This is a genomic window from Streptomyces bauhiniae, from assembly GCF_004784475.1.
Taxonomy (GTDB): Bacteria; Actinomycetota; Actinomycetes; order Streptomycetales; family Streptomycetaceae; genus Streptomyces; species Streptomyces seoulensis.
This window is the reverse complement of record NZ_SRRT01000002.1, coordinates 906,126-960,266: the sequence shown is the minus strand read 5'-3', so window position 1 is coordinate 960,266 and position 54,141 is coordinate 906,126. Positions and strand designations below refer to the sequence as shown.

The 54,141-nt window shown below is 72.1% G+C and carries 57 protein-coding genes, 1 tRNA gene and 1 pseudogene (2 of these 59 running past the window's edge); 32 read left to right on the top strand and 27 right to left on the bottom strand.

What is annotated here, in order from left to right:
- Positions 1-334, bottom strand: partial view of a TetR/AcrR family transcriptional regulator gene (locus tag E5083_RS09750; RefSeq protein ID WP_135785183.1) — the 5' portion only. It extends 251 nt beyond the left edge of the window; only the first 334 of its 585 coding nucleotides appear in the window; the start codon lies at positions 332-334; its stop codon lies beyond the left edge, outside the window.
- 89 nt (positions 335-423) lie between these two features.
- On the opposite strand from E5083_RS09750, the gene E5083_RS09745 reads away from it, so the two are divergent.
- The 5 genes from E5083_RS09745 (at position 424) to E5083_RS09725 (ending at position 4,167) form a co-directional block, all read left to right on the top strand.
- The gene (locus E5083_RS09745; RefSeq protein ID WP_135785182.1) at positions 424-972 is read left to right on the top strand and encodes a TetR/AcrR family transcriptional regulator; all 549 of its coding nucleotides are present in this window, start codon (positions 424-426) and stop codon (positions 970-972) included.
- Positions 969-1,328, top strand: a complete 360-nt coding sequence (locus E5083_RS09740) for a DMT family transporter (protein ID WP_135785181.1) — start codon at positions 969-971, stop codon at positions 1,326-1,328. The genes E5083_RS09745 and E5083_RS09740 overlap by 4 nt, the downstream gene beginning before the upstream one ends.
- Positions 1,325-1,648 (top strand): DMT family transporter, encoded by a 324-nt coding sequence (locus tag E5083_RS09735; protein WP_135785180.1) that lies wholly within the window; start codon positions 1,325-1,327, stop codon positions 1,646-1,648. The genes E5083_RS09740 and E5083_RS09735 overlap by 4 nt, the downstream gene beginning before the upstream one ends.
- A gap of 620 nt (positions 1,649-2,268) precedes the next feature.
- Positions 2,269-2,670, top strand: coding sequence for a hypothetical protein (locus E5083_RS09730; RefSeq protein ID WP_018549471.1), 402 nt, complete (start codon positions 2,269-2,271; stop codon positions 2,668-2,670).
- A 270-nt stretch (positions 2,671-2,940) separates the two neighbouring features.
- Entirely contained in the window at positions 2,941-4,167 is a 1,227-nt protein-coding gene (locus E5083_RS09725) for a PP2C family protein-serine/threonine phosphatase (protein ID WP_135785179.1), read from the top strand.
- Positions 4,168-4,184: 17 nt separating this feature from the next.
- Here E5083_RS09725 and E5083_RS09720 read toward each other — a convergent pair whose 3' ends face one another.
- On the bottom strand, positions 4,185-4,790 hold the full coding sequence (locus E5083_RS09720; RefSeq protein WP_135785178.1) for a flavodoxin family protein: 606 nt from the start codon (positions 4,788-4,790) through the stop codon (positions 4,185-4,187).
- Between the two features lie 76 nt (positions 4,791-4,866).
- Positions 4,867-5,748 (bottom strand): annotated as a pseudogene (locus E5083_RS09715) (helix-turn-helix transcriptional regulator).
- A 136-nt stretch (positions 5,749-5,884) separates the two neighbouring features.
- On the opposite strand from E5083_RS09715, the gene E5083_RS09710 reads away from it, so the two are divergent.
- The 6 genes from E5083_RS09710 (at position 5,885) to E5083_RS09685 (ending at position 10,569) form a co-directional block, all read left to right on the top strand.
- Positions 5,885-6,901, top strand: coding sequence for a zinc-dependent alcohol dehydrogenase family protein (locus E5083_RS09710; protein WP_135785177.1), 1,017 nt, complete (start codon positions 5,885-5,887; stop codon positions 6,899-6,901).
- Positions 6,902-6,937: 36 nt separating this feature from the next.
- A complete protein-coding gene (locus E5083_RS09705) occupies positions 6,938-7,705 on the top strand; it encodes a glucose 1-dehydrogenase (RefSeq protein ID WP_135785176.1) in 768 nt (255 codons plus the stop codon).
- A gap of 33 nt (positions 7,706-7,738) precedes the next feature.
- Entirely contained in the window at positions 7,739-8,152 is a 414-nt protein-coding gene (locus E5083_RS09700) for a (R)-mandelonitrile lyase (protein ID WP_135785175.1), read from the top strand.
- 389 nt (positions 8,153-8,541) lie between these two features.
- Entirely contained in the window at positions 8,542-9,711 is a 1,170-nt protein-coding gene (locus E5083_RS09695; RefSeq protein WP_135785174.1) for an NAD-dependent formate dehydrogenase, read from the top strand.
- A 226-nt stretch (positions 9,712-9,937) separates the two neighbouring features.
- Complete coding sequence (locus tag E5083_RS09690) at positions 9,938-10,258, top strand: hypothetical protein (RefSeq protein ID WP_208754005.1); 321 nt, start codon at positions 9,938-9,940, stop codon at positions 10,256-10,258.
- A 23-nt stretch (positions 10,259-10,281) separates the two neighbouring features.
- The gene (locus E5083_RS09685; protein ID WP_202448903.1) at positions 10,282-10,569 is read left to right on the top strand and encodes a hypothetical protein; all 288 of its coding nucleotides are present in this window, start codon (positions 10,282-10,284) and stop codon (positions 10,567-10,569) included.
- Between the two features lie 25 nt (positions 10,570-10,594).
- On the opposite strand, the gene E5083_RS09680 is transcribed toward E5083_RS09685, so the two are convergent.
- Positions 10,595-11,356: an IclR family transcriptional regulator gene (locus tag E5083_RS09680; RefSeq protein WP_244317445.1), complete on the bottom strand. Its 762-nt coding sequence runs from the start codon at positions 11,354-11,356 to the stop codon at positions 10,595-10,597.
- A gap of 57 nt (positions 11,357-11,413) precedes the next feature.
- Positions 11,414-12,742, bottom strand: a complete 1,329-nt coding sequence (locus E5083_RS09675; protein ID WP_135785173.1) for an MFS transporter — start codon at positions 12,740-12,742, stop codon at positions 11,414-11,416.
- Between the two features lie 74 nt (positions 12,743-12,816).
- Here E5083_RS09675 and E5083_RS09670 point away from each other — a divergent pair, with 74 nt between their 5' ends.
- Positions 12,817-13,767: a 2-hydroxyacid dehydrogenase gene (locus tag E5083_RS09670; protein ID WP_135785172.1), complete on the top strand. Its 951-nt coding sequence runs from the start codon at positions 12,817-12,819 to the stop codon at positions 13,765-13,767.
- A 31-nt stretch (positions 13,768-13,798) separates the two neighbouring features.
- Here the strand turns inward: E5083_RS09670 and E5083_RS09665 are convergent, their stop codons facing one another.
- Together E5083_RS09665 and E5083_RS09660 are read right to left on the bottom strand one after the other, a co-directional pair.
- Positions 13,799-14,623, bottom strand: coding sequence for a DUF1684 domain-containing protein (locus tag E5083_RS09665; RefSeq protein ID WP_135785171.1), 825 nt, complete (start codon positions 14,621-14,623; stop codon positions 13,799-13,801).
- Positions 14,624-14,669: 46 nt separating this feature from the next.
- Positions 14,670-15,593 (bottom strand): LLM class F420-dependent oxidoreductase, encoded by a 924-nt coding sequence (locus tag E5083_RS09660; RefSeq protein ID WP_135785170.1) that lies wholly within the window; start codon positions 15,591-15,593, stop codon positions 14,670-14,672.
- A gap of 177 nt (positions 15,594-15,770) precedes the next feature.
- Between E5083_RS09660 and E5083_RS09655 the strand changes: the two genes are divergently transcribed.
- Together E5083_RS09655 and E5083_RS09650 are read left to right on the top strand one after the other, a co-directional pair.
- Entirely contained in the window at positions 15,771-16,235 is a 465-nt protein-coding gene (locus tag E5083_RS09655; protein ID WP_135785169.1) for a hypothetical protein, read from the top strand.
- A gap of 157 nt (positions 16,236-16,392) precedes the next feature.
- Positions 16,393-16,656 carry a hypothetical protein gene (locus E5083_RS09650; protein ID WP_135785168.1) on the top strand — a complete coding sequence of 88 codons (264 nt, stop codon included), beginning with the start codon at positions 16,393-16,395 and terminating at the stop codon, positions 16,654-16,656.
- A 6-nt stretch (positions 16,657-16,662) separates the two neighbouring features.
- Here E5083_RS09650 and E5083_RS09645 read toward each other — a convergent pair whose 3' ends face one another.
- Complete coding sequence (locus tag E5083_RS09645; RefSeq protein ID WP_135785167.1) at positions 16,663-18,384, bottom strand: sensor histidine kinase; 1,722 nt, start codon at positions 18,382-18,384, stop codon at positions 16,663-16,665.
- Between the two features lie 176 nt (positions 18,385-18,560).
- Here E5083_RS09645 and E5083_RS09640 point away from each other — a divergent pair, with 176 nt between their 5' ends.
- Positions 18,561-19,013: a pyridoxamine 5'-phosphate oxidase family protein gene (locus E5083_RS09640; RefSeq protein WP_135785166.1), complete on the top strand. Its 453-nt coding sequence runs from the start codon at positions 18,561-18,563 to the stop codon at positions 19,011-19,013.
- A gap of 10 nt (positions 19,014-19,023) precedes the next feature.
- Here E5083_RS09640 and E5083_RS09635 read toward each other — a convergent pair whose 3' ends face one another.
- A complete protein-coding gene (locus tag E5083_RS09635) occupies positions 19,024-20,091 on the bottom strand; it encodes an alcohol dehydrogenase catalytic domain-containing protein (RefSeq protein ID WP_135785165.1) in 1,068 nt (355 codons plus the stop codon).
- A gap of 201 nt (positions 20,092-20,292) precedes the next feature.
- Here E5083_RS09635 and E5083_RS09630 point away from each other — a divergent pair, with 201 nt between their 5' ends.
- On the top strand, positions 20,293-20,616 hold the full coding sequence (locus tag E5083_RS09630; protein ID WP_135785164.1) for an STAS domain-containing protein: 324 nt from the start codon (positions 20,293-20,295) through the stop codon (positions 20,614-20,616).
- A gap of 7 nt (positions 20,617-20,623) precedes the next feature.
- On the opposite strand, the gene E5083_RS09625 is transcribed toward E5083_RS09630, so the two are convergent.
- Complete coding sequence (locus E5083_RS09625; RefSeq protein ID WP_135785163.1) at positions 20,624-21,478, bottom strand: universal stress protein; 855 nt, start codon at positions 21,476-21,478, stop codon at positions 20,624-20,626.
- An 18-nt stretch (positions 21,479-21,496) separates the two neighbouring features.
- Positions 21,497-22,417, bottom strand: a complete 921-nt coding sequence (locus E5083_RS09620) for a universal stress protein (RefSeq protein ID WP_135785162.1) — start codon at positions 22,415-22,417, stop codon at positions 21,497-21,499.
- Positions 22,418-22,649: 232 nt separating this feature from the next.
- Between E5083_RS09620 and E5083_RS09615 the strand changes: the two genes are divergently transcribed.
- Positions 22,650-23,339 (top strand): response regulator, encoded by a 690-nt coding sequence (locus E5083_RS09615; protein WP_135785161.1) that lies wholly within the window; start codon positions 22,650-22,652, stop codon positions 23,337-23,339.
- 7 nt (positions 23,340-23,346) lie between these two features.
- On the opposite strand, the gene E5083_RS09610 is transcribed toward E5083_RS09615, so the two are convergent.
- Together E5083_RS09610 and E5083_RS09605 are read right to left on the bottom strand one after the other, a co-directional pair.
- Positions 23,347-23,802 carry a cyclic nucleotide-binding domain-containing protein gene (locus E5083_RS09610; protein ID WP_135785160.1) on the bottom strand — a complete coding sequence of 152 codons (456 nt, stop codon included), beginning with the start codon at positions 23,800-23,802 and terminating at the stop codon, positions 23,347-23,349.
- A gap of 112 nt (positions 23,803-23,914) precedes the next feature.
- Positions 23,915-24,442 carry an NUDIX hydrolase family protein gene (locus tag E5083_RS09605; protein ID WP_161204397.1) on the bottom strand — a complete coding sequence of 176 codons (528 nt, stop codon included), beginning with the start codon at positions 24,440-24,442 and terminating at the stop codon, positions 23,915-23,917.
- A 325-nt stretch (positions 24,443-24,767) separates the two neighbouring features.
- On the opposite strand from E5083_RS09605, the gene E5083_RS09600 reads away from it, so the two are divergent.
- Positions 24,768-25,628, top strand: coding sequence for a Cof-type HAD-IIB family hydrolase (locus tag E5083_RS09600; RefSeq protein ID WP_135785158.1), 861 nt, complete (start codon positions 24,768-24,770; stop codon positions 25,626-25,628).
- On the opposite strand, the gene E5083_RS09595 is transcribed toward E5083_RS09600, so the two are convergent.
- The gene (locus E5083_RS09595) at positions 25,625-26,425 is read right to left on the bottom strand and encodes an alpha/beta fold hydrolase (protein WP_135785157.1); all 801 of its coding nucleotides are present in this window, start codon (positions 26,423-26,425) and stop codon (positions 25,625-25,627) included. The two genes, E5083_RS09600 and E5083_RS09595, sit on opposite strands and share 4 nt — an antisense overlap.
- A gap of 189 nt (positions 26,426-26,614) precedes the next feature.
- On the opposite strand from E5083_RS09595, the gene E5083_RS09590 reads away from it, so the two are divergent.
- The 4 genes from E5083_RS09590 to E5083_RS09575 all read left to right on the top strand — a co-directional run bounded on the left by E5083_RS09590 (position 26,615) and on the right by E5083_RS09575 (position 30,990).
- Entirely contained in the window at positions 26,615-27,802 is a 1,188-nt protein-coding gene (locus E5083_RS09590) for a thiolase family protein (protein WP_135785156.1), read from the top strand.
- Positions 27,803-27,875: 73 nt separating this feature from the next.
- Positions 27,876-29,387 carry a long-chain-fatty-acid--CoA ligase gene (locus E5083_RS09585; RefSeq protein WP_135785155.1) on the top strand — a complete coding sequence of 504 codons (1,512 nt, stop codon included), beginning with the start codon at positions 27,876-27,878 and terminating at the stop codon, positions 29,385-29,387.
- Between the two features lie 46 nt (positions 29,388-29,433).
- Positions 29,434-30,195, top strand: a complete 762-nt coding sequence (locus tag E5083_RS09580) for a sulfite exporter TauE/SafE family protein (protein WP_135785154.1) — start codon at positions 29,434-29,436, stop codon at positions 30,193-30,195.
- A 21-nt stretch (positions 30,196-30,216) separates the two neighbouring features.
- The gene (locus tag E5083_RS09575; RefSeq protein WP_135785153.1) at positions 30,217-30,990 is read left to right on the top strand and encodes a cobalt-precorrin-6A reductase; all 774 of its coding nucleotides are present in this window, start codon (positions 30,217-30,219) and stop codon (positions 30,988-30,990) included.
- On the opposite strand, the gene cobF is transcribed toward E5083_RS09575, so the two are convergent.
- A complete protein-coding gene (cobF, locus tag E5083_RS09570) occupies positions 30,947-31,720 on the bottom strand; it encodes a precorrin-6A synthase (deacetylating) (RefSeq protein WP_135785152.1) in 774 nt (257 codons plus the stop codon). The two genes, E5083_RS09575 and cobF, sit on opposite strands and share 44 nt — an antisense overlap.
- Positions 31,721-31,857: 137 nt before the next feature.
- Between cobF and E5083_RS09565 the strand changes: the two genes are divergently transcribed.
- Both E5083_RS09565 and E5083_RS09560 read left to right on the top strand, forming a co-directional pair.
- Positions 31,858-32,436 carry an ALF repeat-containing protein gene (locus E5083_RS09565; RefSeq protein WP_135785151.1) on the top strand — a complete coding sequence of 193 codons (579 nt, stop codon included), beginning with the start codon at positions 31,858-31,860 and terminating at the stop codon, positions 32,434-32,436.
- Between the two features lie 95 nt (positions 32,437-32,531).
- Positions 32,532-33,413, top strand: coding sequence for an SDR family oxidoreductase (locus tag E5083_RS09560; RefSeq protein ID WP_135785150.1), 882 nt, complete (start codon positions 32,532-32,534; stop codon positions 33,411-33,413).
- Between the two features lie 24 nt (positions 33,414-33,437).
- On the opposite strand, the gene E5083_RS09555 is transcribed toward E5083_RS09560, so the two are convergent.
- From E5083_RS09555 to E5083_RS09545, 3 genes are all read right to left on the bottom strand, one after another.
- Complete coding sequence (locus E5083_RS09555) at positions 33,438-34,613, bottom strand: glutathione-independent formaldehyde dehydrogenase (RefSeq protein ID WP_135785149.1); 1,176 nt, start codon at positions 34,611-34,613, stop codon at positions 33,438-33,440.
- A gap of 173 nt (positions 34,614-34,786) precedes the next feature.
- Positions 34,787-35,890, bottom strand: coding sequence for a hypothetical protein (locus E5083_RS09550; RefSeq protein WP_135785148.1), 1,104 nt, complete (start codon positions 35,888-35,890; stop codon positions 34,787-34,789).
- A gap of 150 nt (positions 35,891-36,040) precedes the next feature.
- Positions 36,041-36,556, bottom strand: coding sequence for a DUF309 domain-containing protein (locus E5083_RS09545; RefSeq protein WP_135785147.1), 516 nt, complete (start codon positions 36,554-36,556; stop codon positions 36,041-36,043).
- 106 nt (positions 36,557-36,662) lie between these two features.
- Here E5083_RS09545 and E5083_RS09540 point away from each other — a divergent pair.
- Positions 36,663-36,736, top strand: a tRNA-Pro gene (locus tag E5083_RS09540).
- Between the two features lie 127 nt (positions 36,737-36,863).
- On the opposite strand, the gene E5083_RS09535 is transcribed toward E5083_RS09540, so the two are convergent.
- A complete protein-coding gene (locus E5083_RS09535) occupies positions 36,864-37,910 on the bottom strand; it encodes a zinc-binding dehydrogenase (protein WP_135785146.1) in 1,047 nt (348 codons plus the stop codon).
- Positions 37,911-38,048: 138 nt separating this feature from the next.
- Positions 38,049-41,276, bottom strand: a complete 3,228-nt coding sequence (locus E5083_RS09530) for a bifunctional cytochrome P450/NADPH--P450 reductase (RefSeq protein ID WP_135785145.1) — start codon at positions 41,274-41,276, stop codon at positions 38,049-38,051.
- A 245-nt stretch (positions 41,277-41,521) separates the two neighbouring features.
- On the opposite strand from E5083_RS09530, the gene E5083_RS09525 reads away from it, so the two are divergent.
- Entirely contained in the window at positions 41,522-42,163 is a 642-nt protein-coding gene (locus E5083_RS09525) for a TetR/AcrR family transcriptional regulator (protein ID WP_244317444.1), read from the top strand.
- A complete protein-coding gene (locus E5083_RS32240; protein WP_135785298.1) occupies positions 42,160-42,297 on the top strand; it encodes a hypothetical protein in 138 nt (45 codons plus the stop codon). The genes E5083_RS09525 and E5083_RS32240 overlap by 4 nt, the downstream gene beginning before the upstream one ends.
- Here E5083_RS32240 and E5083_RS09515 read toward each other — a convergent pair.
- Together E5083_RS09515 and E5083_RS09510 are read right to left on the bottom strand one after the other, a co-directional pair.
- A complete protein-coding gene (locus E5083_RS09515; protein ID WP_135785143.1) occupies positions 42,270-42,932 on the bottom strand; it encodes a class F sortase in 663 nt (220 codons plus the stop codon). The two genes, E5083_RS32240 and E5083_RS09515, sit on opposite strands and share 28 nt — an antisense overlap.
- A 15-nt stretch (positions 42,933-42,947) precedes the next feature.
- The gene (locus E5083_RS09510; protein WP_135785142.1) at positions 42,948-43,439 is read right to left on the bottom strand and encodes a sortase; all 492 of its coding nucleotides are present in this window, start codon (positions 43,437-43,439) and stop codon (positions 42,948-42,950) included.
- 367 nt (positions 43,440-43,806) lie between these two features.
- Here E5083_RS09510 and E5083_RS09505 point away from each other — a divergent pair, with 367 nt between their 5' ends.
- On the top strand, positions 43,807-44,001 hold the full coding sequence (locus E5083_RS09505) for a DUF2795 domain-containing protein (RefSeq protein WP_135785141.1): 195 nt from the start codon (positions 43,807-43,809) through the stop codon (positions 43,999-44,001).
- Between the two features lie 43 nt (positions 44,002-44,044).
- Positions 44,045-44,905: a polysaccharide pyruvyl transferase family protein gene (locus E5083_RS09500; protein WP_135785297.1), complete on the top strand. Its 861-nt coding sequence runs from the start codon at positions 44,045-44,047 to the stop codon at positions 44,903-44,905.
- Positions 44,906-44,916: 11 nt separating this feature from the next.
- Here the strand turns inward: E5083_RS09500 and E5083_RS09495 are convergent, their stop codons facing one another.
- The 5 genes from E5083_RS09495 to E5083_RS09475 are packed head-to-tail and all read right to left on the bottom strand — an operon-like array spanning position 44,917 to position 50,701.
- Positions 44,917-45,585 (bottom strand): Type 1 glutamine amidotransferase-like domain-containing protein, encoded by a 669-nt coding sequence (locus E5083_RS09495; RefSeq protein ID WP_135785140.1) that lies wholly within the window; start codon positions 45,583-45,585, stop codon positions 44,917-44,919.
- Positions 45,586-45,612: 27 nt separating this feature from the next.
- A complete protein-coding gene (locus tag E5083_RS09490) occupies positions 45,613-47,508 on the bottom strand; it encodes an amylo-alpha-1,6-glucosidase (protein WP_135785139.1) in 1,896 nt (631 codons plus the stop codon).
- Positions 47,505-48,845 (bottom strand): MGH1-like glycoside hydrolase domain-containing protein, encoded by a 1,341-nt coding sequence (locus E5083_RS09485; RefSeq protein WP_135785138.1) that lies wholly within the window; start codon positions 48,843-48,845, stop codon positions 47,505-47,507. Before E5083_RS09485 ends, E5083_RS09490 begins: the two co-directional genes overlap by 4 nt.
- Positions 48,842-49,642: a sugar phosphate isomerase/epimerase family protein gene (locus E5083_RS09480; RefSeq protein WP_135785137.1), complete on the bottom strand. Its 801-nt coding sequence runs from the start codon at positions 49,640-49,642 to the stop codon at positions 48,842-48,844. Before E5083_RS09480 ends, E5083_RS09485 begins: the two co-directional genes overlap by 4 nt.
- A 12-nt stretch (positions 49,643-49,654) precedes the next feature.
- A complete protein-coding gene (locus E5083_RS09475) occupies positions 49,655-50,701 on the bottom strand; it encodes a zinc-dependent alcohol dehydrogenase (protein WP_135785136.1) in 1,047 nt (348 codons plus the stop codon).
- Positions 50,702-50,828: 127 nt separating this feature from the next.
- Between E5083_RS09475 and E5083_RS09470 the strand changes: the two genes are divergently transcribed.
- The 3 genes in view from E5083_RS09470 to E5083_RS09460 are tightly spaced (at most 23 nt apart) and all read left to right on the top strand, a layout consistent with a single transcriptional unit that may run on beyond the window.
- Entirely contained in the window at positions 50,829-52,232 is a 1,404-nt protein-coding gene (locus E5083_RS09470; protein ID WP_135785135.1) for an ABC transporter substrate-binding protein, read from the top strand.
- A 23-nt stretch (positions 52,233-52,255) separates the two neighbouring features.
- Positions 52,256-53,275 carry a carbohydrate ABC transporter permease gene (locus E5083_RS09465; protein ID WP_135785134.1) on the top strand — a complete coding sequence of 340 codons (1,020 nt, stop codon included), beginning with the start codon at positions 52,256-52,258 and terminating at the stop codon, positions 53,273-53,275.
- Positions 53,272-54,141, top strand: the 5' portion of a protein-coding gene (locus E5083_RS09460; protein ID WP_135785133.1) for a carbohydrate ABC transporter permease. Its footprint extends 15 nt past the window's final position; only the first 870 of its 885 coding nucleotides appear in the window; its start codon is at positions 53,272-53,274; the stop codon falls past the right edge of the window. Before E5083_RS09465 ends, E5083_RS09460 begins: the two co-directional genes overlap by 4 nt.

The window sequence follows — 54,141 nt, the reverse complement described above, 5'->3', positions numbered from 1 at the left end:
CGGCCGTGTTGGTGACGAAACACCCTTTGCCGCGCTGGAGTTCGCTGCTCGCCTCGGCCGCGAAACGCCGTACCATCGCGCGTACGACTGGCAGGGCGGGACCCGGTTGGGAGAGTTCGTGCAGGAGGGTCAGGTCGCGGTGCTCGTTGTAGCGGTCCAGCGCCTTGAGGTACAGGTCATGCTTGTTGCCGAAGGTGGCGTAGATGCTGGCCCGGCCGATGCCGAGGTGCTGTACGAGGTCGGCCATCGAGGTCGCTTCGTAGCCGCGCCGCCAGAACAGTTCGAGGGCTGACTGGAGTGCCGCGTCCGGGTCGAATTCCTTGGTCCTGGCCACGGGGTGGACCGTATCTGTTCTTGACCGAGCGGTCCAGTTAGTTCCCTGTCGCTTGACGTGCTTTACCAACCGGTTGGTAAAGTCGAGGCATGGCCAAGAACGCGAAGCAGCGCATCCTCGACGGGGCGCTGAATCTGCTCCGGGCCGAGGGTGGCGGGGCGATCACGCTGGAGGCGGCGGCTAAGGAGGTCGGGCTGTCGAAGCCGGGGCTGATGTACCACTTTCCGACCAAGGAGGCCCTGATGCTGGGGGTCGTCGACCATGTCGCCGACCGGTGGGAGAGGCTCCTGCTCGAGCAGCTCGGCCGGCCCCTGGAGGCCGCCACCCCGGCCCAGCGCATCCGGGCGCATGTCGAGGTCGCCCTGAACGCCCCGTTCGACCGCGCGGACTTCGCCATCTACACCGACGCGCACTACCGCACCGCGCTGACCGACGCCTGGGTGCGCCGTATCGAGCCCTGGCTTACCCTGCCGGACGACCTGCCGGACACCACGCGGGCCCGGCTCACGGCGGCCCGGCTGCTGGCCGACGGGTACTGGACGGCCGCAGCCACCGGCGTCTTCCCCGTCCCCGTACGCGACCGCGCCGAACTGCTGGCCGTCGTCGAGGGCCTCCTGGCAGAGGACCCCGCGTCATGAGGAAGTGGCTGCTGCTCACCGCGGCGATCCTGCTCGAAGTGACCGCCACCCTCTCCCTGCGCGGCGCCCTCGACCATCCGGCGCTCTACGTCCTCGTGGTCGTCGGCTACGTCGGCTCCTTCACCGTCCTGGCCCTGGTGCTGCGCGCCGGACTGGCCCTCGGTGTCGCGTACGGCATCTGGGGCGCCTCCGGTGTCGCCCTCACCGCGGTCCTCGCCGCCCTCTTCTTCGGCGATCCGCTCACCGGGGTCATGGGCATCGGCATCGCCCTGGTGATCGCGGGCGTGCTCTGCGTCGAACTCGGCGCGCAGTCCGCCCAGGCCCGCCACGCCCGCGAGGAAGGGGCACCCTCGTGACCTGGGCCTTCCTCACCGGGGCCATCCTCATCGAGGTCGCCGGCACGCTGTGCCTGGGCATGGCCTCCCGAGGGCGCGGCAAGCGGTGGCTCGCCGGGACCATCACTGGCTACCTGGCCGCCTTCACCTTCCTCACCCTGGCCCTGCACGGCGGCATGGCCCTCGGCGTCGCCTACGGCATCTGGGCCGCCGCCGGGGTCGCCCTCACCGCCGTCGCCTCGCGCGCGCTCTTCGGTGAACCCCTCACCAGGGTCATGGGCGCGGGTATCTGCCTCATCGCCGTCGGGGTGCTGTGCATCGAACTCGGCGCCGGGCACTGACCGGCGCAACGCCGGGTCCGGTTCCCGCCGGCCCCCGGCGCCGCTGACAGCCAGGCTCGACGGCATGAACCGATCCGAGGGAACGTCGCCCTGATCACGGGCGGCAGCCGGGGCATCGGCGCCGCACATGCACCCCGGTGCCCCCTTCGGAACACTGAGACGCATGGACGTGGCCTTCACCACGTCGGCGTACCCGCCGCTGGCCCTCGGCTTCTTCGGGCTCGGCACCGGCGGGTGAACGTCGGGTTCTCGGTCTCGTTCACGGTGCTTGGCGCGCTCGGCGTCCTGGTGTTCTTCGCGGCGCACTCCTGGCCGGCCTGACCGCCCTCGGATTCGGCCATTCCGCATCCGCCCCCTCCTCGCACGACGGCATCGCCCGGACAGCCGGTGACGCCCCCTGGGCCCCGGCGACGGACGCGACCGCACGGGCGGCGAGCAGCCTTGACACGTGTCTCACGGGCCGGTGCGCCCGGCTGCGCTCCTCCGATCCGAACGAATGGCCGATTCGCTGCGCCGGCCGGAGGACGGGAGTGGCCGCGGGACTTCTCCGGGTACTCGCGCCGCATCCCAAGTCCCGTACACAGCAAGGGACTTGACGTCCTACGAGAGGGAGTCGAACGATGAACCGCAAGCTCTTCAGGACCGCGCTGCCGCTGATGGGTGCCGTCGCCCTCGCCGCCGTCCCGGCGGTGACCGCGCAGGCCGCGCCCGCGCAGGCGGAGCCCTGTGTCCAGAAGGTCGCGGTGGTGAACAACTCGGGGTTCGTGCTCTCCTGGGCCGCGACCACCCGTACCGGGGAGCAGTCGCCGTCGACGGACGCGTACCCCGTGAACCAGACCCGGACCATCGACCTGACGACCACGTCGTTCCCGGAGGGCACCGACCTGCGCCCGTACGTCGACGCCGTCGCCGGTACCAAGAACTACGGCAACCGGTACGTCTCGTACTGCGACAACGGCCAGACGGCGACGTACTCCGTCACCGGGACCACGCTGGACTACTCGGTCACGCTGCTCGACTAGCGGGAGCGCACCACGGGAGGGCCGCGTCCGACGGGCGCGGCCCCTTCGCCGCATCCGTGGCCGCGCGGACGGCGGAAGCAGCAGGTGACGGCTTCCGAGCGGGAGGTGCTCGTCATGAAGGACGTCCGGCTGTCTTCGTGCTCACCCTGGCCGGGCTGATCCGGCTGACGCTGCGCTGGAGCCGGGGCCTGCGGTCGGCACCGCCGGCCGTCGAGTGAGGGCCGCCCACCTGGGCCGCTTCGTGTGCCGGTTCGACCGGCGGGAAGGAGAATGGTTCGACCCAGGGAGGCTGACGTGACGCGTGACGGTATCGGACTGGCCGAGGTGCTGGCAGCGGCGGAGGCGGCCGCTCCGGTGGCTTCCCTCGACGTGGTCGCGCGCAACCTGCGCGAGCGGTTCGGCGCGCAGTACGTGTCGTTCCTGTTCGTCGACGTCGTCGGGCGGCGCGTGGTGCGCGTCACCGAGGAGACGCCGACCCAGCAGGGCCGCCGAGCCGACCAGATCCCGCTGGCCGGCAGCGTCTACGAGGAGGTCCTGCGCACCCAGAAGCTGGTCCAGGCCCCGGAAGGCGGGGAGGGACAGCGGGTCCTCGCCCCGGTCACCAACCGCGGCGACACCATCGGCGTGCTGGAACTGTGGCTGCCCGAGGTGACGGAGGACGTACTGCAACAGGTCGGCGAGGCGGCGCACGCGCTGGCGTACATCATCGTCACCGACCGCCGCTTCACCGACCTCTACCACTGGGGCCAGCGCACCACCCCGGTGAGCCTCGCCGCGGAGATCCAGCGCCAGCTCCTGCCCTCCGCGCCCTCCTGCGAGGCCGCCGAGTTCGCCCTCGCCGCCGCCCTGGTCCCGGCGGACAGCATCGCCGGCGACACCTACGACTACACCCTCGACCACGACACCCTGCACCTGTCCGTCACCGACGCGATGGGCCACGACGTCCACGCCGCGCTGATGGCCACCCTGCTGGTCAACGCCTCACGCGGCGCCCGCCGGGCCGGAGTCGGCCTGGCGGAGCAAGCCGAGCGCGTCCACCAGGCGCTGCTCGAGAACGGCCGGCGGACCTTCGCCACCGGCCAACTGCTGCGCGTCGCCCTCGACGGGAGCGGTGTCCAGCTCGTCAACGCCGGGCACCTCTGGCCGCTGCGGCTGCGCGGCGGCGAGGTCGAACCGGTCCATCTGGACGTCAACCTGCCCTTCGGCGTGGCCGGACCGCGCGGCCCGTACGAGGTGCAGGACATCGATCTGCGGCCCGGCGACCGCCTGGTGCTCTACACCGACGGCATGCAGGAACGCCAGGCCGCCTCCGTCGACCTGCCCGCCCTCCTCCGGGACACCGCCGCGGAGCATCCGCGCGAGGTCGTACGCCACCTGGTCGCGGCGGTCCTCGAGGCATGCCAGGACCACCTCGAGGACGACGCCACCGTGCTGTGCCTCGACTGGCACGGCCCCACCGGCGAGAGCCGCCACGCCCACGCCGGCGCGGACATCTGACCGTCTGGGCCGGGGCGTCAGGACGGGGGCGCGGGTACGGGGTGCGCGGCCAGCGCCCGCGCGGTGTGGAACAGGTTGGACGCCATGGCCCGCCCGGTGGAGGCCGCCCAGTCGTGGCCGCGCTCCTCGTCCAGGTAGTTCGGGCCGGGACCGGGGCCGAGGTGCCAGTAGGTCCACGCCTGGCCGGGGACCGTGTACCCGATGTCGCCGAGGGCGCCGTCGATCTCGCTGATCACATGGTGGGCGCCGTCCTCGTTGCCGGTCACCACCACCCCGGCGACCCGGTTGTACGCGACCGGCCGCCCGTCGTCGTCCGTCTCGCTGATCATGGCGTCCATCCGCTCCAGCACCCGCTGCGCCACCGACGACGGGTGCCCGACCCAGGTCGGCGACGCGATGACGAGGATCTCGGCGGCGAGCAGCTTCTCGTGCACACCGGGCCACTCGTCCCCCTTCCCCATGTCGGTCTCGACGCCGGGCGCGATGTTCAGATCGACGGCCCGTACGACGTCCACCTCCACTCCGTAGCCCTTGAGTGCGGCGATCACGATCCCCGCGAGCGCCTCGGTGTTCGAGGGCTCCGGGGACGGCTTGAGGGTGCAGTTGATGACGAGAGCGCGCATGGGGGTGTGGGTTCCCCGATCGGCGGGGTCGAAAGGTGGTGTCCGGAGGTATTCGCCCGGACGGACCGCGTGCGGGTCAGCCGGTGGCGGAGCGCGGGGCGGCTTCCTCCGTGGCCGACCAGGACGCGAGCAGCCGTAGCCCCTCCTCGGACGCCGAGCCCGGTTCGGCCGTGTAGACGGTCAGGGTCAGGGCGGGGTCGGCGGTGAGCTGGAGGCCCTCGTAGGCGAGGGTGAGGGGGCCGACGGTGGGGTGGTGGAAGTGCTTGGTGCCGGTGCCGTGGTGGCGGACGTCGTGGGCGGCCCAGCGGGAGCGGAACTCCTCGCTGCGGGTGGAGAGTTCGCCGACGAGGTCGTGCAGGTCCCGGTCGTACGGGTCGCGGCCGGCCTCGGTGCGCAGGATGGCGACGGCGATGTCGGCGAAGGTGTCCCAGTCCGGGTAGAAGCGCCGGGAGGCCGGGTCGAGGAAGTTGAAGCGGGCGAGGTTCGGCGGCTGGGGGCCGGTGTAGAGGTCGCTGTAGAAGGCGCGGGCCAGCCGGTTCGCCGCGACCACGTCCATGCGGGCGTTGCGCACGAAGGCCGGGCCCGCCGTGACGGCGTCCAGGGTCCACTGGAGGCTGCGGTGGGGCGCCGCCGGCTCTTTGGCGCGCCGGCGGCGGGGGCGGGTGAGGGCGTCGGAGCCGTCGGCGGCCTGGGCCAGGTGCAGCAGGTGGGCGCGCTCGGCGTCGTCCAGTTGGAGGGCGCGGGCGACGGACTCCAGGACGGCCGGTGAGACCCCGGCCAGGTTTCCGCGCTCCAGCTTGGCTTAGTACTCCACGCTGACGTCCGCCAGCGCCGCGACCTCGCTGCGGCGCAGGCCGGGCACGCGGCGCCGGGGCCCGGCGGGCAGCCCGGCCCGCTCGGGGGTGATCTTCGCTCGCCGCGAGGTCAGGAACTCGCGGACCTCTTCACGGTTGTCCACCCCTCGACGGTACGTCCCGCCCGCCCCGTGAGGGATGTACCGCTGGTACACCCCTCGACGGTGCCTCGCTGCCCACGCGCGACAGCGGTTACCTGGATACGGAAGCAACCGCACCGAACCCCCAAAGGAGCCCGTCATGCGCGGAGCAGTGATCCACGCCCCCGGCGATGTGCGCTTCGAGACGCTCGACGACCCGAAGATCCTCCAGCCGACCGACGCGATCATCCGTACGGTCGTGACCTGCGTCTGCGGCTCGGACCTCTGGCCGTACCGGGGCCTGGAGCCGATCGGGGACCCGCACCCCATGGGCCACGAGTACGTCGGCGTGGTGGAGGAGGCCGGCGACGAGGTCACGTCCGTACGGCCGGGCCAGCTCGTCGTGGGGTCCTTCGCCACCTCGGACAACACCTGCGCCAACTGCCGCAACGGCTGGCAGTCCAACTGTCTGCACCGCGAGTTCATGAGCACCTGCCAGGCCGATCTGGTCCGCATCCCCAACGCCGAGGGCACCCTCGTCGCCACCGAGGAGACGCCCGGCGACGAGTTCCTGCCCGGCCTGCTCGCCGTCTCCGACGTGATGGGCACCGGCTGGTACGCGGCGCTCGCGGCGGAGGTCCGGCCCGGCTCCACGGCGGTCGTCGTCGGGGACGGCGCGGTCGGCCTGTGCGGGGTGATCGCCGCGAAGGAGCAGGGCGCGGAGCGGATCATCGCCATGAGCCGCCACGAGCCCCGGCAGAAGCTCGCCCTGGAGTTCGGCGCGACGGACATCGTCACCGAGCGCGGGGAGGAGGGCGTCGCCCGGATCAAGGACCTCACCGAGGGGATCGGCGCCGACTCGGTGCTGGAGTGCGTCGGTACGGCCGAGTCCATGCGGCAGGCGCTCCACTCCGCCCGGCCCGGCGGCAACGTCGGCTTCGTCGGCGTCCCGCACGACGTCACGATCGACGCCCAGGAACTCTTCTTCTCCCACGTCGGCCTGCGCGGCGGCCCCGCCCCCGTCCGCCGCTACCTCCCCGAACTGATCGACCTCGTCCTTACCGGCCGCATCGACCCCGGCAAGGTCTTCGACCTGACACTCCCGCTGGACCAGGTCGCCGAGGGCTACCAGGCGATGGACGAGCGCCGCGCGATCAAGACGCTGCTGAAGCCCTGACCGGACGGAGGACCCCCGTCCACTGGAGAGGACCGTATGAACCCCACCTATGACTTCAGCGGCCAGGTCGCCTTCGTGACCGGCGCCGGTTCCGGGATGGGTCTGGCCACAGCCCGTGCCTTCGCCGCCTCCGGCGCGGCCGTCGCCCTCGCCGACGTGGACGAGGCCGCCCTCGCCCAGGCCGCCGGGGAACTCACGGGCGAGGGCCGCCAGTTCCTCACCCTCACCTGCGATGTCACCGACGAGGAGCAGGTCGCCGCAGCGGTCGACCGTACCGTCGCGACCTTCGGGCGGCTGGACATGGCGTACAACAACGCGGGCATCCAGGTGCCGCCCACCGACGCGGCGGAGGAGGGGGCGGACCAGTTCGACCGGGTCCAGGCCATCAACCTGCGCGGGATCTGGGCCTGCATGAAACACGAGCTGCGCCACATGCGCGCCCGGGGCAGCGGGGCGATCGTCAACTGCTCGTCCCTCGGCGGCCTCGTCGGCATCCCCGGCCGCGCCTCCTACCACGCCTCCAAGCACGGCGTGATCGGCCTGACCGGCAGCGCCGCCCTCGAGTACGCCCCTCGGGGCATCCGTATCAACGCCGTCTGCCCCGGCACCATCGACACCCCGATGGTCAGCGACATGATCGCCAAGGGGGAGCTGGACCGCGCCGAGGCGGAGGCGGGCCAGCCCATCAACCGGCTCGGCACCGCCGACGAGATCGCCCAGGCCGTGCTGTGGCTGTGCAGCCCGGGCGCCGCCTTCGTCATCGGCGTCGCCCTGCCCGTCGACGGCGGATACGTCGCCCGCTGACTGCCCACCCGTACAACAGAGTTGAGAGACACCATGGAATTCGTCCAGCAACAGCCCACCAGCAAGGCCCCGGCCGAGTGGTTCACCGGCGACGTCTGGTGGGACGTCATCGCCGCCGGCCAGGAACCCTCCCGCCTCCGCGCCAACCTGGTCCGCTTCGCCCCGGGCGCCCGCACCCACTGGCACTCCCACGCCCTGGGGCAGACCCTCCATGTCGTCTCGGGCGTCGCCCTGATCGGCACCCGCGACGGCACGGTCCTGGAGGCCCACCCGGGGGAGACGGTCACTTGCCCGCCGGGGGAGGAGCACTGGCATGGGGCGGGGCCTGAGCGGTTCATGGAGCACATCGCGATGTGGGAGGGGACCGGTGGGGGTGGGGCGGAGACCACCTGGGGGGAGGCGGTGGGGGAGGAGCAGTACAGCGGGGCGCGTACGCGCAGCCGGTAGCGGGGTGTGCGCATCTGCGGCGCAAGATGCGCGCTCTGGCTCGCATATGCGGCCCTAAAAGGTGTGGCGTCGGTCACAAGGTGAGCTGTTCAGAGGTGGGTGCGGTGTCGATTGAAAGCGGCGCCGCGCGCATCGCTCGTTCTGGGCAGGGGTCGTGGTGCAGCGCCTAACTCCCAGCTTAGGCAACGTAGTTCGGTCTTTCCCAGTGCCCTAACAGACCCCCATGCCCCCACCCTGAAGAGGTTGAACGCGTCAAGCGATAAGCATCACCTATCAAGCAGTCGAATCCCCCTCTTTGACCCCGCTGCCCGCACGGGTGGAGTGTGGTTTTCGGAACGGAAACCGGTGAGGAATTCCGGGGTTATTCCGTCATTCCAGAGGAGGAAATCGTGGCTAAGATTGTCTGCGTCCTTTACCCGGACCCGGTCGACGGATTCCCGCCCCGGTACGCCCGGACGAGTCTGCCGAAGATCGAGGGATATCCGGGCGGGCAGACCCTGCCCAGCCCGAAGGGCATCGACTTCACCCCCGGCGAGCTGCTGGGCAGCGTCTCCGGTGAGCTGGGGCTGCGGGAGTTCCTGGAGTCCCGCGGGCACACCCTGGTCGTCACCTCCGACAAGGAGGGCCCCGACTCGGTCCTGGACCGTGAGCTGCCGGACGCCGATGTGGTGATCTCCCAGCCGTTCTGGCCCGCCTACCTCACCCCCGAGCGCATCGCGAAGGCGCCGAAGCTGAAGCTGGCGCTGACCGCCGGTATCGGCTCCGACCACGTCGACCTGGACGCCGCGATCGCCCGCGGCATCACCGTCGCGGAGGTCACCTACTCCAACTCCATCAGCGTCGCCGAGCACGCCGTGATGATGGTGCTCTCGCTGGTGCGGAACTACCTGCCCTCGCACAAGATCGCCGCCGAGGGCGGCTGGAACATCGCCGACTGTGTCTCGCACTCCTACGACCTCGAAGGCATGGACGTCGGTGTCATCGCCGCCGGCCGCATCGGTGTGGCCGTGCTGCGCCGCCTCAAGCCCTTCGACGTCAAGCTCCACTACACCGACAAGCGCCGTCTGCCCAAGGAGGTCGAGGAAGAGCTGAACCTGACCTTCCACGCCACCGCGCAGGACCTCGCCAAGAACGTCGACGTGGTCTCCATCCACGCACCCCTGCACCCCGAGACGCTGAACCTGTTCGACGAGAAGCTCCTGAACAGCATGCGCAAGGGCTCCTACATCGTGAACACCGCCCGCGCCCAGATCGTCGACCGCGACGCCATCGTCCGCGCCCTCGAAAGCGGCCAGCTCGGCGGCTACGCCGGTGACGTCTGGTACCCCCAGCCCGCCCCGGCCGACCACCCCTGGCGGACCATGCCCTTCAACGGCATGACCCCTCACATCTCCGGCACCTCCCTGACCGCCCAGGCCCGCTACGCCGCCGGCACCCGCGAAATCCTCGAGGACTTCCTCGACGACAAGCCCATCCGCGACGAATACCTCATCGTCGACGGCGGCAAGCTCGCCGGCACCGGCGCCGCCTCCTACACCGCGGGCGACAAGAAGAACTGAACCGAACAACAGGTTCGGCGGCCGTTTTATCCGGTGTTCCAGCATGGAATGCAACACCGGATAAAACGGCCGCTCTTTCATGTCTTCGCATTGACGCCTTCAAGAGGGCCCCCAGGCGCCGTCATAGGCGTGACCTATCCACCGCGCACCCTGTTGCGAGCATGTCAATCCGCGCTACGGTCTACCCGCGTCAACCCACACCTCCCCCACGAGGAGTCGATGCGCCGTGCCCCTGATCGGACGAGCCCTCGCTCTCGCCGCCCCCGCGCTGGCCACCGCCGCGCTGCTCCAGATCCCGGCCCCGGCCCAGGCGGCCGTCGTCCCGGACCACGCGATCATCACCTGCCAGAGCGCCAGCTTCTACGCCAACTACGACAGTTCCTCCGGCCCCACCGGCCTGGTCCGGACGCTGTACTACGGCGACAAGGTCGGCCACACCCGAGGCGCGCACCCCGTCTACAACGGCTGGGCCGCCACCTTCGACTTCGGCCCCAACGACTGGGGCTATGTGCGCAACGAATGCATCGGCGGCTACGGTTCATGGTGAGCCGGGACCAGGGAGGCAAGGGCATGACCGCACCCCGTACCGTCCGTTTCGCGGCGCTCGCGGCCGCCGTCGGCGCCGTCCTGCTGCTGGGCTCCGCCCCCGCGCAGGCCGCCAACGGCACCGTCGGCACCCGCGAGACCGTCTGCGCGCAGGACCTCTTCGTGCGCACCGAGCCGGTGGGCGCCTGGATGGGCACGCTCAGCAAGGGGCAGACGTTCCTGGTGGAGAGCAAGCAGTCCGGCTGGGCGTACGGCTTCGCCTACGGCAACATCAACCGCCGGGGCTGGGTCCAGGACGGCTGGTTCTGCTAGCGCCCACGCACCCGTAGCCCCGCGCTCAGGGTGACATCCGCGCCGCGACCTCCTCCGCGCACTCCCGCAACGCGGGCGCGTGTGCGCGGAGTTGGTCCGCGTCCGTCAGGATGACCGTCGCCGCCAGGGACAGCGCCAGCGGCGGGGTGCCCTCCGGGGTGTCGGGCAGTGCCACCGCGATCGAGCGGACGCCGATCTCGTTCTCCTCGTCGACCTCCGCCCAGCCCCGCTCCCGTACGAGCGCCAACTCCGCGCGCAGCAGGGCGGGATCGGTGATCGTGCGGGGGGTCACCGCCGGGAGCGGGCCGGCGAGCAGTTGCTCGCGGTCCGCCTCCGGGAGCCAGGCGGCCAGTGCCTTGCCGAGTGAGGTGGCGTGCCAGGGGTTGCGGGTGCCCTCGGCGTTGCGCAACTGGAGGTGCTGGGTGCCCTGCACGGAGAGGACGAGCAGTACCTCGCTGTCGTTCAGGATGCCCGCGATGACCGGCAGTCCGGTGCGCGCGCCGAGTCTGCGCATCGGCGCGGCCGCCGCCGAGTAGCCCGCAGGCGACCGCTGGAAGCCGCGGGACAGCTCCAGTACGCGGGAGCCCAGCGCGTACCGCCGGGCCTCCTCGTCGTAGGTGGCGAACCGTTCCTCGACCAGGCGGCCGAGGATGCGGTGGGCGCTGCTGACGGGCAGTTTCGCGGCGCGGGCGGCGGCGCTGACGCCGAGGCCGGCGGGGTGCTCGGCCAGCACGGTGAGCAGCCGCAGCCCCCGGCCCAGCATGTCGTCGCCGGATGGTGTGGTCACCGTGCGCGCCTTTCGTCGTTCACTGCCGCTGTCGTGGGGCGGCCGCCGCTTCGACGGTCACCGTACCGGGACCGGGCCGGCACTCCTCGCGGGCTCGGGTGCCGCGAGGGTCAGCGCGGCGGCGACCAGGGTGCACACCGCCATCAGGCCGAAGGCGCCCGCGTCGCCCAGCTCGGTGCCCCGCACCCAGCCGACCAGGTACGTCCCGGCGAACGAGCCCAGCGCGCCGAAGGAGTTGACCAGCGCGACGGCCGCGCCCGCGATCCCCGGCGGGGCGAGGGTGGTGACGAGCGCGAAGTACGGGCCGTATGGGGCGTACAGGCAGACGCCGGCCACCACCAGCAGGGTGAGGGCGAGCGGGAAGTCGTCGCCGGCCGCGTACGAGCCGAGCAGGGCGAGACCGCCGCAGGCCAGCCACGGCCAGACGGCCACCCGGCGGCGCCCGCTGCGGTCGGAGAGGCGGGAGTTGACCAGCATGGCCACGGCTGCGCAGGCGTACGGGATCGCGGTGAGCAGGCCGGTCGCGCCGATGCCCTCGCCGGAGCCCTTCTTGATGATGGCCGGGAGCCAGAAGACGAAGCCGTACATGCCGAAGGACCAGAAGAAATACTGCGCGGCCATGGTGAGCACGGCGGGGGAGCGCAGCACCCGGCCGTACCGCTCGCGCAGGGTGCCGGTCACCGGCGGTGCGGCCGCCTTCTCCGCCGCCAAGTCCGCCCGCAGCAGCGCGAGTTCGGGCTCGGGGAGGTTACGGGCCTGCTCCGGGCGGTCCTTGATGAGCCAGAGGCAGCACACGCCCCACAGCACCGACGGCACGCCCTCGGCGACGAACATCACCCGCCAGTCGGAGACCGACACCAGCCAGCCGGAGACCGCCGACAGCCACATCACCGTGACCGGGTTGCCCAGGATGAGGAAGGTGTTGGCCCGCCCGCGCTCACCGCGTGTGAACCAGCGGCCGAGCAGCATCACCATCGACGGCAGCACCGCGCCCTCGACCACACCGAGCGCGAACCGCACCGCGATGAGCTGGGCCGGGCTGCTCAGCATGCCCTGGAGCACGGCGAGCAGCCCCCAGGCCACCGTCGACCAGGCCACCAGGCGGCGGGCGCTGCGCTGTTCGGCGTAGATCGTGCCGGGGATCTGGAAGAAGAAGTAGCCGAGGAAGAAGGAGGCGGCGATCAGGGAGTCCGCCCCCGCCGAGAGCTTCAGGTCCTCGGCCATGCCGCCGGCGGAGGCGATCGCGTAGTTGGACTTGTCGAGATAGGCGAGCGAGTACGTGACGAACGCGACCGGCATCAGATACCGGGCGCGGGAGGACCGCCAGAAGCCTGTCCGCATGGGTGCCGCCGCTGCGGTGTCGGTGGCGGGTGACGTCGCTGTCATCCCAGACCCCCTGTTTTCCGTGTGATGGAAAGTGTTTCACTGGACGGAAAGCACGGTACGAGACGGAGGGTCCGATGACCAGAGATCTGCACCACACCGCCACCGGCGTCCTGCTGCCCTGGCCCGATCTGGACCGCCACCATGGCCCTTGGCCCGAAGGTGTGGATGTCCACATGTGGGACGGCACCACCCCCGGCACCGAACCCACCGACGACGCGCTCGCCCGCGTCGGCCTGTGGGTGATGCCCTACGCCGTGCCGGACGCCGTCAACCTGCTGCCGAAGCTGCCGAACCTGCGCGCGGTGCAGTCACTCAGCGCCGGGGTCGAGAAGCTCGCCCCGCTCATCCCCGCCGGGGTCACCCTGCACAACGGGCGCGGTCTGCACGACGCCTCCACCGCCGAGCACGCCCTCGGGCTGATCCTCGCCGCCCAGCGGGACCTTGCGCAGTGGGTGGCCGACCAGGGCGCGGGGCGCTGGGAGCCGCACTTCACCCGCTCCCTCGCCGACGCCCGCGTCACCATCGTCGGCTACGGCTCCATCGGCGCGGCGCTGGAGCGGCGGCTGCTCGCCTGCGAGGCGGACGTGGTCCGGGTGGCGCGGCGCGCCCGGCCCGAGGAGGGCGTCCACGCGGTGGCCGACCTGCCCGCCCTGCTGCCGGAGACGGACATCGTGGTGCTCGTCCTGCCCGAGAACCCGCACACCGTCGGCATGTTCGGCGCCGAGGAGCTGGCCGCGCTGCCCGACGGCGCGCTGGTCGTCAACGTCGGGCGCGGCCGCACGCTGGACACCGGCGCGCTGCTCGCCGAGACCCGCGCGGGCAGGCTGCGGGCGGCCCTGGACGTCACCGATCCCGAGCCGCTGCCCGCCGGCCACCCCCTGCGGCACGCCCCCGGCGTGCTCCTCACCCCGCATGTCGCGGGCGGCTCGGCCGCGTTCCGGCCGCGCGCGGAACGCCTGATCGTCGAGCAGGTACGGAGGTTCGCCGCCGGGGAGCCGCTGCACCACCTCTTCCCCCGCGACTGACGTCAAGCTCCCTTGCCGGAAAGGCTGTTGCTCAGATCCCGCCCCGCTCGCGCGGGATCTTCAGCCCCGCCTCGATCGCCACCGGCAGCCGGTTCTCCGCCGGGGGCAGCGGGCAGGTGGCGAGGTCGGTGTAGGCGCAGGGCAGGTTCGCCGCCCGGTTGAAGTCCAGCACCACCGTGCCGTCGGCGGCGGGCGGCGCCAGGGAGAGCACCCGGTTCGCGGCGTACGTGGTGCGGCCGGAGGTCTCGTCGGTGAACAGCACCATCAGCCCGCCGGGGCCCTTGCCGGGGAACGCGGTCAGGGCCAGCGGGCGGCCGTCCAGCTCGAAGGTGATCCGGCCGGGCGCGTCGTACACGTGCTGGAGGTCCTCCACGGCCGCGCCCACGGTGGTCGGGCGGGGCTCGGGGAAGGGCTCGTAGCGGCCCGTCACCACCCAGCGGGGGTCCGGCGCGTAGGACGGCGTGCCGGCGAAGGCGGTGCGCAGCGGGGCGTCCGGGTGCCGGGGGCGGACGATGTCGTGGCCGCCGCGCTTGGCCACCTCGATCACCGCGTCTCCCCACACCGCCTCGACGCCGCCGCGCTCGGGGAGGACGCCGAACTGGTGCTCGCCGCGCACCGGTTCCCCGGCCACGGTGAGTTCCTCGCCCTCGTCCAGGGTCACGATGACGCCCTCGGGGCCGGTGCGCCAGGTGCCGGGGGCGTCGGGGAAGCGCCGCGGGTGCTCGTCCAGCCAGTTCAGGCTGGTCACCGCGAGGAAGCCGTGCGGGTCGGCGAGGTTCTCCTCGTGCGCCCGGTACCAGTCCAGCCAGGACTCGGTGAAGGCGTGGAGGTCCGTCGCGGGGGCGTGGGTGGTCATCGGTGCTCCTTCGTCGTCTGTCTCAAGTCGTCCGTCTCAAGGGGAGTCATGCCGCCAGCTCGCCGAGCAGGGCGTACGTGCGCAGCCGGGACGCGTCGCCGGCGATCTCGGTGCCGGTCAGGACCACCTCCGTCGCCCCCGCGTCCCGGTAGCGGCGCACCTCGGCGGCGACCGTCTTCTCGTCGCCGATCACCGCCAGGTCGGCGGCCCGGCGGGCGCCGGAGAGTTCCAGGACCCTGGCGTAGGACGGGATCTGCTCGTAGAACGCGAGCTGCTCGGTGGCCGTCTCCCGTACGGCGTCCACGTCGTCGGTGACCACGCCGGGGACCAGGGCCACGATCCGGGGCGCGGGCCGCCCGGCGGCCTCGGCGGCCGCGTTGACCGCCGGGACGATGTCCCGCTCCAGCGCACGCGGCCCGGCGAGGTACGGCAGGATGCCGTCGGCCAGCTCGCCGCTGACCTTGAGCGCCTGCGGGCCCATCGCGGCGACCAGTACGGGTACGCCGTCCTCGGCGCCCGGCACGCGCGCCGGGACCGGGGTGGTGGCGGTGAGCAGCTCGCCGTGGAAGTCGGCCTCGCCGGTCTCGGTGAGCTGGCGCAGTGCGGTGAGGAACTCGCGCAGCCGGGCGATGGGCCGCTCGAAGGGCAGACCGAAGCCGCCCTCGGTGAACAGCTTGGTGCCCAGGGCGAGCCCGAGGTGGTAGCGGCCGTGGGTGGCCGCCTGGGCGGTCTGGGCCTGGCTGGAGACGAGCAGGGGGTGCCGGCCGAAGACCGGGATCGCGGAGGTGCCCACCTGGAGACCGGGTACCTCGCGGCCGACGAGCGCGGCGAGCTGGGGCGAGTCCGCGCCGAAGGTCTGCCCGAACCAGGCGGACCGTACCCCCGCCGTGGCGGCCTCGCGGGCCTGGAGCACGGAGGCGTCGACCTGGTTCACGGCGCCGGGCGTGTTGAGCGCTACTCCAACAGTCATGACAGGAAGAACGGCCCGCCCCCGAGGCCCATTCCGGTCCTTGTGTGACAGGTTCTTTACGGGTGTGTGGAGACCCGACACACGAGGCCCGTCACCCGAGGCCCGTCACCCGAGGCCCGTCACCCGTACGGCGGCCCGGCACGGTTCGCGGACGGGGTTCAGGGAACTCGGGGGCGCATGATTCACAGCATCCTGCGCGGTGGCGCGGCAGGCGCCGCCGGGACCACCGCCCTCAACGCCGCCACCTACGCCGACATGGCCCTGCGGGGCAGGTCCGCCAGTGACGTGCCCGCCGAGGCCGCCGACAAGCTCGTGGAGGACGTGGGCCTGCATGTCGGCGGGACCGGGGAGCAGCGGTCGAACCGGCTGTCCGCGCTCGGGGCGCTCAGCGGAATCGGCGTGGGCGTCGCCACCGGCGTGGTCGTGTCCCTGGCGCACCGCGCCGGTGCCCGGGTGCCGTGGTGGGCGGGGAGCCTGGCGACCGGCGTCCTCGCCATGGCGGCCACGGACGCCTCCATGACCCGGCTCGGTGTCACCGACCCCCGGACGTGGTCGCCCACGGACTGGGTGTCGGACCTGGTGCCCCACCTGGTCTTCGGTGCCGTCACCTACGGGGTGGTCGCGGGCGACGGCCGCCGCTGACCCCTCGTCGCGGCCGTGGCCGGTCGTTCGTACATGTGCAGAACGGCCGTGCGGCAGGCAGGACCCGCAACCTCTCCCCAGGGCCTAGCTGTTAGGTGAGGCAAAGGCCCAAGGTTTCGCAACCATGACGCGGTCGCCGCCGCGCTCACGGAGTGACATGAGAGACGAGCGGGACGACAGAGACGACACTCACGCGCGCGACGACCGCCGCCCGCCTCCGCGCGGGGAGGTCCACTGGCTGCCGACGCACCGGCCCGACGACGAATGCCCCTGGTGCCGGCTGCTCCTGCCGCCCGATGAGCCCCCCGAGCCCCCGCCCGGCCGGGGCCCGCACCTCGCCGCCCGCCTCAGAACCGTGATGGTGGCCTTCTCCGCCCTGGTCACCCTCGTGGCCGCCGCGGTCACCCTCTGGCGCACCTGACCCGGCTCACGCCCCCTCGGGCAGCGGCACCGACCACGTCAGCACCGCGCCCCCGCCCTCCGCGCCGCCCGACTCCAGGCGCCCGCCGAGCTGTTCGGCACGCTCGGCCATGTTGCGCAGTCCGCTGCGCCGCCCGCCGGACGGGATGCCCACCCCGTCGTCCGCGACTCGCAGCACCACCTCGCGCCCGTCGGTCGTCAGCACCACCTCGGCCGCGTGCGCGCGGGCATGCCGGGCCACATTGGTCAGCGCCTCCGACAGGACGGCCACCACATGGTCGGCGATCCGCTGCGGCACCTCGGTGTCGATCAGCCCCTCCATCCGCACACCGGGCGCGAAGCCCAGTACCGGCGCCGCCTCACCGGCCACCCGGACGACCCGCGCCCGCAGCCCGCTGCCCGCGCCGCCCTCGCGCGTCCGCAGCCCGAAGATGGTCGAGCGGATGATCTTGATGGTCTCGTCCAGGTCGTCCACCGCCCGCAGCACCCGGTCGGCCGCCTTGGGGTGCTCGATGAACCGGCCCGCGCTCTGCAGCGTCATCCCGGTGGCGAACAGCCGCTGGATCGCCAGGTCGTGCAGATCGCGCGCGATCCGGTCGCGGTCCTCCAGCAGGGCCAACTGCTGGGCGTCCTGGCGGCGTTCGGCCAGCTCCATGGCGATGGCCGCCTGCGCGGCGAACCCCTGGAGCATCTCGGTCTCCTTGTCGGAGAACACCGGCCGGCCCGCCTCGCGCACCAGCAGCACCACACCCCGCGCGCCCCCCTCGCCGGTGCCGATCGGCACCGCCACCGCCGGGCCGAGACCGAGGAACCGGGGCGGCTCGGCGGTGATCCGGTCGTCGCGGGTGATGTCGTCGCTGGTGACCGGCGCGGCCGTGGAGTACGCCAGCCCCATCAGCCCCTCGTGCAGCGGCAGCACCAGACCCCGGTGCGCCTCGGCGCCCTCGCCCACCGCGATCTCCACGGTCAGCGAGGGGGTGTCCGCCATCGGCATGGCCACCTCCGCCAGCGCAGAGCCGGTGATGTCACGGGCCCGCTCGGCGATCAGGTCCAGCGCCTCGGAGCGTTCGCTGCCCGGCATCAGCCGGTGCGTGATCTCGGCGTTCGCCAGCAGCCATCGCTCGCGCAGCCGGGAGTCCTCGTACAGGCGGGCGTTGTCGATGGCCACCCCGGCCGCCACCGCCAGCGTGGACAGGACCGACTCGTCCTCCTCGTCGAACTCCAGGCCGCCGCGCTTCTCGGTCAGGTACAGATTCCCGAACACCTGACCCCGCACCCGGATCGGCACCCCGAGGAAGCTCCGCATCGGCGGATGGTTGGGCGGGAAACCGTACGACGCCGGGTGCTCGGAGATCTTCGACAGGCGCAGCGGCTCCGGGTGCCGGATCAGCTCGCCCAGGATGCCGTGGCCCTGCGGGTACGGGCCGATCTCGGTGATCTTCTCGTCGGAGACGCCGACCGTGTGGAACGCGGACAGGGTGCGGCCGTCGGGTCCGATCACCCCGAGCGCCGCGTACTCGGCGTCCACCAGCGCGGCCGCCGCCTCCACGATCGAGTGCAGCGCCTGCTCCAGGTCCAGCTCCCGGCCGACGCTCAGCACCGCCTCCAGCAGGCTGTGCACCCGGTCCCGGGTGCCGCGGGCCGCGTCGATCCGCGCCTGCAGCTCCTCCAGCAGCTCGTCCAGCTTCAGTTGCGGCAGCAGCACGCGTGGCTCTCGGGGGCTTGCCACCACGGTCCTCCACGTCGGCTCGGCGCGCGAAGTCGGCACCAGTGGGTCGTCGACTCCACCGTATCGGTCCCGCCTGCGGCCCGGTACGCGGAACCGGAGGGAGAGGGATCACCGGCCCGCCGCAGAGGGCCGAACGGCCCTGGAAGGGCGGCCGGGGACGGCCCACAGTGGAGCGCATGGTGAGGCTCCGTGACGAGAACCGGGCGGACCGGCGGTACGCGCTCGGCCGCGACGAGGCGCTGTGCCTGCTGGGCGGGGTCCGGCTGGGCCGGATCGTGTTCACCCGGCACGCGCTGCCCACCGTCCGCCCCGTCCACCATGTGCTGGACGGTGGCGACATCGTCATCCGCGTCCACGAGGACGCCGCGCTCGCCTCGGCCGCCCGGCAGGACGCGCTGGTCGTCGCCTACGAGGCCGACGCCATCGACCCCGACACCCACCTCGGCTGGAGCGTCGTCGTCACCGGGTACGCCCACCTCGTCACCGACGCGGCCGAACTCGCCCGCATCCGGAGGCTGTTGGCCCCCTGGGCGCCCCGGCAGGGCCGGGACTGCGCGCTGCGCATCCGGCCCGGCCTGGTCACCGGCGTCCGCCTCGGCGCCCCGGATGGCATCCTGCGGGACGACTGAGCGGCGCGTCTCACGACATCGGGATGGCCACCTCGTGCCGGTCCGCGCCCAGCACCACCTTCAGCGCGCCCGTCTCGGCGGCGTGGGCGAACACCTCGTACGCCTCCGCCATGTGGTTCAGCGGGAAGGTGTGCGTGACCAGCTCAGCGGTCGGCAGCCGGCCCGCGGCCGCCATCCGCAGCAGGGTCGGGGTGGAGTAGGTGTCCACCAGGCCCGTCGTGATGGTGACGTCCCTGATCCACAGGTTCTCCAGGTGCAGCACCGCCGGGGAACCGTGGACGCCCACGTTGGCCACGTGCCCGCAGGGCCGCACCACCCGGGTGCACAGCTCGAAGCTCTCCGGCACGCCGACCGCCTCCACGGCCACGTCCGCGCCGAGCCCGCCCGTGAGGTCGTCCACCAGCATCCGGGGGTCCTCCCCGGCGAAGGCGACGACATCCGCGCCGAGCCGCCGGGCCGCCTGCAGCCGGGCCCTGGCCAGGTCCACCACGATGATCCGCTCCGGGGCGTACAGCCGGGCCGCGACCACGGCCGCGAGACCGATCGGGCCCGCGCCCACGATCACCACCGTGTCGCCCGCCCTGACCTGGCCGTTGAGCACGCCGACCTCGTACGCGGTCGGGAAGATGTCCGCCAGCAGCACCGCGACCTCGCTCGGCACGGCGGCCGGCAGCGGGTGCACGGAGAGGTCGGCGAACGGGACCCGGACGTACTCGGCCTGGGCGCCGTCCACCTGGTGGCCGAGTATCCAGCCGCCTCCGCCGAGGCACTGGCCGTACCGGCCCTCCCGGCAGAAGCGGCAGCGGCCGCACGACGTGATGCAGGAGACCAGCACCCGGTCGCCCGGCCGGACCGTGCGCACGTCGCTGCCCACGTCGACGATCTCGCCGACCGCCTCGTGGCCCAGTACCGTGCCGGGCGGCACCTCGGGCACGTCGCCCTTGAGGATGTGCAGGTCGGTCCCGCAGATGGACACCATGCCGACCCTGACGATCGCGTCGGTCGGCTCCTTGATGCCGGGGTCCGGTACGTCCTCCCAGGACGCCTGGCCCGGTCCGTGAAAGACGAAGCCCTTCATGACGCTCCTCACCTCGTCGTCGGCCGGCCCGCTGCTGACCCCGCGCCTGCCGTCACGGCCCGGAACCGGCCCCTGTCTCCAGCTTCGCCGCCCCGGCCCGCACGCGCATGGGCCGCGTGGCCCACGCCGGGCCGCACGGGTACCCGGAACGGGGCCGGTCGGCCCTACCTGGTGCGAGCCCACATACGGTTCGCTCGGCATATGGCCGAGAACCACACCGAGCCGACCGTCGTCGCCCTCAGCGGTGACATCGACCTGCTGACCGCCCCCGCGGTGACCGCCGCACTCGACGCCCTGACCTCGGACCCGCATCCCGACCTGGTCCTTGACCTGCGCCCGGTCCGCTTCATCGACTGCACCGGCCTCGGCATCCTGTGCCGCGCCCGCAACCGCGCCGAGGCCCGGCACGGCAGGCTGCGGCTGCTCAGCGAGAGCGACGCCTTCCTGCGGCTGCTGCGGGCCACCGGTCTGCGGAACTCGTTCGAGGTGCAGACCGGGCCGGTGCTCTGCGGGGCGGCCGGCTGAGGCGCGGCTACGCCGGTTCCGGGACCACCGCGACCGGGCAGGGGGCGCGGTGGAGCACGCCGTGGGCGACCCGGCCGAGCTGGAGTCCGAAGCCGCCGTGCCGGGGATGACCGCCGACCACCAGGAGGGTGGCACCCCGCGCGGCCTCGACCAAGGCGTCACGGGTGTGGCCCTCCGGGGTACGGACGACCGTCGCCACCCCCTCCGGCACGTCCCGCAGGGCCTCGGCCACCACCTCCCGCGCGGCCTCCTCCGGATCGCTCTCGCCCGCGTCATGGCCGGTGAACGGGCCCGAGGGCCGCCGCCAGGCGCGTACCGCCTCCAGCGGGAGCCCGCGCAGCTCGGCCTCCTGGGCCGCGAACCGGACGGCGGCCGCGTCGCGCGGTTTGTCGCCGACCGCCAGCACGATCCGCGGCGAGGCGCCCGGCTCGTCCTCGGGGCCGTCGCGCAGCACGAACACCGGGCAGTGCGCGTGTCCCGCGACCGTCAGGCTGACCGAGCCGAGCAGCGCCTCGGTGAACCCGCTACGGCCCCGGCTGCCCAGGACCACCGCGCGGGCGGTGTTGCTCTCCCGGACCAGCGCGTACTCCGGCTCGCCGGCCAGCACGTCCGTCGTCACGTCCACGCCCGGGCGGCGCGACCGGGCCCGCGCCTCGGCGGTGCCGACCACGTCCCTGGCCATGACCTCCTCGACCGGACGGTTCAGCTCCTGGGCGATCAGCTCGCCCTCGTAGCGCTCCCAGAGCGAGGCGTACACCAGGCGCAGCGGCGCCCCGCGCAGGGCGGCCTCCTCGGCGCCCCAGTCCACCGCGCGCAGGCTGGGCGCGGAACCGTCCACACCGACCACGATCGGCTCGTCCATCGGCTTCTCCACTTCGAATCAGGCGTGCGGGACGACGGCGACGGGGGCGGGGGAGTGATGCAGCACGGCGTGCGCGACATGCCCGAGGTGGGCGCCGACCCTGGCCTTGCGCACCCGGCGGCCGACCACGACCAGGCAGGCGTCGCGGGAGGCGTCCACCAGCACCGAACCGGCACTGCCCTCCACGGCCGCCTCGGCCACGTCGACGTCCGGGAACGACTCCCGCCAGGGCTCCAGCGCCCGGCCGAGCATGAACGCGTTGCGCGGTTCCAGCTCGGCGACCGGGGACGCCTCCGCCTCGTAGGCGTAACCGGGGGTCTCGTTGGAGGGCGGGGGCTGCGGCACCCAGGCGTACACCACCCGCAGCGGGGCGCCGCGCAGCGCGGCGGCGCCGAAGGCGAACTCCAGCAGGGCCGCGTCGGGCGCGGTGATGTCCAGGCCCAGCACGACCGGCCGGAACGGGGCCGCGGCCGACGGGATGCCCGTGGGGTCGGCCCGGTGCTCGTCGGCGGCCTGCTCACCCGCCCTGACCAGCACCACCGGGCAGTCGGCGTGGCCGGTCACCGCCAGGCCGACCGAGCCCACGATGAAGCCGTGCAGCCCGCCCAGGCCGCGCGAGCCCAGCGCCAGCAGCTCGGACGTACCGGCCGCCTCGCACAGCACGTCCACCGGGTCGCCGGTGCGCCGCTCGGTGATCACCTCCAGGCCGGGGTGGCGCAGCCGCAGCCCCTCCGCGCTCTCGTCCGGCGGCCGCTCGATCCAGTCCTGCTCGGCCTCGGCGCCCAGCAGCGGGGCCTGCGCCAGCGGGTCCGGCAGCGGCTCCCACACCTGCACGAGCCGCAGCGGCAGCCCGCGCAGTACCGCCTCGCGCGCCGCCCACTCGACGGCGGCCCGGCTCTCGGCGGAGCCGTCCAGTCCCGCGGTCACGGTTCGGGGCATCGCCTGCACCTCCCTGGCTCTTGCGGCCCGGTTCTTCGGGGGGCCGTACGGGGCTCACCCACCAGCCTGACCGCAACGGGCGCCGCGGGCCACGGCCACAGGTCCCTCCGGGGGACCGGACGCCGCCCCGACCAGGTCCGATCGGCCCTAGTGTGGAACTCGTGGACAGGCGACGATCGTGCCGGTGGGCCGTCCGTTCGCGCCTGTCGGCCCAGGGGAACGAAAGGCCGTCATGCCCGAGACACGCACCTTCACGGAGCAGGACCCCGTCCGGGTCTTCCTGCTGGACGACCACGAGGTCGTCCGCCGGGGCCTCGCCGACCTGCTGGACGCCGAACCCGACATCGCCGTGGTCGGCGAGGCCGACACCGCCGCGCACGCCCTGGCCCGCGGGCCCGCGCTGCGCCCGCACGTCGCCGTGCTCGACGTACGCCTCCCCGACGGCGACGGCATCACCGTCTGCCGGGAACTGCGCGACCGCATGCCGGGCCTGGCCTGCCTGATGCTGACCTCGTTCGACGACGAGGACGCCCTGCTCGACGCCATCATGGCCGGGGCCGCCGGATACGTGCTGAAGCAGATCAAGGGCTCCGACCTGGTCTCCGCGGTGCGTACGGTCGCCTCCGGGCAGTCGATGCTGGACCCCGCGACCACCGCCCGGCTGATGCGCTCGCTGCGCGCCGACCCCGCCGGGACCACGCCCGCGCTGCCGCCCGAGCTGGAGGCCCTGTCGCCCCGCGAGCGGGACATCCTCGCCCTGATCGGGGACGGCCTCACCAACCGGGAGATCGGCAAGCGGCTCTACCTCTCCGAGAAGACGGTCAAGAACCACATCTCCCGGCTGCTCGCCAAGCTCGGCGTCCAGCGCCGGGTCCAGGCGGCGGTGCTCGCCTCGCAGCTCGACCCCCACCAGCCGCGCTGAGCGGCGCTCAGAGCAGGCCGCCGCTGCCGTAGGGGGCGTACAGGTCGAGGAGGCGGACGCGGGAGGAGTGCAGGCGCTGGGCGACCACCCGGCCGACCCAGGTGGCGACCGCCCGGCCGAAGGCGGGGTCCTCGGCGCAGCGGGCGCGGACCGTCTCGGCGTCGAACTCCCAGGCCCGCACCGGGCTCATCGCCTCGCCGCCCAGGTGCCAGACGCACGGCGTGAAGTGCCAGGACCAGCCGACGAGTTCGCCGTGGCCGAGGGACTCCACCACGGCCGGGCGGCGGCCGGGGACATGGAGGTCGAGGCAGACCGTGCCGGTGCGCACGATCCAGAACCGGTCGGCGCGCCGCCCCTCCTCGAAGAGCCGGGTGCCGGCCGGGAAGGAGACCTCGCGGGCCAGTTCCATCAGCCGCTCGCGCTGCAGTGGTTCCAGGGCCGTGGTCATGGTGGTCGTGGTCATCGCACCGGCTCCCTTCGAGGCGTCTGCCCCCAGGGTCGTACCGCTCCCGCCCGGTGCGCCACGGGCCACTCGGCCCCGGCCGGGGACCTTTCGGCCCCCGGCCGGACGAGCGCTAGAAGACGATGCCCACGTGGGCCAGCGCCTGCTTCAGCAGGGCGCCGTGGCCGCCGGGCATCTCGTCGTGCAGCGCCGCCGAGGCGGCCTCCTGCGGGGTGAACCAGACCAGGTCCAGCGCGTCCTGCCGGGGCCGGCAGTCACCGGTCACCGGCACGATGTAGGCCAGCGACACCGCGTGCTGACGCGGGTCGTGGTACGGGGTGACACCGGCCGTGGGGAAGTACTCCGCGACCGTGAACGGCTGCGTGGAGACGGGGACGCGGGGCAGCGCGACCGGGCCGAGGTCCTTCTCCAGATGGCGCAGCAGCGCGTCGCGCACCCGCTCGTGGTGCAGGACGCGGCCGGAGACCAGGGTGCGGCTGACCGTGCCGTCCGGCCCTATGCGCAACAGCAGCCCGATGCTGGTGACTTCACCGCTGTCGTCCACCCGCACGGGCACGGCCTCGACGTACAGGATCGGCATCCGGGCCCTGGCCATCTCCAGCTCGTCCGTGGTCAGCCAGCCGGGCGTGGTCTCGGTCATGTCAGACATTGCTTGATCATACTTTCCGGGTGGGGACCCGCCGCGGGCGCGGGCGGGCTCGGCAGAGGCGTTCCGTGGGGCCGACGGGCTCATGGTCAGAACTCCATGACTGCCACCTTCCCCGCAACCCGCGCGTTGTGCGCCCCTTGATCACGCCGTCCCGCGTCATTGTGCCGTCCGGCGATCCCGGTGTCCCGAAAATCGCGCACGGTACGCGAACGGGCACCGAACGGGCATCCCCGGACCGGCCGCCCCGCCCAGGGACAGGTCCGTCCGGGCCATGAGGAACACTGGGGGCGTCCCGCGAACCGACCGGAAGCAGCACATGTCAGCGACGCCCGCGCCCCTCCTCGACGTCCCCGGCGAGCCCTCGGGCCCCGCCGACATCCGCCTGGTGGTGACCGACATGGACGGCACCCTGCTGGACGACGACAAGCGGCCGCCCGTCACCCTGCGGCCGCTGCTCGCCGAACTCCGGCGCCGGGGCGTGCTGTTCAGCCCCGCGAGCGGCCGCCAGTACGCCACGCTGGCCGAGGAGTTCGCCGACGTGGCCGAGGGCATGGTGTTCATCGCGGAGAACGGCACCTATGTGGTCCGCGACGGTGTCGAGCTCAGCTCCGACCCGCTGGACCACGCGACCGCCGCCGAGCTGGCCCGCACGGTACGCGGACTCGCCGCGCGGGGGGTTGACGCGGGCGCCGTGGTCTGCGGCAAGCGGGCCGCCTATGTGGAGCGGACCGACGAGGCGTTCCTCGCCGAGGTGCGCAAGTACTACGTCTCGCACCGCGTGGTCGAGGACGTGACCGCGGTGGACGACGAGATCATCAAGGTCGCGGTGTACGACTTCGGCTCCGCCGAGCAGGGCGCCGCCCCCGCCCTCGCGCCCTTCGCCGACAGCCACCAGGTCGTGGTGTCCGGCGCGCACTGGGTGGACGTGATGAACCGCACCGCCAACAAGGGCGCCGCCCTGCGCGGCCTCCAGCGCGAGCTGGGCATCACCCCGGCCCAGACCATGGTCTTCGGCGACTACCTCAACGACCTGGAGATGCTGGACGCCGCCGACTGGTCCTTCGCCATGGCCAACGCCCACCCGGACGTCATCAGCCGCGCCCGCCACCTGGCCCCGTCCAACAACGACCACGGGGTGATCCGGACGGTGGCGCGGATACTCGGCATAACCCTCTAGTCCAGCACCGAGTCCAGGAAGCCCGTCAGCTCCGCGAAGACCTTCGTGCGGTCGGTCTCGTGGAAGACCTCATGACGGGCGCCCGGGAAGACGCGCTCGGTGGCGCGGCCGAGGCGCTCCACGCCGACACGGCTGCCCTCGACCGGGACCAGCCGGTCGTCGTCGCCGTGCAGCCAGAGCAGGGGCAGGCCCCCGAGGTCGCCGCCCTCGGCCACGGCCGCCAGCCCCCGCTCGAACGCCATAAGAGTCGGCCGTTTCATGGGGCCGTGCCACACCAGTGGGTCGGCGGCATAGGCTGCGCCCACCGCCGGGTCGCGGGAGAGCGCGGCCGGGCTGACCGGCACGTCCGGGATCTCGTCCAGCGCGAGCAGGCGCCCCGGCAGCGCCCAGGTGCCGATCACCGGCCCCGACAGCACCAGCGCGGTCAGCTCGGACCCGTACCGCTGGGCGTAGCGCGCCGCGATCAGGCCGCCCATGGAGTGGCCCACCATGACCAGGGGCAGACCTGTGTGCTCGGCGCGGGCCAGATCCGCCGCCGTGTGGAGGTCGGTCACCACGTCCTCGAAGTCCTCGATCACCGCCCGCTCGCCGGCCGACCTGCCGTGCCCGAGGTGGTCGGGGGCGTACACCGCGGCGCCGTGGCCGGTGAGCACCCCGGCCACCTCGTGGTACCGGCCCGCGTGCTCGCCGTACCCGTGCACCAGCAGGGCGAGGTAGCGGGGCGCGGGGTGCGGCCAGGCGCGGACGTGCAGCGCGCCGTGGACGCCCTGGCGGATGTGGGCGCGTACGTCGGTCATGCGGCTCTCCTCCGGCGTGGTCGCGTGGGTCACTCCGGGGGGATCTTCCCAGGGGGCCGGTGCGCGGTCTATAGTCCGGTAGAGCCCAAAACTAGCAGTGCTAATTAAGTCGCTGCTGATCCAGTCGCTCCGCTCCGGCGGGGCATAGGTTCATGCTGATCCACAACGTCGTCGGTCAGGAGTCCCGAGTTGCGTCCCGTCCACTTCGCGGCCGCCCGCCGCACGCCCATCGGCAAGCTGCGCGGCGCCCTCTCCTCCGTGCGGCCCGACGACCTCGCGGCGGTCGTCGTCCGCGACCTGGTCAGCGGCGCGCCCGCGCTCGACCCGGCCCGGATCGACGACGTGTACTGGGGCGCCGCCAACCAGGCCGGCGAGGACAACCGCAACATCGCCCGCATGGCCGTGCTGCTCGCCGGGCTCCCCGACTCCGTGCCCGGCGCCACCGTCAACCGGCTCTGCGCCTCCGGCCTGGAGGCCGTCACCACCGCCGCCCGTACCATCGCGGCCGGTGAGGCGGACATCCTGATCGCGGGCGGCTCCGAGTCCATGAGCCGCGCCCCCTTCGTGCTGCCCCGCCCCGACGAGGCCCTCCCGCACCGCATGGAGACCTACGACACCCGCCTCGGCTGGCGCCTGACCAACCCGGCGATGAAGGACCTGCACGGCGTCCTGGCCATGGGCGAGACCGCCGAGGAGGTCGCCCAGCGGTACGGCATCTCCCGTGAGCGGCAGGACGAGTTCGCCCTGCGCAGCCACCAACTCGCCGCCACCGCACGGAAGAACGGCCACTTCGACGCCGAACTCCTCCCCGTGGAGCGCCCGGACGGCATCACCGTGGACCGCGACGAATGCGTACGCGAGGACACCTCCCTGGAGAAACTCGCCCGCCTCAAGCCGGTGTTCCGAAAAGACGGCACGGTGACCGCGGGCAACGCCTCGCCCATGAACGACGGCGCCGCCGGACTCCTCCTGGTCAGCGAGGACGCGCTCGGGGAACTCGGCCTCGAATCCCTCGGCCGGTACGTCGCCGGCGCCTCGGCGGGCGTCCACCCCGACGTGATGGGCGTCGGCCCGGTCCCGGCCACCCGCAAGGCGCTCGCCCGCGTTGGCTGGAGCGTCGACGATCTCCAAGAGGCCGAGTTCAACGAGGCGTTCGCCGCGCAGGCCCTCGCCTGCGTCGACCAACTGGGCATCGAACCCGGCCTGGTGAATCCCACCGGCGGCGCCATCGCGCTGGGCCACCCCCTCGGCTGCTCCGGCGCCCGCATCCTCACCACCCTGCTGCACCGCATGCGCCGCACCGGCGCCGGACGCGGCCTCGCCACCATGTGCGTCGGCGTCGGGCAGGGCAGCGCGGTCCTGGTGGAGCGCCCCTGAACCACCCGACGGACCTTCCCCGCCGGGGAGTTCCGCAGCATGAGTCGCACCGCAGGAAACGGAGCCGCACCTCATGGCAACCTTGTCCGTCGCCGCCATCCTGGCCGAGAACGCCCGCCGCCGCCCCGACCGGACGGCCCTGGTCGAGGGCGACCTGCGCCTCACCTTCGCCGAAGCCTGGCGGCGCTCCCTCGCCCAGGCCGGCGCGCTGACCGCCCTCGGCGTACGGCCGGGCGACCGGGTCGCCCTGATGGCCCCCAACACCGCCGAGTTCCCGCTCGCCTACTACGCGGCCATGGCGGTCGGCGGTGTCGTCGTCCCCGTCCACCTGCTGCTCTCCGCCACCGAGGTGCAGCACGTCCTCAAGGACAGCGGCGCCGGCCTGCTGCTCGCCCACCCCGCCCAGGAGGCCACCGCCCGCGCGGCCGCCGAGCCCCTCGGCATCCGCGTGGTCGTCCTCGGCGAGGAGCTGGAGAAGCTCGCGGTCGACGCCGAGCCGCCGCACTCCTACGTCACCCGGTCCGCCGACGACCCGGCCGTCGTCTTCTACACCAGCGGTACGACGGGCGTCCCGAAGGGCGCCGTGCTCAGTCACTTCAACATCGTGATGAACGCGACCGTCAACGCCTTCGACGCCAACGACATCCGCCCCGACGACATCGTCCTCGGCGCGCTCCCGCTGTTCCACGCCTTCGGGCAGACGGTCTCCCTCAACTCCACCTGGCGCGCCGGCGCGACGCTCGTCCTGCTGCCCCGCTTCGACGCCGCCCGCGCGATCGAGATCATGGTCGCCGAGCGCGTCAACACCTTCCACGGCGTCCCCACCATGTTCGTCTCCCTCGCCGCCGTCGCGGCCGACGCCGCCGCCCTGCCCGAGCTGCGGCTGTGCATCTCCGGCGGCGCCTCGCTGCCGGTGGCGGTGCTGGAGCGGTTCGAGTCGGCGTTCGGCGCCCGGATCTACGAGGGGTACGGCCTGTCGGAGACCTCCCCGGCCGCCACCGTCAACCAGCCCGTCTTCGGCACCCGCGCCGGCACCATCGGCCACCCGCTGTGGGGCGTGGACGCCGAGATCGCGCAGGCGGACGTCGAGGACCGGGTCGAACTTCTCGCGCCCGGCGAGCTGGGCGAGGTCGTCATCCGGGGCCACAACGTCTTCTCCGGCTACCTCGGCCGGCCCGAGGCCACCGCCGAGGCGCTGGTCGACGGCTGGTTCCGCACCGGCGACCTCGGCACCAAGGACGAGGACGGGTTCCTGCGGATCGTCGACCGCAAGAAGGACGTCATCATCCGCGGCGGCTACAACGTCTATCCCCGCGAGGTCGAGGAGGTCCTCGCCCGGCACCCGGAGATCGCCCAGGTCGCCGTCATCGGGCTCCCCGACGAGCTGCACGGCGAGGAGATCTGCGCGGTCGTCGTCCCCGCGCCGGGCGTCACCCCCGACGCCGCCGCGATCACCGAGTGGTCCAAGGAGCACCTCGGCAAGCACAAGTACCCCCGCCGCGTGGAGTTCGCGGACGAACTCCCGCTCGGCCCGAGCATGAAGGTGCTCAAGCGGGAACTGCGGACGCGGTACACCGCCCGCTGAGCCACCGGCGCCCGGCCGGACGTGTGCACATAGCATCAGTCTCCGCATGAACATGATGACGCTCTGGCACATATCCGGCTGGGAGTTCGCCGCCCTCGCCCTCGCCGCCCTCCTGGTCGGCTTCTCCAAGACCGCGGTCAGCGGGGCCAACACGGTCAGCCTCGCCGTCTTCGCGGCCGTCCTGCCCGCCCGCGCCTCCACCGGCGTACTCCTCCCGCTGCTCATCGCGGGCGACACCTTCGCCGTCCTCACCTACCGTCGGCACGCCCACTGGCCCACCCTGTGGCGGCTGTTCCCGGCCGTCGCGGCCGGGGTGGTGGCGGGCACGCTGTTCCTCGCGCGGGTCGGCGACGGGATCGTACGGGTCTCTATCGGCGTGATCCTGCTGATGATGACCGGCATCACCCTGTGGCGACGGCGCCAGGAGGCGACGGAGGACGTCAGTACCCGGACCGGCCGCGCCACGGCGGGGGCGTACGGCGTGATGGGCGGTTTCACCACCATGGTCGCCAACGCGGGCGGACCGGTGATGTCGATGTATCTTCTTTCCGCCGGCTTCCGGAAGATGGGCTTCCTCGGCACCTCCGCCTTCTTCTTCCTCATCGTGAACGTCGCCAAGATCCCCTTCAGCGCCGCGCTCGGTCTGATCGACGGCAACTCGCTGCTGCTCGACGCGGCCCTGCTGGTCTTCGTCGTGCCCGGCGCGTTCCTCGGACGGTGGGCCGTCCACAAGATCAACCAGCGGCTGTTCGACCGCATCGTCATCGTGGCCACCGTCGTCGGGGCGGTCGAACTCCTGCTGACCTGACCGGATGCGTACGCTCACCCCATGTCCGCGCACGTCCTGATCCTCGGCGGCACCACCGAAGCCCGCCGCCTCGCCACCGCCCTGGCCATCCGCCCCGGTCTGAGGGTCACCACCTCGCTCGCGGGGCGGGTGAGCAGGCCGGGGGCGGTCGACGGTGAGGTGCGGGTCGGCGGGTTCGGGGGCGCGGCTGGGCTGGCCGGCTGGCTGCGCGCCCACCGGGTGACCGCGCTGGTGGACGCCACCCATCCCTTCGCCGAGCGCATCACGGCCAACGCGGCGGAGGCGGCACGGGCGACCGGAGTTCCGCACGCGGTCCTGCGCCGCCCCGGCTGGGACCTCGACGACGACTGGTTCTCGGTGGCCTCTCTGGCGGAGGCCGCGCGGCTCGTACCCCGCCTGGGACAACGGGTGTTCCTCAGTACGGGACGGCTCGGACTGGCCGCCTTCGCTCATTTGACGGGCACTCAGTTCGTGGTCCGCTCGGTGGAGCCACCGGAGCCCCCCATGCCCCCCCACAGCGAACTGGTCCTGGCACGCGGCCCGTTCACCCTCGCCGACGAGCTGGACCTGCTCCGGGCGCACCGCATCGACGTACTGGTGACGAAGGACAGCGGGGGAGCGGCGACGGCACCGAAACTGGCCGCCGCCCGCTCGCTCTCGCTGCCCGTCGTCGTCGTACGCCGCCCCGAACTCACCTCCGCTGTGCGGGCGTTGCCGGGCGTGGAGGGCGTACTTGACTGGCTGGCCGGGGTCATTCCCCCCGAGGGTGCCTGCGCAGCAGATACGTGTCCATGATCCAGCCCTTCCGCTCCCGCGCCTCCGCCCGCACCCGCTCGATCTCCGGACCGGCCTTAGCGAGCGGCCCGGAGACCAGGATCTCGTCCGGGGTGCCGATGTACGCGCCCCAGTAGATGTCGATGTCGTCCCCGACGTATTCCCGGAACGCCTGGTGGGCGTCGAGCATCACCACCACGTCGTCCACCCCCTCCGGGAACCCCTCCGCGAGCCGCCGCCCGGTGGTGATCTGCACCGGCCGCGCCACCCGGTTCAGCCCGGTCCGGTGCCGGGCGACCAGCGCGGAGACGCTGCTGATGCCGGGCACCACGTCGTACGTGAACTCCACCGTCCCCTTGGCCAGCACCTCCTCCAGGATGCCGAGCGTGCTGTCGTACAGCGAGGGGTCGCCCCACACCAGGAAGGCGCCCGTGCCGTCCTCCGCGACCTCGTCCGCGATGAGCCGCTCGTAGATCCCCGCGCGGGCGGTCCGCCAGTCCTCCACGGCCGGCGAGTAGGCCGCCCCGCCCGCCCGCCGGTCCCGCTCCGGGTCCCGGGCCGCCACCACCCGGTACGACCCCTCGGGCAGATGCGCGTCCAGGATGTCCCGGCGCAGCCGCGTCAGATCACTCTTCACCTCGCCCTTGTCGAGCAGGAAGAACACGTCCGTGCCGCGCAACGCCTTGACCGCCTGCAACGTGAGCTGGTCGGGGTCGCCCGCACCGATACCGATGACATGAATCTTTCGCACCCACCGAGTCTGCCGCACGGGGTGAAGGGGGCCGGATACGGGGGCGGTGACGGGAACCGGGAGGCCCGCAGGGTCGTGGTAATGATCACGGCGGGATCGACAGCGATCGTCCGCCCACTCGATGACGGAGGCTCAGCATGACGAGAACGACCCGCGCGGCACTGCTCCTCGCGGCCACGGCCCTCACCCCGGCCCTCCTCCTCTCCACCCCCGCGTCCGCCGCCGTCGCGGCCACGACGACGGTCTCGGCCACGGCCTCCACCCCGGTGGACCAGATGTCCGACGACGACGTCCGGGTCGCCATCTTCCGCATCCTCGCGGACCCGGCCAGCGGCAAGGCGGTCCTCCGCGAGGCCAACGAGGCCCTGGACGGCACGATCGCGGACCAGCGGGCGTTCCTGGAGACGGGCTACCGCCTGGCGCAGGCGGAGGACGACCGGGTGGCCATAGCCCGCATCCTCGCGGACCCGAAGAGCGGCAAGGCCGTGATCCGGGAGGCGAACAAGGCGCTGGACGGGACGATGGACGACCAGCGGGCGTTCCTGGAGACGGGTTACCGCCTGGCCCAGGGCGAGGACGACCGGGTGGCCGCCCTCCGCATCATCGCCGACCCCAAGTCCAGCCCGGCCCTCCGCGCCGCCGCCTCCACCGCGCTCGACGGCACGCTGGAGGAGCTGCGGTACTTCATCGCCGTGGGGCAGTACCAGGTGCACTAGCCCCCGCGCAGGGAGTCGCTTCCCGGCGCTCCTGGGTACTCGGCCCTTCCGGTGAGCCCGGACGGGCCGGGTCCCGCGATCGGAGGCAGGCCGCCATGTACGACAGCCCCCTCGCAGGCCGAACCGTCGTCGTGACCGGGGCCGCGCGCGGCCTGGGTGCGGCTCTGGCCCACGCGTTCGCCGAGCGCGGCGCGCGGCTCGCGCTGCTCGGCCTGGAAGGGCCGCGACTGGAGGGGGTGGCGGCCTCGCTCCCGCCGCCGGTGATCGCCCTGGAGGTCGACATCACCGACTTCGCTGCCCTGGAGCGGGCGGCGGTGGAGGTACGGGAGCGGCTGGGACGGCCGTCCGTCGTGGTGGCCAACGCGGGGATCGCCGAGGGCGGGCCCTTCGCCGGGTCCGTCCCGGAGTCGTGGCGGCGGGTGATCGACGTCAACCTGGTCGGCAGTGCCTTCACCGCGCGGGCGTTCCTCGCCGACCTGCTGGTCACCTCCGGCTACTTCCTCCAGGTGGCGTCGCTGGCCGCGTTCGGCACCTCGCCCATGATGAGCGCCTACTGCGCGTCCAAGGCGGGCGTCGAGTCGTTCGCCCGCTCCCTCCAGGCCGAGGTCGCCCACGAGTCCGTCGGCGTGGGCATCGCCTACATCAACTGGACCGACACCGACATGACCCGCGACGCCGACCACTACCCCGTACTCCGCGAACTCCGCGCCCACATGCCGGCACCGGCCCGCAGGGTGTACCCGGCGGAGGTGGTCGCGGAACGCCTGGTCCGCGCGGTGGAACACCGGCGTACGTCGGTGTACGTACCGGCGTGGCTACGGCTCGCCCAGTGGGGCCGCGCGGTGCTGCCGCCGGTCGTACGGCACGTCTCCAGCCGGACGCTGCCGCGCCTCCAGGCGGAGCGGGCGCTGCCGCCTACGGGGCTGCTGGGGGCGGGGGGTGTGGCCGACGAGACATGGCGGGGAGGGTCGGCCTGAGGAAATGGGCGGTCCTCGGGTCCCTCAGCCCTGGTGGCCGTTCCCCCGTCCGTTCGGATGGAGGACGACCTTGGTCCAGCCCTCGTCACGGGCGTCGAAGTGCTCGTAGGCGGTCGGCGCCTCGTCCAGGCCGAGTTCTTGGGTGACGACGAAGCTCGGCTGCGCCTTCCCGCCGGCGATCAGATCGCGCAGCGCTCGGTTGTACCTCTTGACCGGCGCCTGCCCGGTGCCCATGTGCTGGCCCTTGAACCACATCAGCCCGAAGTCGATCGGGACCTTGCCGTGTGCCTCCAGCTCGCCCTGGGCCTTCTCGCCGCCGGGGTCCTCGGGCAGGAACACGCCCACCACGCCGATGTCGCCCGTGAACCTGACCGAGTCGATCAGCCCGTTGAGCGTGAGGCTGGCGTCCTCGTGTCCCTCGGCGTCATGGGCCTGATAGCCGACGCACTCGCAGCCGTTGTCGGCGCCCAGACCCAGGGTGGCGTCCTTGACGACTTCCGCCGGGTTCTGCTCCGCGGTGTTGACCGGGATGGCCCCGATCTCCTCCGCCTTGCGCAGCCGGTCGGGCTGGTGATCGACCACCCAGACGCGCCCGGCGCCCTTGAGGAGGGCGGAGTAGGCCGCCATCAGCCCGACGGGACCGGCCCCGAAGATGACGGTCTGGTCGCCCGGTTTGACGTGGGCCATCTCAGTGGCGTGATACCCGGTGGGGAAGATGTCGGCGAGCATCACGTAGTCGTTCTGCCGCTCGGCGGCGTCCTCGCCGAGGCGCAGGGCGTTGAAGTCGCCGTAGGGCACGCGCAGCAGCTCCGCCTGGCCGCCCTGATAGGGACCCATGTCGGCGAATCCGTAGGCGGCCCCGGCGAGGGCCGGTTCCGGCTGCATGGTCAGGCAGTAGTTGGTGAGCCCTCGCTCGCACTGCTTGCAGAATCCGCAGGCGATGTTGAAGGGCAGGACCACGTACTCGCCGACCTGGACCTTGCGGACCGCCGGGCCGGTCTCCACCACCTGGCCCATGTTCTCGTGTCCAAAGGTGCGGCCGGGCTCGAACGAGGTGCGGCCCTCGTACATGTGCAGGTCCGAACCGCAGATGTTGGTGGTGGTGATCTTGACGATGATGTCGCAGGGGTGCTCGATCTTCGCGTCCGGTACGTCCTTCACCGCTACCGTTCGCGGTCCTTCATATACCGCTGCTTTCATGATGACTTCTCTCGGCCGCGGTGCGACCGCGGCACGTCGCTGCGGGCCGTTCACCCGGAACGGGTGGAACGGCGGTGCCGTCCGGGTCCCCGTCGGCCTTTGGCGCGAAACAGCCGCTCGCCGGCCGGTCGGCTGAATTTTCGGCCCCCGCCGACCGCCGAGGGCTCTCCGGCTCAGGTCTCCGACCGGTCGGCGTCGTCGTCGTCCTGAAGCATGTCCCGACGTTCCTGTTCGCGCTTGGAGAAGGCGGCTGCCCGGATCGCCTCGTCGCTCTCCAGGCCCGATCCCAGCGCGCCGCCCACCGTGGCGGTCGAAGCGACGAACCAGGCCAACGTCCAGTAGTCGGTGGACTGCAGCGGGTTCTGGGTCGTGATGGCGAAGACCCGGTCGTTGAGGATGAACAGCGCCCAGACCAAGTTGATGGCCAGCAGACCCACGTAGCAGGCGATCACGCCGATGGCCAGGGTCACGACGGTCGAGGCGTTGTAGAGGCCGGCCCTCTTCCTCTCCTCCGCCGAGGCGTCTGTCGCCCGGTACCACAGTCGCGCGTCCACGGTCAGCCACCCGATCATGAGGGCGATGGACCCGACCATGGCGATCACGAGGCGCGGGGTGCTCAGGGCCTCCGACAGGCTCCAGACGGTGGAGTTCACGGTGGCGACCGCCCCGGTGGCGAGCGCGGCGGCCAGGGCCTTGGACAGGCCCGGCACCAGGCGCCACGGCCGGTTGGCGCGGACCATGCCGACGAGCACCCTCAGGTAACCGCGCGGCCCGCCGACGACGTACCGGAGATCGGCGGTCTCCTCCTCGTCGACCGGACCGGGGTGGATGGGGGCGAGACGGCTGACGAAGCGGCCCAGCGGCCGGCTCCCCGGCTGTTCTTCGGTTCCGGTGGTCTGCGGGGCGGCCAGGGTGAGGACGGCTTCTTCGACGGCCCGTCGTGCTCTGGTCTCCAGGCGCAGGCCGCCCAGCGTGGGCAGCGAGAGCAGGGCCAGGCCGTGTTCGTGACTGAGGTCCACGACGAGTTTGTGGCCGTGCGAGTGCAGCGGAAGATCGGTGAGGGCCACGACGACGTCCCAGTTCTCCGTCCTGGCGCGGTCCATGAGCCGGCGCATCAGGGTGGGCGGGTCCTCCGTCCCCGCGGTGAAGGGCTCGCTGACCACGTGGACCTCGAACCGCCGTCCCTGGCCCGCTCTTTCGGCGAGGCGGCCGGGGAGGGTCCGGGCCAGGCGCCGCGCGATCTCGGTCGGAGTGTCCGGGTCCGCCAGGAGAGCCACGACCGTAACGCCCGGGGACGACACCAGCGTGACTCCTTCTGAGGGGGCTGCCCCGCGATCGCGAGTGCCCCACAGCATGCCCCCGAGGTGACGTCGGCACCACGTGACACGCTGGCCCCCCTCCGCAGGGCCTCGGGCCGCCCCCGCCCGTCAGCCCCGTCGCAGACGGGGTGCCTCGGTGGCGGCGTCGATGGGGGCGGAGGTCTGCTCCACCCGCCCGGCGAGGGCTCCGGCCCAGGTGGCGAGGCCGGGGAGGTCGAGGTCGTAGGGGCGGGGCCGGTTCTGCTCGGACCAGGCCGTCACCGCCGCCGCGCCCCGGCGGAGGAGGCGGGGCCCGCCGGTGACGTTGCCCCGGGCGGAGTGGGTGAGGCCCACGGCGATCTGCGCGAGCCCGCGCCACAGCTCGCGCTCGGTGTCGGGGCCGGACTTCCAGGCGTCCTCGAACACCTCGTGCGCGTGGAACGGCTTCCCGGCGTCCAACAGCGCCTGCGCCTCCGCGACCGTCTCGTCCGGGCTCCGTACGACCCCCTCGGGCTGCCGCTCGACCCCGTCGGCCCCGTACGGCAGGGGCCGCCCCAGCCCGTCGCGGGGCCGCGCGTTCCGCGCCCGCCCCTCGGTGTCCCGGTCGCGCCCGCCGATCTCTCCGCCCGTCTCCGCGTCTGCCATGCGGCCGATTCTCCCCCTCCCCGCCGACAACCCGCTTCGGAGGAGTCCCGTACGTGGGGTAAAGTGCTGTTCGCGCGATCACGCGGTTCACCGCGAGTGAGCGCATCGGGACGTGGCGCAGCTTGGTAGCGCACTTGACTGGGGGTCAAGGGGTCGCAGGTTCAAATCCTGTCGTCCCGACTTTACGAAGTCGCAGGTGAGGGCCGGTTACGGAGAAATCCGAAACCGGCCCTTGATCATTCCTGGGGACCAGACGGGGACCGGCGCCCTTCCTGCCCGAGGTGGCTTGCTGTCCCGCTGACGGGCGTCAGGGGACGAGGATGAGGCGGATCGGGTCGCCGGTCTTGTCCTCCAGACGGCTGACCGCGTCGGCCGCGTCGGTGAGCGGGATGTGGTCCGTGATGGAGGGAGCCAGGTCCAGGCGGCCCGCCGCGGTCAGCCGTACCAGCTCGGTGACCGACTCGGGGCTGCCGCCGTAGTGACCCCGGACCTGCTTGCACAGGTAGTTGAAGGTCAGGCCCTCGGTGATGGTGAGCGGCCTGGGGGTGATGCCCACCAGGATCAGGGAGCCGCCCCGGCCGAGCACGGAGGCGGCCTGCTCACGGACGACCGGCACGCCGGCGCAGTCGAAGGCGAAGTCCAGCCCCCGGCCTTCGGTGGCCGCGCGGACCTGCTCGGCGAAGTCGGGCGCGGCCGGGTCCAGGGCATGGTCCGCCCCGAAGAGGAGAGCGCGCTCGCGGGCGCTGGGCAGCGGGTCGACGGCGATGATGGGCGCGGCGCCGACCAGCCGGGCCACGCGCACGTTGTGTGCGCCGACTCCGCCCACGCCCCACACGCCGACGGACTGGGCGGGACGGACGCCCGCGGTGGCGACGACGGCGGTGTAGGGGGTGGAGACCGCGTCGGGGATGATCGCGGCCTGGTCGAAGGGCAGGCTGTCGGGGATGGGTACGACGGTCTCCTCGGGGGTGACCATGTACTGGGCCCAGCCGCCGTCGTAGTCGATGCCGGCGGTGCGGACCTGGGTGCAGGGGCGACGCCGTGCGCAGTCGGCGCACTTGCCGCATGCCTTGCCGGCCTCCAGCGTGACACGGGTGCCTACGGTCAGGCCCCGCTTGAGGCCGGGGCCGAGGGCATGGACGACCCCGGACACCTCGTGGCCGACGGTGACCGTGTCGGAGTCCAGGAAGAGCGGGGACAGCGAGCCGTCGAGGAGGTGGACGTCGGAGAGGCAGACGCCCGCGGCCTTGACCTCGATGAGGACCTCGCCCGGACCGGGCACGGGGACGGGGACCTCTTCCAGGGCGAACTTCTTGCTGCCCAGGTGGAAGCGTCCGGCGAGCATGGTGTCCATGGTGAACAGCCTTCTGTGAGCGGCACCGCCCGGTGGTTCGGGCCGATGGATGCCGTGTGATGTGTGGGGGGCTCGCGGTGCCGGGAGGCGTGCGGGGAGTGGCAGGAGGGGGCCGCACGCCTCCCGGCGTCTGGGGGATCAGGCGAAGACGTCCTGCTGGTAGCGCTCGTCCGACTCGAGCTGGGCGAGCCACTGCTGGGCGGCTTCGTCGTCGCCACCGGTCTTCTGGCGGTGGATGGCGGCGAGGGCTTCGCGGACCGCGGGTGCCATACGGCGGCCGTCACCGCAGACGTAGACGTACGCGCCGTCCTGGATGGCCTGCCACACCGTGTCGGCGGCGCCTGCGAGGGCGTTCTGCACGAACCGGGCCGGGTGGCCGGTCACCGCGGAGAAGGCGGTGTGGATCTGCGCGATCCCGGCCCGCTCCCAGTCCTGCATCTCCTGCTTGTAGAAGTAGTCGTGCTCCGGGTGGCGGCAGCCGACGAACACCTGGGACAGGCCGACCCGGGTGCCGTCCGCGTGCTGCCGGGCCCGCTCCTCCAGGAAGCCGCGCAGCGGCGCGATACCGGTGCCGGGGCCGATGAGGATCAGCGGCGTGGCGGGGTCGGCGGGCGGGGCGAAGGCCGGGGAGGGGACGCGGACGTAGCCGTACACGACGTCGCCGGGCTCGAGTCCGGCGAGGTAGGAGGAGCAGGTGCCGCGGTACTGGCCGTCGCCGGACAGGGCCGGGCCCTCGAGCAGGCCGACGGTCAGGCGCACATGGCGCGGGTTGGCGGACGGGGCGGAGGAGATGGAGTAGAAGCGCGGCCGGATGGGGCCCGTCATCTCCAGGAAGACCGCCAGCGGCAGCTCGACCGCCTCGAAGCGCTCCAGCAGGCCCAGCACCGAGACCCGCTTGCCGAGGATCTCCTCCCGGTAGCGCTCCTCGGCCTCCTCGGTGTCGGCCGTGTATGCCCGGAGCTGTGGCTGGGTCCACGGGCACTGGGTGTACTCGGCGAGCGTCTGGATCTGGGAGCGGGTGGCGACGTCCTGGAGCTCCAGGAACTCGGTGAGCAGGATGCCGGCGGTGACGGGGATTCCGACCGGCAGGTGAGTACGGCCACCTGCCGGCTGGTCGAGCCGGAGCACCTGGTCGGAGTCGACGCCGAACCGCCGCAGCGCGCGCTCCACCAGGGCGGGTTCGTTCTTGGCGAAGACGGCCAGGTGGTTGCCGGTGTCGTAGGTGACGCCGTCGGGCAGCTCGAAGGTGAGGGACTTCGCGGACGGGCGCGGCGGCTCGATGCCGAAGTCCCACAGGCCGGTCGCATCGGCCACGAGCTCCTCGTTGGCCACCACCGTGAGCGGGTACGCCTGTTCGGAGACAATGGCCGGGCGCACGTCGGACTCGGAGAGCAGCCGGACCTGGTAGCGCGGGCCGCTGTCCTCGGAGGTGTCAGCGGCGTACTCCTCGGCCAGGGTGGCCCACAGCGTGTCCATCCAGCGACTCGCCATGCCGTCGAAGTCACCGGCGGCATCCGCGATACCGCGCTCGACGACCGGGGTCGCACCGGCGGCCAGCAGACCTTCCTCGATCCGCTTGGGGAAGGCCTGATAGGTGGCCACCCACTGGGTGTTGCCGGCGCCCAGCAGCGCGAACCGCACGTCGGACAGCGCGTCCTCGGGCAGTCCGGCGGCGAGCAGGCCGTCGAAGCGCTGGGCGTTGTCGGGGGCCTTGCCGTTGTAGCTGGCGGCCACGACCACGAGCAGGCCCTCGGTGGGCAGGTGCTCACCCAGGTCGTCCAGGCTCATCAGCGTGGTGCCGAACCCGGAGCGCTCCCCCCGGTCGGCTATGGTGCGCGCCAGGTCCTCGCAGGACCCCAGACTGGAGCCGTAGGCGACGGTCAGGTTCACCCCGACACCGCTGACCTGGGCCTGCCGCTGCTCCTCGTGGCTGTCGAGGGAGGCGACGCTGAAGACGGCCCGCTCGTGCTCCTGGCGGCGGCGGACGACCAGTTCGAAGTCGCCGGGTTTGCGGGTCAGCGCCTCGCGGACGTCCATCTGGTAGTCGGTGGTGTCGGAGAACTTGAACTTCTGCAGCACCAGGGCCAGGGCCAGGCGGGCCTCGGTCAGAGCGAACTGCCGGCCGATGCAGGCACGCCGGCCGTTGCCGAACGGCTTGTAGGCGTGCGGGTGGTGCTGGGCGCGGTTCTCCGGCAGCCAGCGGTCGATGTCGAACTCGTGGGGGCGGTCCCATGCCTTGGGGTGGGTGTGCAGCGGGCCCATCAGCAGGGCGGTCTGCGTGCCCGCCTTCAGCTCGTACTTGCCGCCGATGACGGTGTCCTTCATCGGAGCCTTGATGATCTGCGGGATCGGCGCCCACAGCCGCAGGGTCTCCTCCAGGACCCGCGGGATGACGTCCATCTTCATGATGGTGTCGTAGTCCGGGACGGTGTCGCCCGGCAGCAGCCGGTCCACCTCGGCGTAGGCCTGGGCCAGTACGTGCGGGTTGCGCATCAGCGAGTAGGTGGCGAACGACAGCAGACCACTGGTGGTCTCGTGACCGGCGATCAGGAACGTCACCACCTGGTCACGCACGTTCTCGTCGTCCAGCGGTTTGCCCGTCTCCGGGTCGGTGGCCTCCAGCATCAGGCCCAGCAGGTCGTCCGCGCTGCCATCCTCACCCTCACGGCGCTCCTTGATCACACTTTCGACCAGGTCCCGCATCAGGGCGATGTTCTCGTGGTACCGCTTGCCGTCCTCGACGCGCAGCGCGGTCATCTCCGGCAGCTCCTGCGTGCGCCGCATCGACTCGATCAGCGATTCCAGCAGGGCGTTGAGGAAGGGGTGCAACTCCTCCTTCTCGAAGGAGCCGAACCGGTAGCCGAACCCGGACTGGGCGATGGTGTCCAGGGTCAGGCGGGTGTAGTCGTCGGTGATCTTGACCGGCTCACCCTCCTTGCGCTCCCACTTGCCCACCAGGTTCTGGGCGATCTCCAGCATCTGCCCGAAGTAGCCCTTCATGGCCCGCTGGCTGAACGCCGGCATGAGGATTCGGTGCGCCATGCCCCAGACCTCTTCGTCGTCGCCGGCCGTGAACAGGCCCGCGCCGGTGTAGTCCCGCACATGCGACAGCGGCGCGAAGATCGGCTTTCCGAAACGGGTCTCGTCGCAGAACTCGGTGACCAGGTCGGGGTCGTAGACGAAGACGTTCTCCTGCCCGGCGAGGTCCACGCTGAAGAGCCCCTCAGGGAACTGCTCGGACTGCTCGGCGAAGTACGCCACCGGATTGGTGTCGGGGATCTGGGGCCGGCCCAGGATGGGGACCCCGTTCGAGGACGGCGGGATACGCAGGTTGGCTTCGAGGTTGGCTGCGGGGTGCGTCGTCATGGGCTTGCTCCTCTGCGTGGAGGGGATCGGGCAAAGGCGCGCTGCGCGGGTGGATGCCTCGGCGCCATACGGAAACATACGCTGTATGGAAGTAATACCGTACGAGGTATGGAAATCTGTTGCAAGCCCTTCCGTGCACGTCGCCGCTGTGATTCGAGTCATTTCATACGACGTACGAAACTGGTACCATACGTGGTATGGAAAAGAAGGCGAAGCGCCCCCCGCGGGGAACCAGGAAGCGAGACGTGCCGCTGACCGAGGCCGGGATCTATGCCGCGGCCCTGCGGCTCATCGACGCGGACGGTGTCGAGACGCTCACCATGCGCAAACTCGCCACCGAGCTCGACGCGAATCCGATGTCGCTGTACCACCACGTGCCGAACAAGGAAGCCGTGCTGCGCGGTGTGGCGAGAATGGTCGGAGCCCGGTTCCGCACCGTGACACTCAGAGACTCCCCCTGGCAGGAACAGATCCGCCTGCTCGCCACGGACTTCCGGAGCCTGGTGCACCGTCACCCCGAACTGATGGCGTACTCGTTCAGCCACCAGCCGGACTTCATTCAGCCGGACGACCCGTTCTGGACCGCGCTCACCGCCATCTTGGCTGCTGCCGGGGTGCCGCAGCCGCAGGTCCCGGAGATCGCCGCTCTCACGGTCGCCGTCGTCATCGGTGTCCTCAGCAGCGAACTCAACGGCTCACTCCAGCAGTGGGCGGCCAACAAGCCCCCCGGTGTCGCTGCCGACGCGGCCGAGGTCACGGACGCAGGCACGTCAGGTCCTGATCAGGACTACATGTTCCGGCTGGTGATCGACACGCTCATCACGGGCCTGGAGGGCCGGCTCACCGGCCGCCGTGACACCGATGGGCGTCCGGCCGAGATCTTCTGACTGATGGCCTGAAGGGCTACGCAGGCTACTCGGACGTCCGGATCTGGTCGGCTGCGGGGGCGACGTACGGACCGGCTGCGGTCCTCTGCTCGTCCGTGAGCCCGGTCTACGTCACCGCGGTCAGCGTCGAGTAGACCACGACGTTGCTCTGATAGCCGGTGCCCTTGACATAGCGGCCGCCGCAGGTGATCAAGCGGAGTTCGGGCCGGCCGGTACTGCCGTAGACCTTCTCGCTGGGGAAGTTCTTCCGGTCGTGAAGCTCGACGGCGCGGACGGTGAACACCGCTGTCCGCCGGTCCGCCCGGCTGATCTCGATGGTCGCGCCCTCGGTCAGGTCGCCGAGGTCGTAGAAGACGCCGGGGTCGCCGGTGGGGGTGTCCACATGCCCGGTGGCGATGGCTGTCCCCGCCGAGCCGGGAGCCGTGCCGTCGCCGTACCAGCCGGCGACGCCGGGGCTCGACGCGGCCGGGGCCAGCAGCGCCCCGGCCGCGTCGAGGCCCACTCGTGCCATAGGCGCGTTCACGCCGATGGCGCCGATCCGCAGCCGGACCGGCTCCGCGGGAGGCAGCGCGGAGGCCGTAAGGCGGGCAGAGTCCACCGCGGTCGAGCCCGCCTGCGGCGGCCGGGGCGGGCCCTCGTCGCTCACGCCGGAGAACAGCAGCACCACACCCGCCGCCAGGGCGCAGGCCAGGCCGAGCCGTGCGCAGAGGTACGGATCATGGGAAGCGCCGATACGGCGTCCGAGTCTCGGCCCGAGTCCGGGTGCCATCGCCAGGCCCGGCGGTCAGACTCGGATGTCGTCCGGGCGGCGCCGCATCAGCACCAGCCCGCCGGCGGCGGCCGTGGCCAGCAGTCCGCCGCCCAGGGCGAGCCCCACGCCGCCGGTGTCCTCGGCCGGCCCGAATCCGGCGTCGACCGAGCCCTTCGGAGAGTGACCGGTGACCTGGTACGTCTCCGTCACCTTGGTCAGCGGCGGACATTTCAGGGTGACGGTGTCACTGCCCGCCCCGGAGCCTTCCGGGATCTGGAACTCGCCGGTGAGCTCCCCCTCCTCGTCACCTTCGAAGAGGTGGAAATCCCCGCCCACCTCCGAGTGGCCCTTGCCATAGTCCGCGTCGGGGTCGCAGGCGCTCGTACTGACCGTGACCGTGGAGCCCGGGGCGGCGTTCCACGGGTGGATACGGACATCCGAGTCGTCGGCGGCGGCGACCGGTATCTGCAGTCCGAGGGCACCGAGAGCCAGGCCGATACCTGCACCTATGTGTCTGCAACGCATGCGAATCCTCCAACGGAACGGTGTCCGGCCTACCCGGTGCGGCGCATCTTTCGCGCTCTGTGCACGAGGCAACCGACAGCCTGCGGGTTCCGCAACCTGGCGCATCGCCACATATGTCGCCCAGTCAGGTGCCGAGACGGTCCGCCCTGGTACCCCTGCGCAGGTCACCGACGCGGAGATCATCAACGGCGACCACCCGCTGCCGCGTCGCCATCATGGTGAACGGCTGCCATGCCGAGGGACGCCCCGCGTTCCCGGCCGTCCGCTGTTTCCGGAGGAGTGCGGGCGGGGCGGGTGTCCGTCGCCGTCGGGGGGTACTCGGCGCCAGGACGCGCAGACGACTGCGCCGGCAGGACAGGAGGACACCATGGCCGACATGAGCCCGATCGATCTCCAGAAGGCCCTCAAGGGCGCCGAATACCCCGCCAGCCGTGACGATCTGGTCTCCGTGGCCCGGAACAACGGCGCCGGCGACCAGGTCGTCGACAAGCTGGAGCACTCCGGGACCCAGCGGTTCGACGGCCCCAACGACGTGCAGAAGGCGGTCTTCGGCAACGGCTGAGACCGGCGCGCGGCGAGTTCTCGTCACCGGTTGGTTCAGCTTCCTGCACGGGGAGGCGACCGCCGGTGACCTGCTCGCGCTGGACCGGGTACGGGACCTGCTGCGGGGCGCGGCCGTACCGTACGACGTCGCCTGGAGCCCCGGCTTCCGGCCGGAAGGACCGTCCCTGGACGACACCCGCCCCGAGGACTACTCCCACCTGCTCTTCGTCTGCGGCCCCGCGCACGGCCCCCAGGTCGAGGACCTGCACCGGCGGTACGCCGGCTGCGTACGGATCGCCGTGGGCACCTCCGTACTCGACGCCGAGGACCCCGCCGTGCACGGCTTCCACCACGTCCTCGCGCGGGACGCCCCGGACACCGCCCCCACCCTCGATCTCGCCGCCCGCGCGCCCACGCCGCCCGCGCACCCCGTGGTGGGTGTCGTCCTCACGCACGGCCAGCACGAGTACGGTCCCCGCAGGCAGCACGAGTGGGTGGCCGAGTCCGTCACGCGGTGGCTGAACGGCCGGGACTGCGCGTGCCTGGAACTGGAGACCCGGCTGGACCCGCGCGACTGGCGGCTGTGCACGACCTCCGGGCAACTGGAGAGCGTGTTCGCGCGCTGCGACCTGATCGTCACCGACCGGCTGCACGGCCTGGTGCTCGCGCTGCGCGCCGGGGTACCCGCCCTCGCCGTGGACCCCGTGGCGGGCGGGGCCAAGGTCACCGCTCAGGCACGCGCCTGCGGCTGGCCCGCGCTGCTGCCCGCCGAACGGCTCGACCCCGCCGCGCTGGACCGCTGGTGGGACTGGTGCCTCACCTCCGGCCGCGCCCTCGCCGAGCGCACTGCCGCCGGCTTCCGCCGGGACGGGGTGGCGGACAGCGCGGACGGCTTGCTACGGCTGCTGCGCGGACCGTGCTGAAGGTCAGCCGCTTACGGGTGGAAGCGCCACCGGCCCTCAGAGACGACATCAACCTTGTCGTCGCGCACGCGAAGCGCCGTGTCGTCGTCGATGAAGTAGATCGGGAAGTCCGCCCGCGCGACGATGCGATCGGCCCAGGCGTCGTCGCGCTCCGGGAAGTCCGGCGAGTACAGATGGGGCTTCAGGTAAGAGTCGACGAGGCCGAGGGGAGGGGTCACGGTGGTCGCGCCGAGCAGATGGAGGTCCGCCGTGTCGCCGATGACGTCGGCGGAGTGTTCGGTGAGATGGCGGCTGAGGATCATCGAGCCGGCGCTCAGCCCCACGTAGACCCGGTCGGCGAGTGCTTCCCGGAAGCCGTCGGCCAGGCCGTTGCCGGTGATGCTGCGGGCGAGGTGGTAGTGGTTGCCGCCGCCGACGTGGATGACGTCGGCCCGCAGCAGCCGGTCGAGCACCAACTGCTGCGGCAGGCCGTTCAGTTCCAGGATGTCGAACTCCCGCCAGCCCAGGCCGTGTACGCGGGTCATGTCGGCGAGGAGCCATCCGTGGTCGCCGGACTCGGCCATGGACGCCGTGGGGATGTACACGATGTTCGCCGACCCGAACGGCTTGCCCAGCATGTCCCGCAGGGCATCCTTCAGAGTCTCGTTGCGCAGACCGGCCGATGTCAGCAGAAGTTCCATCGGCCGACCCAATCATGCGCGTCGGACTCAGGCAACGCCCCGCAGCGCGGTTCGCAGGGCCAGCGGAGTTGCCGCCGCCCACGCCTGGGGAGAGCAGGAGTGGGGGTACGGGACCGGGGTGGGGGTGGTCGTGCGGGCGTAGCCGGCCAGGACTTCCGGGAGACGGTGGCCGTGGTGGGCGGCTGCCGCTGTCAACGCCTTGGCCACCGTGCGGAGTTCGGCGTGCAGGCCATGGCGGGCGAGGCCGAGGGCTATCACGGCGTTGTCGTGGGGCCAGGCGCTGCCCCGGTGGTAGGAGAGGGGGTGGTACGGGCGCTGGCCGGCCGCCAGGGTGCGGATGGCCCAGCCGGAGAAGAAGTCGGGCTCCAGCAGGCGTCGGCCCACCCGCCGGGCGCGGTCGTCGTCGAGGATGCCGGACCAGAGGAGATGCCCGGCGTCCGAGGCCAGCGCGTCGACCTGGCGGCCGTCGCCGTCCTGTGCCAGGGCCGGGAAGCCGGGGCCCGGCATCCAGAAGTCGTCGGCGAAGCGCTGCCTCAAGTCCGAAGCCAGCGTGCGGAGTTGGCCCGCGTACTCCTGGTCTCCCCAGACCTTCTCCGACAGTTCCGCCGTACGGACCAGCGCGTCGTACGCGTAACCCTGCGCCTCGCAGACCGCGATCGGGCCCTTGGCCTGGGTGCCGCCGGTGAAGCAGATCGCGCCGGCCGAGTCCTTCCAGTTCTGGTTGACCAGGCCGTTCAGGTCGGGGGAGTAGACGAGGTAGCCGTGTTCGCCCAGGCCGCCGTCGGTCAGCATCCAGTCGACGGCGCGCCGGGCGTGCTGTTCCAGGCGGGCGGCGAGTGCCGGGTCGCCGGTGGTCTCGTGGTGGGCGTGCAGCAGGACCAGGAACAGCGGGGTGGCGTCGACGGCGCCGTAGTAGCGGCCGTACGGCACCTGGCGGAAGTGGGCCAGTTCGCCCTGGCGGGTCTCGTGCACGATCCGGCCGGGCTGCTCGCCGCTGAAGTCGTCGTACCGGGTGCCCTGGGTCGCCGCGAGGGCGCTGAGGGTGGCGGCGGCGGTGCCGGGGCGGTAGGGCAGCAGGAAGTACGAGGTCAGCAGCGAGTCGCGGCCGAAGAGGGTGAGGAACCAGGGGATGCCCGCGGCCGGGACACGCACCTGCTCGCCGTCCACGCCCTCGACCGCGATGGTGAGCAAGTCGAGGTCGGCCAGACCGCGTTCGCAGGCACGGGCCAGGTCGTCGGTGACCTCCGGCGCGGTTCGCCGGGCCGCCGGGGTGGAGGCAGGCGGGGACGGGTCGGTGCGGACCGTCAGGTGCAGTTCCGCCTCCCCGTGCTCGGCCAGGTCCAGCTCCCAGGTGAGCGTACGGGCCGTAGTGCTGGAGTCCGGGGTGGCTATGCCGTCCGGTGCCGGGTGACAGGTGAGCGTCGTCCCGGCGTGCCAGTCGGCGCGGCGATAGTCGTATACCAGGCCCTCGGGCGCCGTCCGCACCTCCCGCCTCCCGTCCGGCTTCGGGTACTCCCGGTCGTCGGCCCGCAGCTCGAACAGGTCGGCGAAGTCGCAGTCCACGGTGAGTTCGAGGCGGGCCGTCACCGCGTCCGGGCGGTTGCTGACCAGTCGCAGATGTTCGGTGAACTCACCTGCCGACACGCTCTGTTGGCGGAAGACCGTGTACGCGGGCGGGGCATCGCGCGTGCCCTGCGGGGTCAGTACGCAGGACGTCGTGTGGTCGTCCTCGCGCGAGGCCGGTACGAGGACGGCCGGGTGGCTGCCGTCGACCGTGAGCTGCCAGCGGCTCAGGTGGCGGCCGTCGCGGGCGAACACCCCGTCGGGGGCGGTGCCGCGTACGCCGGTGATGCCGCCGGTGGTGTCGAGGCGGGCGAAGGTGGCGTCCCGGACCAGTTGGACGTGGGGGCCGGCCGGGGTCATGGCAGGGGCTCCTCTTCGTGAGCGAGCAGGTCGAGGGTGAGGGCGGCGGTCCAGGAGAAGTTCCGGGCGCCCCGGCCCGCGCCGGTGGTGGGGTCGACGTACTCCGCGAAGCCGGACCGCCCCGCCTCGGCCAGGAAACTCCGGCGCAGCTCGTCGGCCTGGGCATGGTGACCGTGGATGCGCAGACCCTGGTGGACGAGCCAGGCGGTGTTGAACCACGCCGGTCCGCGCCAGTACCGCTGCGGGTCGAAGGCGTGCCCGGAGAGGTCGTAGCTGGGGACCAGCCCGGTGCCAGGAGCCCGGAAATGCGGCCCGGCGACGGTGTCGGCCAGACGGCGGGCGATCCCGGCCGGCAGCCCCGGCACGAGGAGCGGGACGAGACCCGTGACCCCGCGTTCCTCGATCAGCCCGCCCGCCACCAGATCAAGGGCGCGGAACAGCCCGGCCTCCTCGTCCCACAGCCGCTCCACCAGCCGGTCGGTGAGGGTCTGCGCACGCTTCTCGTGCTCCGCTCCGCTCCCGCCGAGGTGGCGGGCCATCGCGGCGAGCGCCCGTTCGCTGGCGATGAGCAGTGCGTTGAAGCAGGGGTCCTCTACGGCGAAGGCGTGGTCGGTCGCGCGGTCGTCGTAACCGGTGGCCCGGTAGTCGGTGGCGAGGCGGACGTAACGGCCGTAGTCGAGGTCGGTGGGGCGGTCGGCGGCCTGGCCGTGGTCGAGGTCGGCGCGCCGGTAGGAGTCGGGGTCGGCCGGGGTGAGGGGGCGCAACGGCCCGTCCCAGCAGGGGCTGTTGTCCATGCCCGGCTCCCACGGGTGGACCACGGCCGCCAGGCCGCCGCCCCCGAGGTCGCGCCGGGTGAGCAGGTAGTCGTGCCAGGCGGCCAGCCGGGGACGCACGCGGGCGAGGAAGCCGCGCCGGTCGGACTCGGCCGGGTCCGCCTGGTGGACGAGCCAGGCGGCGAGCGCGTGCACGGGCGGCTGGACGATGCCCGAGGTCTCCGGGGCGGCGGGGGCGCCGGAGGGCCGCCCGGCGGTCGAGGACCGCCAGAAGTCGGGGCTCGGGAAGTAGGCGTCGTACGGCTGGGCCGGGTTGAAGACGATGTGCGGGATACGGCCGTCGGCCCACTGCGCGGTGAGCAGGGACTCCAGCTCGCGCTGGGCGCGCCGGGCGGAGAGGTGGCGCAGCCCGATGGCGATGAAGGCGGAGTCCCAGCTCCACTGGTGCGGGTAGAGCGTGCGGGAGGGGACGGTGGCGGTCCCGGTCCAGTTGTCCAGCAGGACCCGCGCCGCGCCGCGCCTCAGGGTGCGGGCGGGGGAGGGGCGTTCGAGTACGGCCGTCATGCGCCCGACCTCCGCAGGAAGGCCGGGACGGAGCGGACGGCCTCGACGGGGTCGCCGCCGAGCCGGCACTCGGCCGCGAGGACGCCGTCGTAGCCGATGGTGTGCAGGGCGCCGAGCCAGGCGGGCCAGTCGAGGTGGCCGGCGCCGGGCTGGAGGCGGTTGGAGTCGGAGACCTGGGCATGGCCGATGTACTCGGCGTGGGCCAGGATCGCGGCCGACGGATCGCTCTCCTCGATGTTCATGTGGTAGCTGTCGATGCCGATCCGGACGGAGTCCAGGCCGGTCGCGCGAATGAGGTCGGCGGCCTGTTCCAGCCGGTTGACCATGTGGTCCTCGTACCGGTTGAGCGGCTCCAGGTAGAGGGTGACGCCCTCCCGGCGGGCGTGTTCGCCCAGTTCGGTGAGGCCGGTGAGGAGGATCTCGCGGTCCTCCTCCTCGCCGCGCGGGGGTTCGAAGGGCGGCAGGCGGCGGGAGAACATGCCGTAGGACGCGGGGGTCTGGGCGCCCCGGCCGCCGATCTCCGCGATCACGGTGAGCTGGGACTTGAGCTGGGTTATGGCGTCGCGGCGCAGCTCCGCGTCGAAGGCGCCGAGGAAGTGCAGCATGTCGACGCAGACGGTGGGCATGACCACCCCGTCCTTGGCGGCCTGCTTGAGTTCGTCCAGGCGGCCGGCGAAGTGGAGGTCGCCCTTGGCGCGCAGTTCGATGGCGCCGTATCCGGCGTCCTGCGCGAACTCCCACTTGGCCTGGAGGGTGTCACCGGGCAGCAGTTGCTCCTGGGCGGCGATCGTGAGCATCAGAAGGACCTCTCAGAATTCCAGGACGACCTGGAGCGCGTCGGCGGGGCGCTCGTCGAGCAGTACGTAGGCGTCGGCGGCGTCGGCGGCCGGAACGACATGGCTGACCAGGGAGTTGACGTCGACCTGGCCCTCGGCGACCAGGCGCAGGAACGTGTGCTGGAGGCGTTCCTGGCTCCAGCGGTGCGACAGCGCCGGAGGGACGCCGCCGATCTGGGAGCACACGAGCTGGACCCGGTTGTGGTGGAACTCGTCGCCGAGCCGCAGCCCGATGCCGTCGCCCTGGTAGAAGCCGGAGGCGACCACGCGACCGCCCACCGCGACCGAGCGCAGGGCCTCCTGGAGGGCGGGGTGGGCGCCGCTGATCTCGATGGCGAGGTCGGCGCCGAGCCCGGCGGTGATCTCGCGGACGCGTTCGGCGACGGCATCGGTGCGGGCGTTGAGGGTGTGCCGGGCACCGTACCGCTTCGCGGCCTCCAGGCGGTCGTCCAGGGCGTCGATGGCGATGACGCGAGCGCCGTTGAGCTGGGCGAGCCGGGTGGTGAGCAGGCCGATCACGCCCTGGCCGAACACGGCGACGTCCTCGCCGAGGTGGATGTCCCCGGCCAGCACCGCGTTGTACGCGATGGCGCCGACCCGGGCGAACGCGCCGGAGAGGTCGTCAAGGCCGGCGGGCAGGGTGTGCCCGATCATGCGCTCCACGGGGACGATGCCCTCGCTGCGGTGCCCCCAGATGCCCCACACCGTGTCGCCGAGGCGGGGCAGGCCCGGCGTACCGGCCAACTCGGGCGATATCTCGGTGACTTCACCGACCTCGGAGTAGCCCCAGCCGGCCACCGGGTACTCGATGCCGGCCGCGCCGTCGCGGAAGAGGCGGGCCTCGGGGTCCCAGGTGCGGGTGAGGTAGGGGTTGGTGCCCCGGTAGGCGGTCAGCTCGGTGCCGGCGGATATGCCGGAGTAGCGGGTGCGGACCCTGAGATGGCCGGGCGGGAGGTCGGCGCGAGACTGCTCGGCCACCTCCACCTGACGCGGACCGGTGAATTGAACGACGCGTTCCACGGATGGCTCCGGAAGGTTGCGGCTGCGGGTTGCGTCGACAATAACCCCAACTTATGTCTTGTCAACAAGCAAAAGTGATGCTGAGATGCGTGATCGGTAGACGTAAGTCGACACGAGGACAGACGCAATGCGCACCAAGAGCCGACGGTCGCTGACGACCACGGTGGGCCTCACCTCAGCCCTGGGACTGGCGCTGGTCACCGGCTGCTCCGGCAGCACCGGTCCCGGCAGACCTGACCACGAGATCACCGTGTGGTCGCTGGAGAACCTCCCCGACCGCGTCGGGGCGACGCGGAAGATCATCGACGGCTTCGAGCAGAAGTCGGGCGTGAAAGTGCACCTCGTCGGGGTGGACGAGGGCCAGCTTCCGCAGCTCATCATGTCGGCGGCCGCCTCCGGCGACCTCCCCGACGTGATCGGCGCCGCCCCGATGGGCCAGGTCTGGCAGATGTACGGCAACGGCCTGCTCAACACCGAGATACCGGACCGGATCGTCAAGGAACTCGGGCCCGGCACGTTCAACGCCAACGCGCTCGGGCTCACCTCCGACGGCCGCACCCACCTCGGCGTCCCCTCCGACGCCTGGCTCCAGTTGCTCGTGTACCGCAAGGACGACTTCGCCCGGAAGCACCTCGCCGCGCCCGACACATACGACCGCGCGCTCACCGCGGCACGGGAACTGGACGGCGGCGGCCACGACGGCATGTCGGCGGCCACCGACCCCTCCGACGTGTTCACCTCGCAGAGCTTCGAGAGCGTGGCCCTCGCCAACGGGTGCCAGCTCGTCGACGACGACCACGAGGTCGACCTGCACAGCCCGCAGTGCGAGACCGCCTTCCGCACCTACGACCAGCTCGCCCGCGAACACGGCGCCCCCGGCACCCAGAGCGTGGACTCCACCCGCGCCACCTACTTCGCCGGCCGCTCCTCCATGGTCATCTGGTCCTCGTTCCTGCTGGACGAGCTGGCGGGCCTGCGCAAGGACGCCCTGCCGAGCTGCCCGGAGTGCAAGAAGGAGCCCGGTCAACTGGCCCGCGACAGCGGCATCGTGACCGCGCTGAAGGGCCCCGACGCCCGCGAGGGCGCCCAGTTCGGGGAGATCACCTCCTGGGTCACCACCAAGACCGCGGAGACGGCGGCCTCGCAGCAGTTCATCGAGTACATGATGAACTCCGGCTACGAGTCCTGGTTCGGGATGTCCCCCGAGGGCAAGATCCCGGTCCGCCAGGGCACCGCCGCCGAGCCCCATCGCTATCTCGACGCCTGGCGGCACAGCGACATCGGGGTCGACACCAAGAAGCCGTTCGACCAGGTGTATCCGCCGAGCCTGCTCAACGAACTCGCCGCCGGGGTCGGCAACATGCGCCGCTGGGGCATCGAGCAGGGCGAGGGCGCCCTGGTCGGCGCCACCAACGGTGAGCTGCCCGTACCCAAGGCGATCGGCGCGATGACCAGCGGCCAGCTCTCCCCCGAGGAGGCGGCCCGCGAAGCCGACGACGAGGTCGCCGCGCTGCAGAAGTCCCTCCAGTAGCCGCACGTCACAAAGGCATCCCCATGACCCGAGCCCCTTCCGGCGCAGCGCCGCGCCCGGACACCGAGCCCCGGCCGCCGGCCGTGGCGCAGCAGCAGCCCGCGAAACCGATGACCGCCGAGCGGCGGGCCAACCGCGCCGGCCTCGCCTTCGTCTCTCCCACCCTGATCGTCGTCCTCGTCGTGGTCGTCCTGCCGATCCTGTGGACGCTCCTGCTGGCCTTCCAGCACGCCCGGCTGGTCGACATCCAGGGCATGGGCCTCTTCGGCCGCTGGACGCTGGACAACTTCGCCGCGGTCTTCGAGTCGGCCGGCTTCTGGTCCAGCCTGCTGACCACCCTGCTCTACACGGCGGGCGGCACCCTCGGCTCCGTCCTCCTCGGCCTGGTGGCCGCGCTCGCCCTCAGGCGGCCCTTCCGCGGCCGGGCCCTGCTGCGCGCGGCGATGCTCCTGCCGTACGTGGCGCCCGTGGTCGCCGTCGCCTTCGTGTGGGAGGTGGCGCTCAGCCCGCAGTACGGCATCGTGAACGACTGGGGGCGCCGCCTGTTCGGCTGGGACGACCCCGTCGCCTTCCTCTCCACCCGCAGCTACGAAGTCGCCCTGTTCGGCGCCCACTTCCACATACCGCTCGCGCTGCTGACGGTCATCGCCTTCGAGTGCTGGCGCTACTTCCCGTTCGCCTTCCTGTTCCTGCTCGCCCGGCTCCAGGCGGTCCCGGACGGCCTGGAGGAGGCCGCGGAGGTCGACGGCGCCACCGTCTCGCAGCGCTTCCGGTACATCCTGCTCCCGCAGCTCATGCCGGTCATCGCCCTGCTGTGCGTGCTGCGCTTCATCATGACGTTCAACAAGTTCGACGACGTCTATCTGCTCACCGGCGGCGGCGCGGGCACCGACGTCGCGGCCGTCCGGGTCTACGACTTCCTCACCGCCCGCTACGACGTGGGCGCCGCGGCCGCCCAGGCGCTGGTCCTCGCGGTCGCGCTGATGATCCTGCTGGGCTGCTACTTCAAGTTCTTCGGCAACAAGGTCCAGGAGGAAGCGTGACCCGCAAGGCCGCCCTGACCAGAGCCCGGTTCGAGGAGCGCTTCTTCGGCGTGGCGCGCTGGTGCGTCATCGCCTTCCTCGCCGTGATCACCGTGCTCCCCTTCTACTACATGCTGCTGCTGTCGGTGAAGCCCATCGACGCGCTGCTCCTCGACCCCGGCTCGCTGTGGGTCTCCGCCCGCGATCTCACCCTCGACACCTACCGGAACGTGCTCAAGTCGTCCGACGCCGGCGGGCAGGGCTTCCTCGGCTTCCTGGCCAACTCCGCGCTGGTGTCGCTCGGTACGGTCGCGCTCACCCTGGTGGCCGCGGTGCCGGGCGCCTACGCGGTGAGCCGGCTGAAGTTCTTCGGACACCGCCAGGTCAGCGCCCTCTTCCTCGCGGTCTACCTCTTCCCCGCCACGCTGCTCGCCGTCCCACTGTTCGTGATCTTCGCCAGGCTCGGCCTCTCCTCCAGCCTGGTGGGCCTCGCCGTCGTGTACGTCGCGCAGACCGTGCCGGTGTCCATCTACATGCTGAAGAACTACCTGGTCACCATCCCGTACTCGGTCGAGGAGGCCGCCGCGCTGGACGGCTGCTCGCGCCTGCAGACCCTCCGCAAGGTGATCCTGCCGCTGGCGCTGCCCTCGCTCATGGCGACCGGGCTGTACGTGTTCATGATCGCCTGGAACGAGTTCCTGTTCGCGCTGCTCTTCCTGGCCGCCTCGCCGGGCAAGTGGACCGTCTCGCTGGGCCTGGCCCAGCTCTCCAACGGCATCGAGGTGCCCAAGACGGTGCTGATGGCCGGTTCGGTGGTGCTGACGGTGCCCGTGGTACTTCTGTTCTTCGCCGCCGAACGGCTGCTCACCGAGGGCCTGACCAGCGGT

Coding starts and splice junctions, on each gene's coding strand:
- E5083_RS09745 (WP_135785182.1), top strand. CDS start 424: ATGGCCAAGAACGCGAAGCAGCGCATCCTCGACGGGGCGCTGAATCTG.
- E5083_RS09740 (WP_135785181.1), top strand. CDS start 969: ATGAGGAAGTGGCTGCTGCTCACCGCGGCGATCCTGCTCGAAGTGACC.
- E5083_RS09730 (WP_018549471.1), top strand. CDS start 2,269: ATGAACCGCAAGCTCTTCAGGACCGCGCTGCCGCTGATGGGTGCCGTC.
- E5083_RS09725 (WP_135785179.1), top strand. CDS start 2,941: ATGGTTCGACCCAGGGAGGCTGACGTGACGCGTGACGGTATCGGACTG.
- E5083_RS09720 (WP_135785178.1), bottom strand. CDS start 4,790: ATGCGCGCTCTCGTCATCAACTGCACCCTCAAGCCGTCCCCGGAGCCC.
- E5083_RS09710 (WP_135785177.1), top strand. CDS start 5,885: ATGCGCGGAGCAGTGATCCACGCCCCCGGCGATGTGCGCTTCGAGACG.
- E5083_RS09705 (WP_135785176.1), top strand. CDS start 6,938: ATGAACCCCACCTATGACTTCAGCGGCCAGGTCGCCTTCGTGACCGGC.
- E5083_RS09700 (WP_135785175.1), top strand. CDS start 7,739: ATGGAATTCGTCCAGCAACAGCCCACCAGCAAGGCCCCGGCCGAGTGG.
- E5083_RS09685 (WP_202448903.1), top strand. CDS start 10,282: ATGACCGCACCCCGTACCGTCCGTTTCGCGGCGCTCGCGGCCGCCGTC.
- E5083_RS09675 (WP_135785173.1), bottom strand. CDS start 12,742: ATGACAGCGACGTCACCCGCCACCGACACCGCAGCGGCGGCACCCATG.
- E5083_RS09670 (WP_135785172.1), top strand. CDS start 12,817: ATGACCAGAGATCTGCACCACACCGCCACCGGCGTCCTGCTGCCCTGG.
- E5083_RS09665 (WP_135785171.1), bottom strand. CDS start 14,623: ATGACCACCCACGCCCCCGCGACGGACCTCCACGCCTTCACCGAGTCC.
- E5083_RS09660 (WP_135785170.1), bottom strand. CDS start 15,593: ATGACTGTTGGAGTAGCGCTCAACACGCCCGGCGCCGTGAACCAGGTC.
- E5083_RS09655 (WP_135785169.1), top strand. CDS start 15,771: ATGATTCACAGCATCCTGCGCGGTGGCGCGGCAGGCGCCGCCGGGACC.
- E5083_RS09650 (WP_135785168.1), top strand. CDS start 16,393: ATGAGAGACGAGCGGGACGACAGAGACGACACTCACGCGCGCGACGAC.
- E5083_RS09640 (WP_135785166.1), top strand. CDS start 18,561: ATGGTGAGGCTCCGTGACGAGAACCGGGCGGACCGGCGGTACGCGCTC.
- E5083_RS09635 (WP_135785165.1), bottom strand. CDS start 20,091: ATGAAGGGCTTCGTCTTTCACGGACCGGGCCAGGCGTCCTGGGAGGAC.
- E5083_RS09630 (WP_135785164.1), top strand. CDS start 20,293: ATGGCCGAGAACCACACCGAGCCGACCGTCGTCGCCCTCAGCGGTGAC.
- E5083_RS09625 (WP_135785163.1), bottom strand. CDS start 21,478: ATGGACGAGCCGATCGTGGTCGGTGTGGACGGTTCCGCGCCCAGCCTG.
- E5083_RS09620 (WP_135785162.1), bottom strand. CDS start 22,417: ATGCCCCGAACCGTGACCGCGGGACTGGACGGCTCCGCCGAGAGCCGG.
- E5083_RS09615 (WP_135785161.1), top strand. CDS start 22,650: ATGCCCGAGACACGCACCTTCACGGAGCAGGACCCCGTCCGGGTCTTC.
- E5083_RS09610 (WP_135785160.1), bottom strand. CDS start 23,802: ATGACCACGACCACCATGACCACGGCCCTGGAACCACTGCAGCGCGAG.
- E5083_RS09605 (WP_161204397.1), bottom strand. CDS start 24,442: ATGACCGAGACCACGCCCGGCTGGCTGACCACGGACGAGCTGGAGATG.
- E5083_RS09600 (WP_135785158.1), top strand. CDS start 24,768: ATGTCAGCGACGCCCGCGCCCCTCCTCGACGTCCCCGGCGAGCCCTCG.
- E5083_RS09595 (WP_135785157.1), bottom strand. CDS start 26,425: ATGACCGACGTACGCGCCCACATCCGCCAGGGCGTCCACGGCGCGCTG.
- E5083_RS09585 (WP_135785155.1), top strand. CDS start 27,876: ATGGCAACCTTGTCCGTCGCCGCCATCCTGGCCGAGAACGCCCGCCGC.
- E5083_RS09580 (WP_135785154.1), top strand. CDS start 29,434: ATGAACATGATGACGCTCTGGCACATATCCGGCTGGGAGTTCGCCGCC.
- E5083_RS09575 (WP_135785153.1), top strand. CDS start 30,217: ATGTCCGCGCACGTCCTGATCCTCGGCGGCACCACCGAAGCCCGCCGC.
- E5083_RS09565 (WP_135785151.1), top strand. CDS start 31,858: ATGACGAGAACGACCCGCGCGGCACTGCTCCTCGCGGCCACGGCCCTC.
- E5083_RS09560 (WP_135785150.1), top strand. CDS start 32,532: ATGTACGACAGCCCCCTCGCAGGCCGAACCGTCGTCGTGACCGGGGCC.
- E5083_RS09555 (WP_135785149.1), bottom strand. CDS start 34,613: ATGAAAGCAGCGGTATATGAAGGACCGCGAACGGTAGCGGTGAAGGAC.
- E5083_RS09545 (WP_135785147.1), bottom strand. CDS start 36,556: ATGGCAGACGCGGAGACGGGCGGAGAGATCGGCGGGCGCGACCGGGAC.
- E5083_RS09535 (WP_135785146.1), bottom strand. CDS start 37,910: ATGGACACCATGCTCGCCGGACGCTTCCACCTGGGCAGCAAGAAGTTC.
- E5083_RS09530 (WP_135785145.1), bottom strand. CDS start 41,276: ATGACGACGCACCCCGCAGCCAACCTCGAAGCCAACCTGCGTATCCCG.
- E5083_RS09515 (WP_135785143.1), bottom strand. CDS start 42,932: ATGGCACCCGGACTCGGGCCGAGACTCGGACGCCGTATCGGCGCTTCC.
- E5083_RS09510 (WP_135785142.1), bottom strand. CDS start 43,439: ATGCGTTGCAGACACATAGGTGCAGGTATCGGCCTGGCTCTCGGTGCC.
- E5083_RS09505 (WP_135785141.1), top strand. CDS start 43,807: ATGGCCGACATGAGCCCGATCGATCTCCAGAAGGCCCTCAAGGGCGCC.
- E5083_RS09495 (WP_135785140.1), bottom strand. CDS start 45,585: ATGGAACTTCTGCTGACATCGGCCGGTCTGCGCAACGAGACTCTGAAG.
- E5083_RS09490 (WP_135785139.1), bottom strand. CDS start 47,508: ATGACCCCGGCCGGCCCCCACGTCCAACTGGTCCGGGACGCCACCTTC.
- E5083_RS09485 (WP_135785138.1), bottom strand. CDS start 48,845: ATGACGGCCGTACTCGAACGCCCCTCCCCCGCCCGCACCCTGAGGCGC.
- E5083_RS09480 (WP_135785137.1), bottom strand. CDS start 49,642: ATGCTCACGATCGCCGCCCAGGAGCAACTGCTGCCCGGTGACACCCTC.
- E5083_RS09470 (WP_135785135.1), top strand. CDS start 50,829: ATGCGCACCAAGAGCCGACGGTCGCTGACGACCACGGTGGGCCTCACC.
- E5083_RS09465 (WP_135785134.1), top strand. CDS start 52,256: ATGACCCGAGCCCCTTCCGGCGCAGCGCCGCGCCCGGACACCGAGCCC.